We start from the raw sequence: 56,630 nt of genomic DNA on the forward strand, positions 1-56,630 counted from the left end.
CTGCTTCGCAAGCGCCCGAACGCACAGCCGCCAGCGGCTGGGCCGGTCTGGGGGTTTACGGCGTCCCCCGCAACCGGACCCACCCCGCCATCCCACCGATACCCCGCTTTTGACGTTGACGTTGACGTTGATTCGGCGGGTGCAGGGCGCAGCCCTGCATCAGACCCCAACCCTCACTTTTTCAGGAAGTTGTCCACCAGCAGATGCTTCACGTCGTCGATGCGACCACTCAGCACTGCCTTGGCCGCATACAACGCCGTGCCCGCCACCTGCTTGGCCTCGATCTGCGGCGGCATCACCAGCTCCGCGCGACTGGTGTGTACATCCAGCAGCGCCGGCCCACGCTGGGCCAGGAAATCCTGCACCGCTTCTTCCAGGTCCTCGCTGCGGGTCACCGTGCGGCCATGGAAGCCGATCACCTCGGCCAACCGCCCGAAATCCGGATTCTTCAGGTCGGTGTAGTTGTCCAGCAGCCCTTCCACCTTCTGCTCCAGCTCGACGAAATTCAGCGAGCCGTTGTTGAACACCACCACCTTGATCGGAAGATTCTCCTGCACCGCGGTCAGCAGGTCGCCCAGCAACATCGCCAACCCACCATCGCCGGACAACGAAATCACCTGCCGCCCCGGGAAGGCCTTCTGCAGACCCAGCGCCTGCGGCATCGCGTTCGCCATCGTGCCGTGCAGCAGGCTGGTCAGCGTGCGGCGCCGGCCGTTCACCCGGATGTGCCGCAGCACCCACACCATCGGCGAGCCACCATCCGCGGTGAACAGCGCATCGTCGGTAGCGTACTTCGACAGCAGCGCGGTCAGGTGCTGCGGATGGATCAGTTCGCCTTCGCCGGGTTGTTCCTCCTGCTCGCGCTTCTTCAGCGCCTTGTCGCGGTGCTCGATGCATTCGTCCAGGAAACTGCTGTCTTCGCGCGGGGGCAGCATCGGCAGCAGCGCGTCCAGCGTCGGTGCGATATCACCGACCACGCCCAGGTTCACCGGATGGCGGCGACCGAGGTGGCTGCCGTCGCGGTCGACCTGGATGATCGTGGCCTTGTCCGGATAGAACTGGCCCCAGGCGAAATCCGCGCCGAGCAGCAGCAGCGTGTCGCACTCCATCAACGTGTGGAACCCGGATTCGATGCCGAAGACTCCGGTCATGCCCATGTTGTACGGGTTGTCCGGTTCGACGAAGTCCTTCGCACGCGATGTGTGCGCCACCGGTGCCTGCAGGCGCCGCGCCAGTTCCAGCAGCTGCGCATGTGCCCCCTGGCAACCGGCGCCGGCATAGATGCCGATACGCTTGCCCTGCCCCAGCAGTTCGGCGATGTGCTGCAGCTCGGCCTCGGAGGGGCGCAGCACCGGCTGGGTGTAATGCACCGAGAACGGCACATCGTGCTTCACTTCCGCTTCGCTGATGTCGGCCGGCAGGATCACCACCGCCACACCGCGGCGGCTGATCGCCGCCTGGCAGGCCAGCGCCACCACGCGCCGTGCCTGGGCCGGGCTGTGCACCTGCTCGCAGAACACGGTGCAGCTGCCGTACACCGCCTTGAAATCCACTTCCTGCGGGAACTCCATGCCCAGTTCGCTGGTGACCACCTGGCTGGCGATAAGCACCATCGGCGCGCGGTTGCGGTTGCTCTCGAAGATGCCGTTGATGAAGTGCAGACCGCCAGGACCGCACGAACCCGCGCAGGCGGTCAGCTGGCCACTGATCAATGAATCGGCACCGGCCGCGAACGCCGCGACCTCTTCATGGCGGACATGCACCCACTCGATCTCACTGCGATGCAGTGCGTCGGTGACATGGTTCAGGGTGTCGCCGACGATGCCATAACAACGGCGGACGCCCGCCTGCTGCAGGGTATCGACGACGATCTCGGCAACGCGCTTGCTCATGGGACTACAGCCTTGCAAGGGGGAACCCCGAGGCTAGTCCCGATGAAGTGATGCTCCCGTGGGCAAGAGGCCGATCGCCTTGTCGTGCAAACTCCGGGCAGGGCTGCCGTCAATCGTTGACGTTGATCCAACCCGTCACCGCGCCGCGCTTCGGGTTGCGATAACGCAGCTTCACCCAACCATCCTGCTCATCCAGCATCTCCACGCGATCACCCTGCACCAGGTAGCGCTGCGTGCTGGACGCACCGGGATGATCGAACAGGAACAGGCGCGCAGGCAGCACGCTCGCCATCAGCCCCAGCAGCGGCGCACCGCTTGCTGGTGCGCCGAGCCCGTCGCCGATGGCGCTTTCCAGCACCTTGCCGGAGGGATCGTAGGTGCGCCACACCGCCAGTGGTCCTTGGTTCTCGGTCTCTTCCCAGTGCAGCGCACGGTCCAGCGTATCGCCCAGCATCAACACGCTCTCACCGCGGTACAGATAGAGCTGCGGTCCGTTGAAGCGATACACGTCGGTGTACCACATCGGCCCGCTGCGGCAGCTGGCGGTCAGCGTGCGCGTGGCGGCGTCGGCGGTAAGGCCCATCAGGTCACCGCACTGGTCGTGTCCATGGGTCACCGCCTTCAGTGCGCGGAACTCACCGCTGCCCACGTCGAAGCGGTAGACCGCAACGGCCTCATTGACCATGCCCACCGCCGCGCGCGCAACCAGCTCGGGACGCCCGTCGAAATCGAGGTCCTCTGCGCCCAGGCGCGAATGTCCCTCGGCGTCCGGCGCGCCAGGCAGGCGCTGCCGCTTCCCTGCCGGCTGCAGGAGCACGGCTAGCATGCCGTCCTCCTGTACCTCTACCGACGCCTGCACGCCCGCTGCCGGCGAAAACCGCAGCAGGCCCCGGTCCTCGTCCTGCGCCTGTGCCGCCGGCGCCAACAGACCGGCCAGCATCACCGTCATCAGCACTTCCCTGGGTGTCATCGTCATTCCCTGCAGCGCCACGGCGGCGCGTCCAGGTCAGAACGATACGTCAACCGCCTGCCGCGACCACAGTACCGACTGGTGTTTGGTCTGCTGCTTCCACGCCAGACGGATCGCTTCGATGTCGGCGCGGCGCTGCGGGCTGTCCTCGTGCAGCACCACCAGCACCTTGGTGCGCAGGCGGTTCGGGGAGGCATCGCCACGGAACAGCCACTGGCCGTAGGCATCGAACACGGTCAGGCCGTCCGGGAAGCGCGGCGTCACTTCCTTGTCCAGGAACGCGCGCCACTGCGCATCGCTGATGGTGTCGGCCTGCGGGCGGTCACCAGCGCCCTGCTCTTCGCCCACGCCGAAATAAAGCTCGCTGCGCACCCAGCCGTGGCCGCTGGACGGACGCGCGGCGTCGCCCTGCAGGTCGGCGGTGGTGGCATAGGCGCTGGGCGCCTTGGAGGACAGGCTGGCGCAGCCACTGGTGGCCAGCAGCACGGCGAAGACAAGGCCAAGGTGTTTCATCGGGAACAGCACTCCGGGAAGGGGAAAAAGCACGACGAAGGGGCACGGAGGGTACACCTGCGCCTCGGTTGCGGCTGCAACCAATGCCTTCATGCCGGCAGGGCATGAAGTGATGCAATGGGAGACGGGACTTGCATCGCACCGCCTCCTCACGCCAAGATAATATATCGCTTCATCCGGATGGATGTAAGTGAAACTATCTCTCCCCCCTTCCCCACGTCGTTGCTGCTGGAGTCCGCATGTCCCCCCGCCTGTCCGCGTCGCCGCTCGGCCTCGCCATCGCGCTCGCCCTGTCCCCCGCCCTGGCTTCGGCCCAGGACGCCGCCACCAACCTGGACACGGTGATCGTCACCGGCACCCGCGCCGCCGACCGCACCGTGCTTGAATCCACGTCGCCGGTGGACGTGCTGACCGCCGAGGACATCCGCAAGGCCGGCGTGGTCAATGGCGAGCTGGGCAGCGCCCTGCAGGCCCTGCTGCCCTCGTTCAACTTCCCCCGCCAGTCCAACTCCGGCGGCGCCGACCACGTGCGCGCCGCGCAGCTGCGCGGGCTGTCGCCGGACCAGGTGCTGGTGCTGGTCAACGGCAAGCGCCGCCACCACACCGCGCTGGTCAACACCGACAGCAAGATCGGCAAGGGCACCACCCCGGTCGACTTCAACGCAATCCCGGTCAGCGCCATCAAGCGCATCGAAGTACTGCGTGATGGCGCCGGTGCGCTGTATGGCTCCGATGCCGTGGCCGGCGTGATCAACGTGATCCTCGACAACGGCGGCGACGGCGGCGAGATCGAAGCCAGCTACGGCGCCAACCACACCGACCTCAAGCCGATCGGCCGCACCCTCACCGACGGCCAGACGGGCAACCTCAGTGCCAAGGTCGGCACCTCGCTGGGCGAAGACGGCGGCTTCCTGCGCGTCGGCCTGGAATACAAGAAGCGCAACGGCACCAACCGCGCCGGCTTCGACCAGATTCCGCCGTGGGACCAGACCGAGGCCAATCTTGCCCTGCAGGGCAAGCGCAACTACGTGCTCGGCGATGGCGCCAGCAAGGACATCAATCTGTGGCTGAACACCGAGATTCCGGTGGGCAAGACCGCGACGTTCTATGCGTTCGGTACCTTCAACCAGCGTGATACCGAAGGCGCGAACTACTTCCGCTATCCCGATGGCGATGCCAACTGGAAGGAGGTCTACCCCAATGGCTACCGGCCGATCTCCGAAGGCGAGAACCGCGATGTGCAGGCAGTGGCCGGTATCCGTGGGCAGTGGGGTGAATGGAGTTATGACGGCAGCCTGGATTACGGCCAGAACGACTTCACCTATCGTCTGCGCGATTCGCTGAATGCCTCGCTGGGCCCGACCAGCCCGACCCGCTTCAAGACCGCGGACTACGAGTACGCGCAGACCGTGGGCAACTTCGACCTGAGCCGCGTGTTCTCGCAGAGCGACAGCATCAGCCACACCCTGGGCCTGGGCGCCGAAGCCCGCCACGAGCGCTACCAGACCCGTCCAGGCGACCCGGCCAGCTACGCCGCCGGCCCGTACACCGATCGTCCGACCGGCTCGCAGGCAGGCGGTGGCCTGACTCCGCAGGACGCGGCGACCCTGTCACGCGATGTGGCCAGCGCCTACGCCAGCCTGTCCAGCCAGTTCGGCGAAAAATTCTCCACCGACCTGGCCGCGCGCTACGAGCACAGCGATGACTTCGGCGGCGAACTGACCGGCAAGCTCGGACTGCGCTACGAGTTCACCCCGGCATTCGCCCTGCGCGGCGCGATCTCCAACAATTTCCGCGCACCGTCGCTGGCGCAGATCGGCTACGAATCCACCTCCACCGGTTACAACGCCGGCGGCCAGCTGGTGCAGGGCCGCCTGCTCTCGGTCAACAACCCCATCGCCCGTGGCCTGGGTGCGCAGGACCTGAAGCCGGAGAAGTCGCTGAACACCTCGCTCGGCTTCACCAGCCGCATCGGCGAGCACTTCGACCTGTCGCTGGACTTCTTCCAGATCGACATCGACGACCGCATCGCACTGTCCGAGAGCATCACCGGCGATGCACTGACCGATTACGTGGCCACCAACTACGGCGTCGGCGGCCTGCAGAGCGCCAGCTTCTTCGTCAACGCCGCGGACACGCGCACCCGCGGCGCCGAGCTGGTGAGCAACTGGCGGCAGTCGCTGGGCGATGGCCAGCTGCTGTTGACCGGCACCTACGCCTACACCAAGACCACGCTGAAGAACGTGCTGGCCACACCGGCGCAGCTGCAGGCGCTGGACCCGGACTACGTGCTGTTCGGCATCGAAGAGACCAATACGCTGACCGACGCCACCCCGCGCACCCGTGGCAGTTTCTCAGCCGCTTGGAACAACGACCGCTGGTCGCTGAGCAGCCGGGTGAACCGCTACGGCAGCGCGACCCGCGTATTCAACTTCGGTGATGGCTACATTCCGCGCCAGACCTACCAGGCCGAGTGGCAGCTGGATGCGGAAGTGGAATACCGCATCACCCCGCAATGGAGCGTGGCCATCGGTGGGCAGAACCTGACTGACAACTACCCGGATCGCTCCAACGAGGACATCCACTACTTCGGCAACCTGCCCTACGACGTGCTGTCGCCGATCGGCAGCAACGGTGCCTACTACTACGGTCGCGTGCGCTACACGTTCTGATTGCTGCGAACAACGTGCCGACCAACGGTCGGCACCCACCGGGACGCGATGGATCGCTGTGGGTGGGTGCGCCGGCACCCACCGGGTGGGTGCGGACCGTTGGTCCGCACCAGCCGTAGCCTGACCTCGACCCCGCGTACACGCCGCCGCTGGCATGGTGGTCGCCATGGCTGAACGGCTCCCCCTGCGTCCGCCACCTCCATTGCTGGACGACGCCTGCGCGTTGTTCCTCGATGTGGATGGCACCCTGATCGAATTCGCTGCACGCCCCGACGCCGTGCAGCTTCTCCCCGATGTGCGTGAAGCCATCGGCCGCATCAGCGATCGCCTGGAAGGTGCCGTGGCACTGGTCAGTGGTCGCCCGCTTGAACAGCTGGACCAGTTGTTCGCGCCGCTCAAGCTTCCCGCTGCGGGCCTGCATGGCCACGAACTGCGTGCGCAGGACGGGCACGTGATACGCGATGAGCATGCTGACGACACCGCCGACTGGCTGCATGCGCTTCATCAACAAGCCATGCGTTTCGCCCATGGCCACCCCGGCGTACTGGTCGAGAACAAGGGCGTAGGCCTGGCCCTGCACTGGCGTGGCGCACCGCATGCAGCCAACGATGTGCGCGCCTTCGCCGACCGCCACGTTCGCGGCCGTGCAAGCTATCGCCTGCAGCCGGGCGACCATGTCGTCGAATTCGTCCCGGTGGCTACCAACAAAGGCAGAGCCGTACGTCGGCTGATGCAGTACCTGCCGTTCCGTGGTCGTCTGCCGGTGTTCCTCGGCGATGACCTGACCGATGAATTCGGCTTCGATGCGGCCAATGGCCTGCATGGCTGGAGCGTGTTGATCGGCGAACGTGAACCCAGTGCAGCGGTGTTCGCGCTGCCCGACATACGCAGCGTGCACGCCTGGCTGCGTGAGAATGCGTATTGACCCCGGCCCCCACGGCCGCAACCGAGATGTACCGCGTGATGACCCAACCCGATCTTGATCTGGGCGTGGTCGGCAACGGCAGCTTCGGCGCCCTTATCGACAAGCACGCCCGTGTTGTCTGGAGTTGCCTGCCGACCTTCGACGGCGACCCGACCTTCTGTGCCCTGCTCAGCCCCAACCAGCAGACCGGCGGCGACTTCGCCATCGAGCTGGAGGACTTCGCCGGCAGCGAACAGGAATACCTCACCAATACCGCGATCCTGCGCACCGTGCTGCGCGATGCGCATGGCGGCGCGCTGGAAATCCTCGATTTCGCCCCGCGCTGGCGCCAGAACGACCGTTTTTACCGGCCGGTCAGCCTCATCCGCCAGGTGCGCCCGTTGTCAGGCAGCCCGCGCATCGTGATCCGCGCACGACCACTGGCCGACTGGGGCGCGCGCGTGCCCGAGTCCACCTGGGGCAGCAACCACGTGCGCTGGATCCTGCCCGAGCATGTGCTGCGCCTGACCACCGACGTTCCTGTGCGCTTCGTGCGTGATGGCCTGCCGTTCGTGCTCAACCATCCCATCCACCTGATCCTGGGCGTGGATGAATCGCTCAACCGCTCCATCAGCGGCTACGTGCAGGAAGCCTTCCAGCGCACCCGCGACTACTGGCGCGAATGGGTGCGCTACCTGTCCATCCCGCTGGAATGGCAGGACGCGGTGATCCGCAGTGCGATCACCCTCAAACTCTGCCAGTACGAGGACAGCGGCGCGATCATCGCGGCGATGACCACCTCGATTCCCGAAGCGCCCGGCAGCGTGCGCAACTGGGACTACCGCTACTGCTGGCTGCGCGATGCCGCCTTCGTGGTGCGCGCGCTGAACCGTCTGGGCGCCACCCGCACGATGGAGCAGTTCCTCGGCTACATCTTCAACCTGGCCACCACCGACGGCACCCTGCAGCCGCTGTACGGCATCGGCTTCGAAGCCAAGCTGGACGAGGACGAAGTGCCCAGCCTGTCCGGCTACCGCGGCATGGGCCCGGTGCGGCGCGGCAACCTGGCCTGGGTACAGCGCCAGCACGATGTATACGGCAGCGTGGTGCTGGCCTCCACCCAGCTGTTCTTCGACCGTCGCCTGCAGGATCCGGGTGACAGCCACACCTTTGCCCGGCTCGAGCCGCTGGGTGAACAGGCGTTCGCACTGCACGACGTGCCTGATGCCGGCCTGTGGGAATTCCGCGGCCGCACCGAAGTGCATACCTACACCAGCGCGATGTGCTGGGCGGCGTGCGATCGCCTGTGCAAGATCGCCGTGCGCCTGAAGCGTGATGACCGTGCACAGTACTGGCGCGAGCGTGCCGATACCATCCACGCACGCATCATGGAAAAAGCCTGGAGCGAGGAGCTCGGCCACTTCACCGATACCTTCGATGGCCATCGCCTGGATGCCTCGCTGCTGCTGCTGGCCGACATCGGCTTCATCGACGCCAACGACGCACGCTTCGTCGCCACCGTCGAGGCCATCGGCCGCGACCTCAAGCACGGCAACGCGCTGTACCGTTACATCGCGCCGGATGATTTCGGCGAGCCGGAAACCAGCTTTACCATCTGCACGTTCTGGTACATCGATGCGCTCGCCGCCATCGGCCGCATGGATGAGGCGCGCGACATGTTCGAATCACTGTTGCAGCAACGCAACCATCTTGGCCTGCTGTCGGAAGACCTTGCCTTCGACGGTGGTGAAGCCTGGGGCAACTTCCCGCAGACCTACTCGCATGTTGGCCTGATCACTGCGGCCATGCGCCTGTCGCGTTCCTGGCAGGAGGCCTCATGAGCCGTCTTGTCATCGTATCCAACCGCGTGGCTGTGCCCGGCGAGAACCGTGCCGGCGGCCTCGCCGTGGGCCTGCTGGCGGCGCTGAAGGAACGCGGCGGATTGTGGTTCGGCTGGAGTGGCAAGAGCGTGCGCGAGGCCAGTGGCGCGCTGCACGAGCAGCGCGATGGTGACATCCAGTACGTCACCATGGACCTGGCCAAGCGCGATGTGGACGGTTACTACAACGGCTTCGCCAATCGCACGCTGTGGCCACTGCTGCACTTCCGCCTGGACCTGGTCGACTACGACCGCGGCACCCGCGAGACCTACCACAGGGTCAATGCACTGTTCGCCGACAAGCTGGCGCCGCTGCTGCGCGAAGACGACATCGTCTGGATCCACGACTATCACCTGATTCCGCTCGGCGCGATGCTGCGCGAGCGCGGCATCGGCTGCCGCATCGGCTTCTTCCTGCACATCCCGATGCCCTCGGCCGACCTGCTGCAGGCCATGCCCGATCATCTGCGGCTGTTCTCGGCGCTGTATGCCTATGATCTGGTCGGCTTCCAGACCCAGCGCGATGCCGATCGCTTCCAGACCTACCTGCGCCTGTTCGGCGGTGGCCGGGTACTCGAAAACGGCAAGCTCGAAGCGCCCGGCGGACGTCACTTCCGAGCCGCGGCATTCCCCATCGGCATCGACACCGAGCTGATCGCCCGCCAGGCCAGCACCGCAGCCAGCAAGGCGGCCGTGAAGAACCTGCGCAGCAGCCTGCGCGACCGCCATCTCGCCATCGGCGTGGATCGCCTGGACTATTCCAAGGGCCTGCCCGAACGGTTCCTCGGCTTCGAACGCTACCTGCAGCGCCATCCCGACCAGCGCGGCTCGCTCACGTACCTGCAGATCGCACCGGTCTCGCGCGGCGATGTCACCGAATACCGGCAACTGCGCAGCCAGCTGGAGCAGATCGCCGGCCACATCAATGGTGGCCATGCCGAGCCGGATTGGACACCGCTGCGCTACGTCAACCAGAACTTCACCCACGCCACGCTGACCGGCTTCTACCGTGCCGCCGCTGTCGGCCTGGTGACCCCGCTGCGCGATGGCATGAACCTGGTCGCCAAGGAATACGTTGCCTCGCAGGACCCGGAAGATCCCGGCGTGCTGGTGCTGTCCCTGCTGGCCGGCGCCGCCGATGAAATGAAGCAGGCGCTGCTGGTCAACCCGCACGATCTGGACGGCGTGGCCGATGCCATCGCCACTGCGGCGACGATGTCGCTGCACCGGCGCAAGGAACGTTGGCACGCGATGATGGAACACCTGCGCACCTACGACATCAACCACTGGCGCCGCAGCTACCTCGAAGCCTTGGAAGGTTGACCGCCCACGGGCATGGCCCGGCGCTACATTGATCCGGGCACGGGGTAGCGCCGGGCCACGCCCGGCGGCGCTTAATCGAGGAAGCGCGCGGCCTGTGCCGGCGTCGGCAGGAAGCAGGTGTCATGGCGCCCGAACCAGCGATAGCGGTTGCGTGCCAATACGCGGTAGGCCCCGTCGCGCCAGCGGCGTGGCAGCACGCGCAGTACGGCCGCCAGGCGCCAGCCACAACCCAGTGCCGCCAGCACGCGCAGGATCGCATCGGTATCGGTCCACGCGCCCTGTCCGTCCAACAGCAGGAACGAGGTCGGGTCGTGCGCGTCCAGGCCATGCGCGCGCAACATCGCGCTGCCCTGCGCGCCCTGCATCGCCGCGAAGCGAAAGCGTTCCTGCCGGTCGAACCGCAGCAGGAAACGCACCCAGCGACTGCACAACGCGCAGACGCCATCGAAGACGATCACGCCGCCAGGCTCTACACCCGCAGCGCGATCCCCGCGCATCAGTCCATCCACACCAGCGTCGCCATCCGGCCAGTGCGGCGGTCGCGACGGTGCGAGTACAGATCCGCATCGGCCATGGTCGAGACCGTGCCGCCGTGGATGTTGCCCAGCTCCATGCCCGCGGCCTGCAGGCGCTGTCGCGCCAGCGCGAACAGATCCACTTTCCAGTGACCGGGGCGGGTCGCCACGAAGGCCGCCGCAGCGGCCGCGTCGTGGCCGACGAAGGCGTGGTACACCTCTTCGCCGATCTCGTAGTCGGCCGGTCCCGCTGCGGGGCCCAGCCACGCGCGCAGCTGTGCCGGCGGCGTCTGCATGGCGGCCACGGTGGCCTCCAGCATGCCGTCGGCCAGGCCACGCCAACCGGCATGGGCGGCGCCCACCTCGCTGCCATCGACGGCGGCGAACACCACCGGCAGGCAGTCCGCGGTGAGGATCGCCAGCACCACGCCGGGTACCGACGTCACCGCGGCATCGGCCACCGGTTCGCTGGCGCCCTCCACCGGCGGCGCGCCGAAACGCAGCACGGTGCTGCTGTGCACCTGGCGCAGCCAATGCGGCGCCGATGGCAGTGCCAAGCCCTGCTGCAGCAGCTGCCGGTTGTGCTCGACGTTGGCTGGGGTGTCACCGTCGGCCGCATGCCGGTTGCCCAGGTTGAACTGGGCGAACGGCGCTGGCGAGATACCCGCGCCATGCCGGCGCGTGGTCAGTGCATGCACGCCCGGGGGCGCCGGCCAATCAGCCTGCAGCAGCGGCAGCGCGGTAGTCATTACCAGCGGTCCCGCTCACGCTCGGCGAAGGCCGCGCTGTCTTCGCGCAGCACCTTCATCAGGTGCAGCATGTCGGCCGGCGCCTGCGCCGTGTTGCGCACCGGCTCACCGCTGATCGGATGCACGAACTCCAGGGTCTCTGCATGCAGGGCCTGGCGCTTGAAGCCGCGCAGCGCGGCCACCAGCTCGTCGCTGGCACCCTTGGGCAGCTTCAGCGCACCGCCGTACAGCTGATCGCCCACGATCGGGTGGCGCAGGTGCGCCATGTGCACGCGGATCTGGTGGGTACGCCCGGTTTCCAGGCGGCATTCCAGCGCGGTATGCGCACGGAAGCGCTCGCGCAGGCGGTAATGGGTCACCGCTTCCTTGCCATCCTCGCGCACGCCCATCTTCAGGCGGTCGCGCGGGTGGCGGTCGATCGGCGCATCTGCGGTACCACCGGCCACCAGCGCGCCCATCACCACGGCCAGGTACTGGCGGTGCACGTCACGGGCAGCCAGCTGCTCGACCAGTGCGGTCTGCGCTTCCAGCGTGCGGGCCACGACCATCACGCCGCTGGTGTCCTTGTCCAGGCGATGCACGATGCCCGCGCGCGGCAGCACCGCCACCGACGGGTCGCGGTACAGCAGCGCATTGACCAGAGTACCGCTGTGGTTGCCGGCACCGGGGTGCACGACCAGGCCGACCGGCTTGTTGATCACCAGCAGGTGCTCGTCCTCGAACAGCACGTCCAGCGGGATGTCTTCCGGCTCGGCGCTGGTCTGGGTTTCCAGCACTACCTGCAGGGTGACCACCTCGCCGCCGCGCAGCGCGTCGCGCGGGCGTGCCTGCGCGCCGTCCAGCAGGACGTCGCCGGCCTTGATCCACTCGGTCAGGCGGGAGCGGGAGTATTCGGGGAACAGCTCGGCCACGACCGCGTCGAAACGGCGGCCGGCGGAGGTGTCGGGGACAACGGCCTGGCGGGCCGATTCGGAGGGTTGTTCAGACATGGCAGGGGGCATCTTTGAAATTTTGGGGTCCCGGCGAGCCGGTTTCAGTCGCTGGACAGGACACTAGGCTATCATCGACCCTTCGTATTCCAGCCGCGTCCCGCATTGACCCCATGATCCGACGCTCCGTCCTGCTCTCCGCGCCCGTCCGCCTGACCGCCCTCCTGCTGGTGCTGGTCATCGTCGCCACTGGCTGCAACCGCGGCACCAAGGGCGATCGCCCTGATGAAGGCACCCCGGTCGAACAGCTCTACGAAAAGAGCCACAAGCTGATGCAAGGCGGCAACTGGAGCGGCGCTGAAGCCAGCTTCCGTCGCCTGGTGGCACAGTATCCCTACGGCCCGTACACCGAGCAGGCGATGATCGAATCGGCCTATGCCCAGTACAAGGCCGGCAAGCACGATGACGCGGTGTCCAGCATCGACCGCTTCATCCGTACCTACCCGACGCACCGCAACATCGCGTACCTGTACTACCTGCGCGGCCTGGCCAACTCCAACCGCAATACGGTTTTCCTGCGTCGCGTATGGTCACTGGACGCAAGCCGCCGCGATCTGTCCACGCCGCATCAGGCGTATTCAGACTTCAACATCGTGGTCGACCGCTACCCCAACAGCCGCTACGCCGCCGATGCGCGCCAGCGGATGCTGGTGCTGCGTGACGTATTCGCCCAGCATGAGCTCGACAATGCCCTGTACTACGTGCGTCGCGGCGCCTGGGTCTCGGCTGCCGGCCGCGCCAACTACCTGCTGGAAAACTACCCGCAGAGCGCATTCCAGAACGATGCCGTGGCGGTGCTGGCCGAGTCCTACACCCACCTGGGCAACAAGACCCTGGCTGACGACGCACGCCGCGTCCTGCAGTTGAACCAGCCGGATCACCCGTGGCTGGAAGGCAAGTGGCCGAAGTACCCGTGGATGATCCGCAAGCTGAACCCGTTTGCCGGCGAGAAGTCCGCCGCCACCGGCCAGCGCAACGCGCGAATGGAAAAGAAGTAAGAAAAGAGGCCCCGCACGGGGCCTTTTTTTTGCCTGGCGTCACCGCTAGGAATGCTACGAACCGGCGATCACTGCGACTTCCATCGCAGTCGGCGCGCAGGACAGCTCCCAGAATGCGGCGCAAAGGCCATCCCGGCCTGCATGGAGCGCCACATGTCCTCATCGTCCCTGCGGTTCCGACCGCGCCCGACCCTGCTGGTCACCGCCCTGCTTGCGCTGGCCGCCAGTCCCCTTGTCGCGCTGGCGGCGGAGCCGGGTGACCTGCTCTCGGCCGCGCCCTACCGCGCCAGCTGGGTGCCCTCCAAGGCCGCGCAGGCCTACAAGCTGGCCTACCGCACCCCCGATCATCACGGACGCCTGGCCGAGGCGACCGGGCTGGTCTACCTGCCCGCCGGGCCTGCGCCGGCAGGTGGCTGGCCGGTCGTATCCTGGGCCCACGGCACCCAGGGCATCGCCGACCACTGCGCGCCTTCGGTATCCGGCCCCTATCAGCCCGAGCGCGATGGCCGCTTCCTCGACCAGTTCCTGGCACAGGGCTATGCCGTTCTCGCCGCCGACTACCAAGGCCTGGGCGGCCCGGGTGATCACGCCTACCTGCACGTGCGCACCTCCGCGCGCAACGCCATCGACCTCATCAAGGCCAGCCGCCATTTCCTCGGCAATGCCACGCTGTCACCGCGTTGGGTATCGGTGGGCCATTCGCAGGGCGGCGCTGCCGCACTCACTGCCGGCCATCTGGCACCGTCCTATGGACCCTCGCTGCAGTACCGCGGCAGCTTCACCACCGGCACACCCACGGCCGTCGAACTGACCGCGCTGGTGATGAAGCCTGACAGCCGCACGCCGAATCCGGGCGCGCTCAATGCCTATCACGCCTACCTGCTCGATGGCCTGCTGCAGGTGGAGCCGCGTATCGCACGCGTGCTCAGCGATGAAGGCCATGCACGGGTCGCGCTGGCGCGCCAGCAGTGCCTGGGCCCGCTGGCGGCCACCCTGGAAGGTGCGAACACGGGAGAAATGTTCAGCGCACCGTTGACCTCGGTGCCGGGCATCTGGGCGCTGCTGCATGACTATCTGGGCGTGCCACGGCGGGGCTTCAGCCAACCGTTGATGCTGGGCCACGGCAGCCAGGATCGCGACGTGTCCTATCTCACCACCCTGCTGTATGCCGTCGGTCTGGCCCTACGCGGCGAACCGGTGGCATTCCGCCGATACCCGGTCGACCATCGCGGCACGCTGGACGCAGCGGCGGCCGATGGCCTGGCATTCGTGCGTGCGCGGCTGGGGCACAGCCAATTTGACGAGGCCGCCGAAACCGCCGGCCTGGAGCAGCTGCTCAACGAAGCCCGGTAGATCCACGCCATGCGTGGATGGGCGGTACACCCGGTTGCCGGCCAGCGGCCGGCACTACCGATGGATCCATCGAACATCGGTAGCGCCGGGCCATGCCCGGCGACCGGTCCTCAGCTCTTGTAGCCGTTGCTGATCGGGTAGCGGCGCTCACGCCCGAACGCGCGGCGCGAGACCTTCGGGCCCGGCGCGGCCTGGTGGCGCTTCCACTCGCTGATCCGCACCAGCCGCAGCACACGATCCACCACCGCCGCGTCATAGCCTGCGGCGACGATCTCCGCGCGCGACTGCTCCTGGTCGATGTAGCGGTACAGGATGCCGTCCAGCACGTCGTAGGCCGGCAGCGAATCCTGGTCGGTCTGGTTTTCACGCAGTTCGGCCGAGGGCGGGCGGCTGATCACCGCCGGCGGGATCACCGGCGCACCGCCAACGGTGTTGCGCCACTTGGACAGGCCGAACACCTCGGTCTTGTACAGGTCCTTCAGCGGCGCGTACCCCCCGCACATGTCGCCATAGATGGTGGCGTAGCCGACCGCGTACTCGCTCTTGTTGCCGGTGGTCAGCAGCAGGCCACCGAACTTGTTGGCCAGTGCCATCAGGATCACGCCACGGCTGCGCGACTGCAGGTTCTCCTCGGTCACATCCGGCGTGGTGCCCTCGAACATCGGTGCCAGCGCCTGCATCAGGCCCTGGAACGCCGGCTCGATGGAAACGGCTTCCAGCTTCACGCCCAGCGCCTCGCACTGCTCGGCGGCCAGGTCGTTGGACATGCCGGCGGTATAGCGCGACGGCAGGCGCACCGCCGTCACGTTCTCCGCGCCCAGTGCATCGACCGCCATGGCCAGCACGATCGCCGAGTCGATGCCACCGGACAGACCCAGCCACACCTTCTTGAAACCGTTCTTGCTGCAGTAGTCCTGGATGCCGCGGGTAACCGCGCGCCAAGCCAGCGCATCCATGCTCTCGTCGCCGTCGTCCATCCATACCTGCGGCAGGAAGCGGCGGGTAGCACCGTCGTAGTCCACCACCAGCCACTGGTCGACGAAGGCCGCTGCGGCCGGGTGCACCGTGCCATCGCCATCGGCCACCACCGATGCACCATCGAACACCAGCGCGTCCTGGCCGCCCACCACGTTGAGGTAGGCGATCGCCGCGCCGCTTTCGCGGGTACGTGCAGCCAGCACGGCGTCACGCTGGGCATGCTTGCCACGCTCGTAAGGCGAGGCATTGGGCACCACCACCAGCTGCGCGCCGGCACGCACCATATCAGCCAGCGGCTCGGCGAACCACAGGTCCTCGCAGATCAGCAGGCCGACCGGGATGCCGTCGACCTCGAACACGCAGCTGCCACCGTCCGGGTCGACATCGAAGTAGCGGCGCTCGTCGAACACCGCGTAATTGGGCAGTTCGCGCTTGCGGTAGGTCTGCTCCACCAGGCCATCGCGCAGCACGCTGGCCGCGTTGTAGACCACCGCACCGGCGGCCTGTGGCCAGCCCACTACAGCGGTGATGCCACGGCACGCAGCAGCAATGCGGGTCATCGCCTGCTCGCACTCGTACAGGAAGCCCGGGCGCAGCAGCAGGTCCTCCGGCGGATAGCCGCTGACTGCCAGCTCGGGGAACATCACCAGCCCGGCGCCGTACTCATCGCGCGCCTGGCCGATCATCTCGATGATGCGCTCGGTGTTGCCGGCGACATCGCCAACCGGGAAGTCGAACTGCGCCATCGCGATGCGGATCGAAGCCATGAGGGTCCAGCCTGTGGTTGCAATGCGCACATTGTAGCGCCGCGACATGCGCTCGCCGGGCATGGCCCGGCGCTACCGCGTGGACCATTCTGGTAGCGCCGGGCCATGCCCGGCGGGTGCCCAGACGCAGAAAGGCCGCCCTGAGGCGGCCTTTCTGTTTCAAGCAGCCGGCCAGCGGCCGGCTCTACAGAATCGTCTGCCGAAGGCAGTCGATCTTATTTCACCAGCTTGGCGATGGCAGCGCCCAGGTCGCCCGGCGAACGCACGGTGACCACGCCAGCAGCTTCCATGGCAGCAAACTTGCCTTCGGCAGTGCCCTTGCCGCCCGATGCAATCGCACCGGCGTGGCCCATGCGCTTGCCGGCCGGAGCCGAAGCACCCGCGATGAAACCGACGACCGGCTTCTTCACGTGGTTCTTGATGTACTCGGCACCGGCTTCTTCAGCGTCGCCGCCGATTTCGCCGACCATGATGATGCCTTCGGTCTGCGGGTCTTCGTTGAACAGCTTCAGGCAGTCGACGAAGTTCAGGCCGTTGATCGGGTCACCACCGATGCCGATGCAGGTGGACTGGCCCAGGCCGACTTCGGTGGTCTGCTTGACCGCTTCATAGGTCAGGGTGCCCGAACGCGACACGATGCCGATCTTGCCCGGCTTGTGGATGTGGCCCGGCATGATGCCGATCTTGCACTCACCCGGGGTGATGACGCCCGGGCAGTTCGGCCCGATCAGCACGGTGTCCGGATGCGAACGGGTCAGCACGTTCTTGACGCGCAGCATGTCCAGCACCGGGATGCCTTCGGTGATGCAGACGATGACCTTGATGCCGGCAGCAGCGGCTTCCAGGATCGCGTCAGCCGCGTACGGCGGCGGCACGTAGATGACCGAAGCGTTGGCGCCGGTGCTCTGCACGGCGTCGGCAACGGTGTTGAAGACCGGCAGGTCGATATGGGTGGTGCCACCCTTGCCCGGGGTCACGCCGCCAACAACCTGGGTGCCGTACTCGATCATCTGAGTGGCATGGAAGGTGCCCTGCTGGCCGGTGAAGCCCTGCACGATCACCTTGGTGTTCTTATTGATCAAAACTGACATTGGATTTCCTTCGGTGTCGGATCAGGCGGCGTTCTTGACAGCTTCGACGACCTTCTTGGCACCGTCGTTGATGTTGTCGGCCGGGATGATGGCCATGCCGCTGTCACGCAGCAGCTGCTTGCCTTCTTCCACGTTGGTGCCTTCCAGACGCACCACGACCGGAACCTTGACGCCCACTTCCTTCACGGCGGCAATGATGCCTTCGGCAATCATGTCGCAGCGGACGATGCCGCCGAAGATGTTGACGAAGATGCCTTCGACCTTGTCCGAGGACAGGATCAGCTTGAACGCTTCGATGACGCGCTGCTTGTTGGCGCCGCCGCCCACGTCCAGGAAGTTCGCCGGCTCGCCGCCGTTGAGCTTGATGACGTCCATGGTGGCCATGGCCAGGCCTGCGCCGTTGACCATGCAGCCGATGTTGCCGTCCATGGTGACGTAGTTGATGTCCAGCTCCGAAGCGATCACTTCGGTCGGATCTTCCTGGGTCTTGTCGCGCATGGCGACCAGGGCCTTCTGGCGGAACGCGGCGTTGTCGTCGCTGTCGAACTTGCCGTCCAGCGCGTACAGGTTGCCGTCGTCCAGGATGGCCAGCGGGTTGATTTCAACCAGCGCCAGGTCCTTTTCGTTGAACAGGCGGTACAGGTTCACCATGATGTTGGCGAACTGGCCGGCCTGCTTGGCGGTCAGGCCCAGCTTGAAGCCGAAATCACGACCGTGGTAACCCTGCACGCCTTCGACGAAGTCGACGTTCAGGGAGTGGATCAGCTCCGGGGTTTCAGCGGCGACCTGCTCGATCTCCACGCCGCCTTCCGAAGAAGCGATGTAGGTGATGGTCTTGGTGCCACGGTCAACCAGAACCGACAGGTACAGTTCCTTGACGATCTCGCCAGCGGTGGTCACCAGCACCAGGTTGACCGGCAGTTCAACGCCAGCGGTCTGGTAGGTGGCCATCTTGGTGCCGAGCATCTTGGCCGCAGCGGCCTTCACGTCGTCGGTGGTCTTGCAGAACTTGACGCCGCCAGCCTTGCCGCGGCCGCCAGCGTGGATCTGCGCCTTGACCATCCAGGGGCCCTGGCCCAGGGAGTTGGCAGCGGCAACAGCTTCGTCCGGGGTCGCAGCGACCTTGCCGGCCGGGACCGGGATGCCGTACTCGGCAAGCAGTTGTTTTGACTGGTATTCGTGGAAATTCATGCGTCACCGTGGGAATAGGAACGACCGCACGCAATTCCTCAGGGCCCCGGCGGGGCGCCGGCATGGACCGCGGCGGGCCCACTATTGTGGCCGAGCCGGCGCCGGGGCGCAAAGAAGTATGGACAAAAGGCCGGAACCGGCCAGATTTCCATGGTCATTCAGGCAGTTGCGGCACGGGCTGGATCACGCCGCAAACGCCCGCCCGGGCCGACTGCGCAGCCCAGCCCGGTACAGGCGCCCTATACTGGCCCCGTAAATTCGACCCACGGTGCCGGCAACCGGGCAGCGAGCAGATCCGACGATCGGGGGACGTCGGGCAGGTTCGGCCCACCGCCGTCATGACCCAGTTCCAGGCAGCCAGAAGGGGAGTTCCGGCGTGTCACCCAGTGCTTCATTGATCGACCGCATCGAATCGATACCGCGGCGCGAGCTGTATTTCTTCGCCCTGTACCGGGTGCTGATCGCCTCGGTCATCGCCGCCCTGCTGTACAGCCCGTTGTCGGCCATGGTCGGCGAAGCCCACCACCCGCGCCTGGCCTATTCGGTCGGCGCCACCTATCTGCTGCTGTCGCTGCTGCTGCTGGTAATCGGCCGCAACGAGCGCTGGCTGCGACCCATCGTGGTCGGCGGCGTGCTATTGGACATCGTCGCCGCCAGCCTGCTGGCGCACGCCCTGCCCGGTGCCAGCGCCGGCATCTCGATGTCGCTGCTGTTCAACATCGCCGCCGCCGCCACCCTGCTGCCGCTCAGCTGGGGCCTGGTGCTGGCGCTGGCCGCCAGCGTCGCCACCGCCGCCGAATACCTGTGGAAAGTGTTGGAAGGCGGCGATCCCACCCGCACCCTGGCCGAACTGGCGATGTTCGCCACCAGCTACCTGGCCCTGGCCTTCATCAGCTACCAGGTCGGCAACCGTGCACGCCGCAACCAGCAGCTGGCCAACCAGCGTGGCGACGAAGTGGCCAACCTGTTCCAGATCAACGAACTGATCATCCGCCGCATGCGCACCGGCGTGGTGGTGGTGGACGCCGACAACCGCATCACCCTGGCCAACGAAGCCGCCTCGATCCTGTTGGGCGACGCCGATGGCAACAGTGATTCCGGCCGCCTCGACCTGGCCAGTGTCGCCCCCGAACTTGCCCGGCGCCTGCAACGCTGGCGCAACGGCTGGGCACAGGATGAAATGCCGCTGCAGCTCAACCCCGACCAGCCGGAAGTGCAGCCACGCTTCGCCCGCCTGCTGGCCGGCAGCGACCTGGTGCTGGTGTTCCTGGACGACTCCAGCGTGGTCTCGCGCCGCGCCGAATCGCTCACCCTGTCGGCGATGGGGCGCTTCTCGGCCAGCCTCGCGCACGAGATCCGCAACCCGCTGGCGGCCATCAACTACGCCGTGCAGCTGCTGGAGGAAGGCACCGGCTTCAACGAAAGCGACCGCCGCCTGCTGCAGATCATCCACCAGCAGTGCCAGCGCACCAACGGCATCGTTGAAAGCGTGCTGGGCCTGGCCCGGCGCGAACGCGCCAACCCGGAAAATGTCGACCTGGCCGCCTTCGTGCGCCGCTTCGTGCTGGAGTACAAGCAGGGCCAGACGCTGGAAACCGACAGCATCGAACCGATCATCAACGACACCTCGGTGCCGGCCCAGGTCGACCCGCGCCACCTGTACCAGGTGCTGACCGTGCTGGTGCACAACGCCCTCAAGTACGGCCGCATCGGCGAGCAGCCCGCGCGCGTGCGGCTGCGCGTGGCCCAGCACGAGCGAAGTGCGGTGATCGACGTGATGGACCGTGGCCCCGGCATCCCCGAGACCGTCGCCGCGCAGCTGTTCCGCCCCTTCTTCACCACCTCCGAGCACGGCACCGGCCTGGGCCTGTATATCGCCCGCGAGCTGTGCAGGGCCAACCAGGCGCGGCTGGATTACATCCCCGTCCCCGCCGGCGGCTCCTGCTTCCGCCTGGTACTGCCCGGCCCGCACACCCTGCTTCCGCACTGATTCCGTGCGTCAAACATTTGTCGCCTTCCACACCCTCGGCTATCTTTCCCACCCATGAACGAAACCCGCAGCGCCCTCGTCGTCGACGATGAACGCGATATCCGCGAACTGCTGGTGTTGACCCTCGGCCGCATGGGCCTGCGCATCAGCACCGCCGCCAACCTCGCCGAAGCCCGCGAACTGCTGGCCAGCAATCCCTATGACCTGTGCATCACCGACATGCGCCTGCCCGATGGCAATGGCATCGAACTGGTCAGCGAGATCGCCCAGCACTATCCGCGCACGCCGGTGGCGATGATCACCGCCTTCGGCAGCATGGACCTGGCCGTGGAAGCGCTGAAAGCCGGTGCCTTCGATTTCGTCAGCAAGCCGGTGGACATTACCGTGCTCCGCGGCCTGGTCAAGCATGCGCTGGAACTCAACAACAGCGAACGCCCCGTTGCCGGCCCCGCCGCCGAACAGGCCGCACGCCTGCTCGGCGAATCGCCGGCGATGGACGTGCTGCGCGCCACCATCGGCAAGGTTGCGCGCAGCCAGGCGCCGGTCTACATCCTGGGCGAATCCGGGGTGGGCAAGGAACTGGTTGCACGCACCATCCACGCACAGGGTGCACGCGCCGCTGGGCCGTTCGTGCCGGTCAACTGTGGCGCCATTCCCACCGAGTTGATGGAGAGCGAGTTCTTCGGCCATCGCAAGGGCAGCTTCACCGGCGCCCATGCCGACAAGCCGGGACTGTTCCAAGCCGCACACGGCGGCACCCTGTTCCTGGATGAAGTGGCCGAGCTGCCGCTGCAGATGCAGGTGAAGCTGCTGCGTGCGATCCAGGAAAAATCGGTGCGCGCGGTGGGCGCCCCCAGCGAAGAGCCGGTGGACGTGCGCATCCTCTCGGCCACCCACAAGGATCTGGCCGAGCTGGTCGAAGACGGGCGCTTCCGCCACGACCTCTACTACCGCATCAACGTCATCGAACTGCGCGTGCCGCCGCTGCGCGAGCGTCGCCAGGACCTGCCCGCACTGGCGGCGTCGATCCTGGCGCGGCTGGCCCGCAGCCACGGCCGCGCCACCCCGCTGCTGGCGCCGTCGGCGCTGGACGCGTTGGCCCAGTACGGCTTCCCCGGCAACGTGCGCGAGCTGGAGAACATCCTGGAACGCGCGCTGGCACTGGCCGAGGAAGACCGTATCGGCGCCGACGACCTGCGCCTGCCGCAGCATGCGCCGCGCTCACCGGGCAGCGCCGCCCACGCTGAAGCCGTGGTGGATCTGCATCCGGGCAGTGCCGCCCTACCCTCGTATATAGAGCAGCTCGAGCGCAGTGCCATCCAGCGCGCGCTGGAAGAAAACCGCTGGAACAAGACCCGCACCGCCGCGCAGCTGGGCATCACCTTCCGTGCGCTGCGCTACAAGCTGAAGAAGCTGGGGATGGAATAGGTAGTGCCGGCCGCTGGCCGGCAACCTCGTGCACCGCGCCATCCACGCATGGCGTGGATCTACTGGTTGCCCATCCACGCACGGCGTGGATCAACCGGCCGTTCTGCGTCGGAATGGTAGTGCCGGCCGCTGGCCGGCAACCCCGTGCATCGCCCATCCACGCATGGCGTGGATCTGCTGGTTGCCCCATCCACGCACGGCATGGATCAACCGGCCGTTCTGCGTCGAAATGGTAGTGCCGGCCGCTGGCCGGCAACCCCGTGCACCGCCCATCCACGCATGGCGTGGATCTACGGCATCAATCCTTGGTGACGCGATTGATCTCGGCCAGGCTGGTCACGCCCGCGGCCGCCTTCTTCAACGCCGACTGCCGCAGGTCATTCACACCGATCGCCTGCGCGGCCTCGGCAATCTGCAGCGCATTGCCACCCGCCAGCACGATGGTCGCGATCTCGTCGGTCATCGGCATCACCTGGTAGAGGCCGGTACGGCCCTTGTAACCCTCGGTGCATTCATCGCAGCCCACCGCCTCGTGCAACTGGATACCCGCGTCCAGCTGCGCCTGGGTGAAGCCCTCGGCCAGAAGGGCGTGTGCAGGCAGGTCGGCCGGCCGCTTGCAGTTCGAGCACAGGCGGCGCGCCAGGCGCTGGGCGATCACCAGCGTCACCGAGCTGGTGATGTTGTACGGCGCGATGCCCATGTTCATCAGGCGCGCGATGGTCTGCGGCGCATCGTTGGTATGCAGCGTGGACAGCACCATGTGACCGGTCTGCGCAGCCTTGATCGCAATTTCCGCCGTTTCCAGATCGCGGATTTCGCCGACCATGATGATGTCCGGATCCTGTCGCAGGAACGAGCGCAGCGCTGCAGCAAAGGTCATGCCGCGCTTGTTGTTCTGCTGCACCTGGTTGACGCCCGGCAGGCGGATTTCCACCGGATCTTCCGCGGTGGAGATGTTGCGGGTCTCGTCGTTGAGGATGCCCAGCGCGGTATACAGCGACACCGTCTTGCCCGAACCGGTCGGGCCGGTCACCAGCACCATGCCGTACGGCTTGTGGATTGCCTCCAGGAACAGCTTCTGCTGGTCCGGCTCGTAACCCAGCTTGTCGATGCCCAGCTTGGCCGCGCTGCCATCGAGGATACGCAGCACCACCTTCTCACCGAACAGCGTAGGCAGCGTGCTGACGCGGAAGTCGATCTGCCGGGTCTTGGACAGGTTGAGCTTGATGCGCCCGTCCTGCGGCACGCGCTTTTCGGCGATATCCAGCTGCGCCATCACCTTCAGGCGCGCGGCGATGCGCTGGTTGAGCTTGTTCGGCGCGCGCGCGACCATCTTCAGCAGGCCGTCGATGCGCAGACGCACGCGGTAGTCGTCTTCGTAGGGCTCGAAATGGATGTCCGACGCGCCCTTGCGGATCGCGTCAATCAGCACCTTGTTGATGAACTTGACCACCGGGGTGTCGTCGCCCTTGGCGTCGATACCGCTGTCGGTGCTGGCCATGTCGTCGTCGCCACCGCCAACATCGAGGTTGGCCATGCCGTCATCGTCGCCACCCAGCGCATCGCCGATCGTGTCATGGCTGGCATGCCACTGCTCCAACGTGCGGCGGATCTGGTCCTCGTCCACCAGGATCGGCTCAACCACCAGATTGGTGTGGAACTTGATCTCGTCCAGCGAGTGGGTGGGGTTGCTGGTGCCGACGAACAACTTGCCGCCGCGTTTGAACAGCGGCAGCACGTTGTGCTTGCGCAGCAGCTCTTCGCTGACCAGGTTCATCGCATTCTGGCTGCTGTCGAACGTGGACACGTCGAACAGCGGCATGCCGAATTCGACGGCGTTGGCGGCAGCGAGCTGCGAGGCGCTGACCAGCTTGTTCTGCGCGAACCACGTCGGCAGGGGCTGGCGAGCGGCGGCCGCCTTGGCCATGGCATCGCGGGCAGCGACTTCGTCCAGCGCGCCGTCCTGGACGAGGCGGCGGGCCAGGCCGGTGATGCCGACGAGATTGGCGGTGGTAACGGCGTTCATAGAAATCCTTGGCTCATGGGTCTGGCAGCGCGGTGCGCCCTCCAAGGGCACCACACGGGGCAGCAGAACCTGCCGCGAGCATCGGCCAGCGGCATCGCCAATCCATGAGCAACGCTGCCTTGCCCGGCGTCGCCGGCCCGGCAGGCACGATCCTGACTCCCCCGGGGATGATAGCCCCGTCAAGGGTCGCCCAACATCCCATTGCCGGCTGAAATGTGATCAGCAGCCCGTTGGGCGATAGCGTGCTTCAAAGGCGCTGCCGTCGCAGCTCCAGATGCCCTCGGCGGAGCGGCGCAGGATCAGGTCTTTGCCTTCCAGGGCGCTGTGGCCTTTCAGCGTGCAGCTGATATGGCCGACACCTGATTCGCTGAGTTCGGCTTCGACTACCGAGCAGTGGGCGTTCTGAGAGCCGCCGATGAGTTCCGGCGTGACTTCACTGACAGATCGTCCTTGATACACGACGATTTCCACCAACGTCTTGCCGGGGCTGATATCGGCCAACGCGGCGGTCAATTGGGTGCGGATGATGTACGGCTGGAACGCCACCATCGCGATCGCAGCCAGGATAGCGATGATGGCCACCACGATCATCAACTCGATGAGCGTGAAGCCTTTTTGCGTATTCATGACTCCCCCTGTTTTATCCAGCAATCCCCATTGCTGCGTGCCGACCGCTTCTTATGCATCAGTCAGCACAAGGCCCGCCGAAGCGGGCCTTGTGTGTAACAACTGGAGTCGCCCATATTTAGATGCGACGTACCCCAATCAAAAATCGATCAGCTGCAGCCCTTGGGCTTGAACTTGGCGTCAACACCAGTGGTGACACAGCTGAAGCCACCAGCAACTGCGGTTGCACCCGAGCCAGATGCTTCGGCGTAGTTCAGGGCGATCGTCGAAGAAGTGCCGATACGACCCGGGTCGCGGATGGTGCAGGTCATACCGGCCGTTGCAACGGCAATCGTCGAGCAAGCACCGGTTTCGGCAGCCTGGAAGCCAGCGTTGGCCACGGTCGGGGTGCCACCGTCGCTGATGACCATCTCGAACTGGGTCTTGTGCGAGGCCAGGTCAGCCAGAGCGGCAGTGACCTTCGACTTCGAGGTGTAGTCCTGGTAAGCCGGCAGTGCAATGGCGGCCAGGATCGCGATGATCGCAACAACGATCATCAGTTCGATAAGGGTGAAGCCCTTCTGGTTCTTCATAGTCGTACATCCCCAAGATAGTGGTGGTTGAGTCAGTGCACAGGATCGGTCCGACCTTCGGCCGGCTGAGCGGGTCCTGCACCTGCGGGTGGATCAACGCAGGTTGCGTGCCAACCCCGGCACGCCTCCCCCTGGATTTCCCCGCGCCCATGATGGCAGCAATTTCGTGGATGGGAACCCCCCGTATTCGAATCTGCGATGGACGCGGCAATGTGACGCAGTGCGTCACCTTTGGTCGGCGGCCGGCACGAAATTGCATTCCGGCCCGCTCGGCAACTGCCCAGACGGCAATGAACCCGCTACCATCGGCAACTGGATGCCCGTCTGGGGATGGCGGGCCGGGGAGCCAACATGTCTGTCAGTCGCAGTGCGATCAAGAAAGAACCGGTGGCGCGCGCCACCATGGAGCTGCAGCCGTTTGTCTGGGAGGGGACCGACAAGCGGGGCGTGAAGATGAAGGGCGAGCAGTTGGCCAAGAATGCCAACCTGCTGAGGGCCGAACTCCGTCGCCAAGGCATCAACCCCGGTACGGTGAAGACGAAGCCGAAGCCGTTGTTCGGTGCTGCCGGAAAACCGATCAAACCGCGGGACATCGCCTTCTTCAGCCGGCAGATGGCCACGATGATGAAGTCCGGCGTACCGATCGTGTCGGCACTGGAGATCATCGGCAGCGGGCACAAGAACCCGCGCATGAAGAAGATGGTGGACACCATCCGCACCGATATCGAGGGCGGCTCCTCGATGTACGAAGCGGTCAGCAAGCATCCGGTGCAGTTCGACGAGCTCTATCGCAACCTGGTGCGGGCCGGCGAAGGCGCCGGCGTGCTGGAAACCGTGCTGGACACGGTGGCCACCTACAAAGAGAACATCGAGGCGCTGAAGGGCAAGATCAAGAAGGCGCTGTTCTACCCGATCATGGTGGTGGTGGTGGCCATGCTGGTCAGCGGCATCATGTTGGTATTTGTGGTGCCGCAGTTCGAGGATGTGTTCAAGAGTTTCGGCGCCGACCTGCCGGCGTTTACCCAGATGGTGGTGAACCTGTCGCGGTTCATGGTGTCGTGGTGGTGGCTGATGCTGATTGTTGCGATCGGAACGGCGGTCGGCGCGGTCATGGCCTACAAGCGCTCGCCAAAGATGCAGCACGCCATGGACCGGTTCGTGTTGAAGGTGCCGGTGATCGGCCAGATCATGCACAACAGCGCCATTGCCCGTTTCGCCCGCACCACCGCCGTTACGTTCAAGGCGGGCGTGCCGCTGGTGGAGGCACTCAGCATCGTGGCGGGCGCCACCGGCAATACGGTGTATGAGGAGGCGGTGCTGCGGATGCGCGATGACGTGTCTGTCGGCTACCCGGTCAACGTTTCCATGAAACAGACCAACCTGTTCCCGCACATGGTCATCCAGATGACCGGCATCGGCGAAGAGGCCGGCGCCCTGGATGCCATGCTGTTCAAGGTGGCCGAGTACTACGAGCAGGAAGTCAACAATTCAGTGGATGCCCTGAGCAGCCTGCTGGAACCGATGATCATGGTGTTCATTGGTACCATTGTTGGCGGCATGGTGATTGCCATGTACCTTCCCATCTTCAAGCTCGGCGCCGTCGTCGGATAAAACATACATGGCATTTCTCGACCAGCATCCCGGCCTCGGCTATCCCGCCGCGGCCGGCCTGGGACTGCTTCTGGGCAGCTTCCTGAACGTCGTCATCCTGCGCCTGCCCAAGCGGCTGGAATGGCAGTGGAAGCGCGATGCGCGCGAGGTTCTGGAGGAGCCGGACTTCTACGAGCCGCCCCCGCCGGGCATCGTGGTGGAGCCTTCGCACTGCCCGCACTGCAAGCACAAGCTGGCCTGGTACGAGAACATCCCGCTGTTCAGCTGGATGATCCAGGGCGGCAAGTGCCGCCACTGCAAGGCACCCATCTCCATCCAGTACCCGCTGGTGGAAGCGCTGACCGCGGTGATGGTGCTGGCCTGTGTGTGGCAGTTCGGCTTCGGCTGGCAGGGCTTCGGTGCGATCGTGCTGACCTGCTTCCTGATCGCCCTGTCCGGCATCGACCTGCGCACCCAGCTGCTCCCGGACCAATTGACCCTACCGCTGATGTGGCTCGGGTTGATCGGTAGCATCGACAACCTGTACATGCCGGCCAAGCCTGCCCTGCTGGGGGCTCTGCTGGGCTACCTGTCGCTGTGGTCGGTGTGGTGGCTGTTCAAGCAGCTGACCGGCAAGGAGGGCATGGGCCACGGCGACTTCAAGCTGCTGGCCGCGCTGGGCGCGTGGTGCGGCATGAAGGGCATCCTGCCGATCATCCTGATGTCGTCGGTGCTGGGCGCCCTCATCGGCTCGATCTGGCTGTACAGCCGCGGCCGTGACCGGGCGACACCGATTCCGTTCGGCCCCTACCTGGCACTGGCCGGCTGGCTGTTCTTCATGTGGGGCGAGCCCCTGCTGAACCAGTATCTGGTGATGAGCGGGCTGCGCTGAGGGGAGTCCCCATGAGCCAGTATGTGGTGGGTCTGACCGGCGGCATTGCCTCGGGCAAGAGTGAGGTAACCCGGCGCTTCGAGGCGCTGGGTATTGTCGTGGCCGACGCCGACCTGGCCGCGCGCGCGGTGGTGGCGGTGGGCAGCCCTGCCCTCGCCCTGATTGCCGAGCGCTTCGGTGCAGACATGCTGCTCACCGACGGCGCCCTGGACCGGGCGCGCCTGCGTGCCCACATCTTTGCCGACCCGGCCGAGCGGACGGCGCTGGAAGCAATCACCCACCCGGCCATCCGCCGGCTGATGCAGCAGCAGTGCGAGCAGGCCGCCAGCCCCTATGCGCTGGCGGCGATCCCGCTGCTGACCGAAGTGGGCGGTCGCCAGGCCTATCCGTGGCTGGACCGGGTGCTGCTGGTGGATGCCCCGGAAGCCGTGCAGCACGCCCGGCTGATGCAGCGCGACGGCATCGACGCCGCGCTGGCGGACCAGATGATCGCCGCCCAGGCCACCCGCGCGCAGCGCCTCGCGCGGGCTGATGATGTGGTCGTCAATGATGGCCATCCGGATGACCTGCAGGCGCAGGTCGAGCGGTTGCATGCGCGGTACCTGGTGTTGGCGGCAGGGTAATCCTGCAGGTCTATCGGCACCGCGCGAACGCGCATCCAGGCATGGCGTGGATCTACTCCAGCTGCTGGCGGGCGTAGCGGGCCAGTTCGCGGGCGGCCAGCAACAGACCTTCCACTACATCCGGCGGCAGTTGCTGGCCTGCGCTGCCCTGCACGCGTGCCGCTTCGGCGGCGTGCAGCATCTGGATCAGCGCATTGAGACCGGCCAGGGTACGGCTGAGGCTGGCCAGGGTTACGGCCTGCGACGGACTGAGACCGGTGCCCTTCCGGGTCTGGCCATCGGCGTTGTCGCGGCCATCCATGCGTGCCATCAGCGCGGGCAGCAGGTCGCTGGGTTCGGCCAGTACGTCTTCGATGCGTTCGGCGATGTCGGCCGGCAACTGATCGGCGGATTCGCCAACCAGGCGGCGCAGGTTCGGATAGGTAGTGCGTGCAGACATGGCAATGCTCCTCGCAGACGGCAAGGCCACCCGCGGATGCGGGGTGGCGGACGGTGCGGGTTGGCGTACCGGAGACCCAACAACTCGAAAGCAAGGAAAAAGACTCCAGCGGACTCTTGCGAGTCCCCACGCACCGCCCGCCGAAGCAGAAGGCATGCGATGCATTTTCCACGATGGCCAAAGCGCATCTGGAGCTTTCAAGTTGTCGGGTTTATTCAGGACGCCAATCCCGGCCGGGGCGATGACCCCGACCGTGCCATCTCGCCAGCTGCATGCATTGCGGTCATGAGGCGAAAACGCCATGCGTCCCAACCGTCTGCGGAACCGTGCGGTGTGACACGCGCAGGGCGCGGAATGCATCACGCAGGTGTCGTGCTGGACCAGAAACGCCGCGCCTTCGCGGAAGCTGCATTGGCGTTGCATGCGACATTTCGCGCCGAGTGGGAGATTTTGGCGACAGATGGATTTGCGCCGACCAAGGTCGGCACCCACCAGAGCAGCATCGGCGACCGGAGGATTCGTGCCGACCAAGGCCGGCCCCCACCAAAGCAGCATCAGCGACGAATGGATTCGTGCCGACCAAGGTCTGCACCCACCAAAACAGCAGCCAGAATGGGTTACAGCGGCTTCGGCGAGAACGTCAGCGTGGCGATCACGCCGCGGGCGCCGCCCGGCCGCACGCTTACCTGCCAGCCGTACAGATCGCACAGGCGACTGACGATCGACAGGCCGATACCGCCACCCTGCGAGTGGCCGGCATGGGTACCGCGGTAGCCGCGCTGGAACAGCTTGGCGGCATCTTCCTCGCTCAGGCCTGGCCCGCTGTCGGTCACCGACACAGCGTTGGTGCCCACATGTACGCGCACCTCGCCATCCTGCGAGTACTTCACCGCATTGCCGATCAAGTTGCCCAGCGCCACCGACAACGCCGCTTCGGGGGCATCGATGACCAGATCGCGTTCGCCATCCAGGTGCAGCTCCAGCGGCTTGCCACCCAACTGGGCGCGGTGCGCGTCCAGCAGCTGTTCGGCCACCCGGGCTACGTTGCTGCTGCCCTGCCCGCGTTCGTTGCGCGACAGCAGCAGCAGCGCGCCGATCAGATCGCTGCACTGCTGCTCGGCACGCTGGATGCGCTGCAGGCGCTGCAGCACCTTTTCGTCCAGGCCGGGGCGGGTCAGCAGAAGCTCGGTGGCGCCACGGATCACCGCCAACGGCGTGCGCAGCTCGTGGCTGACATCGGCATTGAACTCACGGTCGCGCTGCACCACTTCGGTCAGCCGCGAGGAATAGTCATCCAACGCCTGTGCCAACTGGCCCACTTCGTCATCCGGGAAGCGCGGCGCCAACGGCTCGGGCTCACTGGTACCGCCACGGTACGCACGCAGGCGCGCGGCCAGATCCGAGACCGGCTTCATCACCTTGGAGGCCGACCACCAGCCCAGCACCAGCGACAGCAGGCTGAATACCAGCACCGACAGGAACAGCGCGCGGTTAAGCTGCTGCCCACCGCGGACGCTGTCGGTCATGTCGTAGGCCAGGAACGCCCAGGCATCGGGAGTCTTGCGCACGGCCAGCTTGTAGGAATAGCGCTCGCCGCGCTCGTCCACACCGCCCATGTTGTACAGGCCGTCCTTGAACTCGTACCAGTCCGGCTCCTCCTCGCGCAGGGCTTCGAACTTGTCCGGCTTGATCAGGCGCGCGCGCATCTGCTGCACCGGCAGGTCGGGGTTGCGGTCCGGGCTTTCGTAATAACGCCGCACGTACTCGCTGATGTTGCGGTTCATCACGTCTTCCACCAGCTGGTTTTCCACCCGCATGCGGGCCCAGTTGGTGGCGAACGCGAACAGTGTCGTCAGGCAGAAGCCCAACAACACGAACGAGACGATGATGCGGCTGCGCAGGCGCCGCCGATAAGGCGTGCGCCGGCGCTCCCCCTTGCTTGCCACAGAATCAGGCTTCCGGCGTAGCGATGCGGTATCCGATGCCATGGCGGGTCTGGATCATCGGCACTTCAAAGGGCTTGTCCACCACGGCGCGCAGGCCGTGGATGTGCACGCGCAGCGAATCGGAGTCCGGCAGCTCTTCGCCCCAGACACGGGTTTCCAGCTCCTGCCGGGTGACCACGGCCGGGGCCGCTTCCATCAGCGCCTGCAGGATCTTCAATGCGGTCGGGTTGAGCTGCAGCAGCTTGCCCTGGCGGCGCACTTCCAGCGTGTCCAGGTTGTATTCCAGGTCACCGGTTTCCAGCACGCGGGTCTGCACGCCCTTGCCGCGACGCGACAGGGCGTTCAGACGCACTTCCACTTCCTGCAGCGCGAACGGCTTGATCAGGTAGTCGTCAGCACCGGAATCGAAGCCGGCGAGCTTGTTGTCCAGCGAATCGCGCGCGGTCAGCATCAGCACCGGGGTCTGCTTGCGCGCTTCATTGCGAAGCTTGCGGCAGACCTCGATGCCGTCCATGCCGGGCAGGTTGAGGTCCAGGACAATCGCGTCGAACTCGTGCACGACAGCCAGATGCAACCCGGTCACTCCGTCGGCAGCGAAGTCCACGGTGTGGCCCCGGTCCTCCAGGTAGTCGCCCAGATTGGCCGCAATGTCGCTGTTGTCTTCGATTACCAGGATTCTCACTGTCACCTCTAATTGACGAATTTACCGACGCGCTGGGCCTGGCCCATGTCGCGCTGTGCCTTGTCCTTCTGCCGAGCACGCTCGGCGACGGTCATGCATTGCGTGGACGACATGTTGGAACCAATGGCCTTCTCACGTCGGCATATTAGACGACTATCTTCACGCGCCTGTGTCAAAACGGTGTTCACGACCTGCTGATCGTTGAAGACCTCAGTTCGTACCGATTCAGGCATCGCGTCCTTGGTCGGGTACTGCTCGGCGGCGGCACGGATGCGAACCAGGGTCTCGCGGACCTTGCCGCGCTCTTCCTGACGGAGCTCGGAATAGGTTTCGCCATCGTTGAGCTCGATCTCGATGCGCTCTACCTGCTGCAGCAGCGGCTTGCCCGGCAGGAATACCTCTTCGGCACTCTTGGCCCCTGCCGAGGCAGCGACCAGGGCCAACGCCGAAACCAGAACCGCTGATATCACTGGATGCTTCATGACAAACGAATCCCTGTCTGAGGTGAACGCCGACTGTATGCGGATGCCCGCTCTGCCAGCAAGTGCTGGCCGGCAGGGTGCAGGCGGCCTTAAAGCTTGGAGTCCGGGTTCAAGTTGCTGTAGGTGCGCTGGTCGTTGAGCAGGGCCTTGCCCTTCTCTTCGATGCGGCGCCGTTCGGCCACGGTCATGCAACGGCTCTTGGGCATGTTGCTGCCCGTGGTGCGCTGGTACGAGCAGATCTGGCGGCTGTCGTCGTGGGCGCGCGTCAGGATGCTGTTGACCCGCTCCTGATCGTTGAAGACGTCGTTCTGCACCTGCGGTGGCAGCTCCTGGACGGTCTGCCGCTCGCCCATCCGCTGGGTGATCCGCGCCAATGCCTGCTGGACCTGACTGCGGTCCTCGGCGGAGATTTCGTTGTAGTCGCCCTGCTGCAGGGCTTTTTCGACCTGGCGGACCTGCTCGGCCACCGGGGTCTGGCGGTCCATCTGCACAGCCGCCTTTTCCGGCTTGGCCAGTGCAACGCCAGGCAGGCACAGCAACAGCACGATCATCGTGGTGCGGTACATCGCCAACCTCCCGATCCTTCGGAACGAAGGCCCAACTCTACGAGTGTCCCCACGTGCCCACAAGGGCCCCTTGGCAGGGGGACACAGGGCATAAAAAAGACCCAGGCGGTGCACCCGCCTGGGCCTGAAGTTGTATCCCGATACCGATCCTGCTGAGAGGCAGAGCTGCGGTTCGTTGAAGGCTACGCCCGGGGCGATTAAAGCAGTGTTAAACCCGCCAACCCCGCCTGAATTTAATTTCAAGCCACTGAAATATCAGGATTTTTTGATCTTCTCGACGTGTTCGATGATGCGTGCGGCCACATCCACCCCGCAGGCGGCCTCGATCCCTTCCAAGCCCGGGGTGGAGTTCACCTCCAGCACCAGCGGGCCGCGCTCGGAGCGGATCAGGTCCACCCCGCAGACGCCCAGCCCCAGCGCCTTGGCCGAACGCACCGCCACCTGCTGCTCGGCCCGGCTGGCCTTGGACGCCACCGCCGTGCCGCCGGCATGCAGGTTCGAGCGGAAATCCCCCTCCGGCGCCTGGCGCTGCATCGACGCCACCACCTGGTCGCCGACCACGAAGCAACGCAGGTCGGCGCCCTTGGCCTCGCCGATGAACTCCTGCATCAGGAAGTTGGCATACAGGCCACGCAGGGCTTCGACGATGCCGCGCGAGGCGCTGGCCTTCTCGGTGAGGATCACGCCACGGCCCTGGGTGCCTTCATTGAGCTTCACCACATGCGGCGGCGGGCCGAGCATGGACAACAGGTCGACGGTGTCATCCGGGTTGTCACCGAAGACGGTGACCGGCATGTCGATGCCCTTGGCCGCCAGCAACTGGTGCGCCCGCAGCTTGTCGCGCGAGCGCAGGATCGCGTCGGACGGATTGGGCGTGCGTGCGCCCATCAGTTCGAACTGGCGCAGCACGGCGGTGCCATAGCGGGTGACCGAAGCACCGATGCGCGGGATGACCGCATCCACGCCGGTCATCGGCCGCCCCTTGTAGTGCATGGAAAAGCCGTCCGCGGCGATGCGCATGTAGCAGCGCAGCGGATCCAGGATGCGCACGGTATGGCCGCGCGCGCGCGCGGCCTCGACCAGCCGACGGGTGGAGTACAGCCGGGTGTTGCGGGACAGGATGGCGAGCTTCATCGCAGTGGGATCGGTCGGCAGGCGCGCAGCATAGCGTTTCAGCGTTGCGTCTGGATGATGCTGCCCGGCCCGCGCGCAGCCGCGCTGCCCAGCTCACTCCGTGCCTGGCAACACCGGCGGACAGGTGCGTGCCGCTTCGCCCAGCGCGGCGATGCAGGCCATCTGGATGGCCGACCCACTGAAGGCGTCCTGATAGATCTGCCCGATCAACCGCGCCGCCTCCGGGCCACCGGCACGCCCGAGTGCTCGAACCGCTTCGACCTGTTTGGCTGAGCCGATGCCGGCCGAAAGGAAGATCCTGTGCAGCCGTGTGACAACGTCATCCCTGCTTTCCACGCGCATGTTTCCACTTGAAAGGAGTCTGGACGCTACCGCGCACTGCCTGCACGGGAAATGCGGATTGTTGGAAACGAACGCCCCGCGCTCGGCCTGAATCAGGCCCGACAGAATCTAGCCGATGCGAACGAAGCGGGCCCATCTGAATCGCTCGCCCAAGCGACTTTTGAATGTGCGAGGTCAGGAGCGCGCTCCAGCCAGCTCGACGCCGTAGGGCGCCGTGGGGCAATGCCGCGACAGCACTTGGCCATTCCCCTACCCAGCATCTTGCACGCATGGAAAGGCCACCGTTCACCTTCGCCGACTGGAATTACCTGCAATAGACGGGGAGTTACCTGACTTCAAACGACGCGATCATTGTTGATAACCTCGGACGCAGGGGATCCATCAGCAAAGGAGATGCATGATGCCTGTTACGCAAAGTGGGAGATTGGCTTGTATCGTCGCAGGGCTGGCACTTTCTGTAGCACTCGCCGCCAATGCAAGCACGCAACAAACACAGCCTCAGCAGCAACAGCGACTTCCCTCTGTGGCGGAAAGCATGTCGATTTTCCGACAGCTGGAGCCTGAACTGCAGCGTTTTGTGGATCAGCAGACGCGGCTACCGGGCCAAGAAGAGCATGTACTTGTCCGGATCACTCCTGAGCCGTCTACAGGCATAGTCTGGATTGATCTGGATTCAGGCTATTTGCCTAAAGGGGCGACGGAGCTGAGTGAGAGTTTCGGCGAAAAGATCGGCGAGATCGAGGCGGAGCTTTACGAGTACCTCTCCGGAACTGTCGGATTCAAGTACGTTATTGCACGAATCGGGGGTAAAACGATCAATGAAATCCTTCCCCCGGAGCGTCTGCTGAAACACAAGGATCAGCGCAGCACTCGCGCTGCATCAGCCCCCGTGCCGGGTCTGGTTGTCATCAATCCAGGCCACGGCAAGTACTTCCACTATGGGAGTAATACCTGGGAGTACGAGAGACCTGAACCCTATGCAGGCACCACCGACGTGCATGAGGACGACATCACACCGCGCTTTGCTTCGATGCTCAACACATGGCTCACCTCCCGCAGCAGAGATTTCGTAACCGAAGTCCGGCATACACGGGCCATCGGAAATCCGTTCATCGAGGAGGAAAGCAATCTCTCCTGGAAAGACTTGGCCGCTCGCTACTACATCAAGTCACTGCTGCCCGACGAGGGTCCCACAATCTGGAACCGCTTCCCCGACGGCCAGCCCAACCGTCGCGATCTTCGTGAGCAGGACGACGACATCGCAGCCCGCGCCAGATACGCCAATCACATCAATGCAGAGACGTTCATCTCTCTGCACACCAACGCGGCCACTGCAACCGCACGTGGAGCGCTGGTGATGACAAAATTGGATGATCCATCATCTGTACAGCTCTCCAACAACATTCTCTGCTACATGAAAGAGCAGATAAATGCGCTGGAGAACTACGCGGACTTCGTCATCAGGCCGAACCTCGTCAATGGCAATAACAAGGCAGAAGTCCGCGATGCGGAGATGCCTACAGCACTGATTGAAGTAGCCTTCCACTCCAACGCCGAAGACGCCAAAGCACTTCAGGACTCAGAGTTCCGTGCGGCAGCTATGAAGGGCGTGGAGAAGGGCTATCGAACGTTCAGGAAGGGGGAGACCGATTGTCGACCACTAACAATCACGAATCTGCCTCCGGTCACCGGGCCACATCTCACCGATATTCCTTATACCTTCCAGTTCATGGGATCACCGACCTATCCGCTGTACCTTCGCAGCAAAGTTGTGACCTGCCCTCCGGATTACCACTGCAGCCAGAACTCCACGCAGTACATATCTCCCAGCAGTACGCCAGACACACTGAATTCAGTTGCCAACTGCACTACTGTGCGCCCGGCTGCAGGCGCTGTAATTGAAGTTGATCGTTATCTTGAAGACTCTGACGGCGTCAGAAGTCCCTTGGTGCGAAGCAAGATCACCTGTACTTGACGCGGGCCACTCATTTCCCCACGTTGATTTGCTGCACCTGACCGAAGACGCGCCTCGTTGCTGGAAGCACGAACCTGCCGAACGAGCAGCGAAGACTCACAACTCGCGGCCGATCGCGAATGAAGCGAGTCTTCCCTTGACGGGCGCGCATCGCGCTGAGGATTCGATAAGACCCGCGAGGCGGCGGACATTCACGAGGCGCAGGCCCAGCCGAGCATCCATCAGTCACCACGACCGGAATCCACGCGCGAAAGAAAAGAGAGTCCAAAACCACTTCGGCGCAGTGAATTGCGAAGCGCTTCGGTTATTGCAGAGCGCCTCGATCTGGCGCAAACCGCTGGAAGACATGGAGCGGGCGAAGGGAATCGAACCCTCGTCAGTAGCTTGGGAAGCTACAGCTCTACCATTGAGCTACGCCCGCGTTGCCCGACAAGTCTATGCGGGGCACGTGTTCAAACGCAACGGGCAGGCCCTTGCAGCCTGCCCGTGGCGGTGACGGCAGGCCCGCAGGCCTGCCGTCGTGTGCATCAGAAGCTGCCGCTGAAGCTGGCAAACAGCGTCGCGTCCTGCGCACGCTTCTGCAGGGTGGTGGCGCTCAGGCCGATGTTGCTCTGCAGGCCGAACAGCTCCATGCGCGCGCCCAGGATGGCGGTTGCATAGTTCTTGTCGAAGTCCATGCCCGGCACACGGTACATGCCGACGTCCGGCAGGCTCTGCACCCAGGCGCTGGCCTGCTTGGTGTCTTCAAACTCGTGGTCGTAGGTCACCTGCACGTACGGCTTGACGGTGCCGCCGTCGAAGCGGGCCTGCCAACCGATACGGCCGACGGTGGAATCGACATCCTGCTTGCCGTAACCCAGCGCGGTTGCCAGGGTGCCGGCATCGGCGCTTTCGGTGTAACCGTCGATCTTGACCTGCTGCCAGATCACCGAGGCGATCGGGCCGTGGCGGAAGCCACCTTCGGTGCCGAACTCGTAACCGGCGTTCAGGGCAGCGGTCAGGTTGCTGCCGTCCGGCGAGCCACCGTGTTCGCGGGTGGCCGGGCCGAGCTGGACCTTGCGGTTCACGTCATAGGACAGCCAGGTGTAGCTGACCTGGCCATTGACCCAGATGCGGTCGCCGTACCAGCCGGCGAACAGACCGGCCGTGGTGTCCTTCTGGGTGAAGTCGCCACGGCTGTTGCCGAAGTCGGCATTCAGGCGGCCAAAGCCGGCGAAGCCGCCGAAGACCATGCCGTCACGTGCCCAGTCGACACCGAACAGGCCGGCCGGGGCCAGGCCGTCGTACAGATCGGCGTGGTCGTAGCGCTGCATGTCACCGCGCACGCCGCCCCACCAGGACATCCCGTCGGCCGGACGGCCGGCCTGGTGCAGGCTGACCTGGTCGGCGCGCGAACGGCCGATGGTCTGCGCCGAGTGGCTCAGCACCTGCTGCAGGCGCGGGCCTTCCAGGATCGAGATGGCGTACTGGCCCAGCATCTGGTGCGCGGCCGTGGTCGGGTGCACGTCATCGGCGAACAGGTAGGTACTTGCCGCGTCCGGGCGCACATAGGCCAAGGGGCTGCAGGTCAGCGACGACTGCACGGTGCAGGCCCGGCCTGTGACGTTGCTGAAGCCGTACATGCCCGGGCTGGCGATGATTTCGCGCAGCAGCGTGTAGGTGTCCAGCGGAATGAAATCGATGCCGGCCTGCTTGAGACCGCCATAAAGCGCGCTGTTGTAGGCGTTGGACAGCGCCGTCCCCTGCACGCGCGCGGCAGCGCCGCGATCGATGAAGCCCGGAGTGGAGCCGATATCGGGCAGGTTCGGAACCAGCACGTACTCGGCACCGGCCTGCTTCAGGCTGGCCACGATACCGATCTGGTCAGTGACCGCCGAGCCGATGACTGCCGGCGCCTGGGCCGGGTTGGTGATCTGGAACAGGTCGTTTGCGCCACCCCAGACGGTGTACAGCGCGCGCGGATCCGCCTTGCCACCGTTGGCGGCCAGGTAGTTGGCGGTCTGCGTCTTCAACGACGGCACCAGCACGTTGCCCAGCTGCGGGTTGCGGAAGTCGGTGCCGACCCGGGCGCCGCCGACAGCGTAGTTGTCGCCGGTCTGGCCGTTGCCGTTCGGGCTGGCGTTGGTGCCGTAGTAATCGGCCACCCACTGTGCCCACTCCCAACCGGGGTTGGTGGTGGACTGGCCGGTGACCGGACGCACGTCGGCCGGCAGCAGCGGACGGAAGTAGCCGCTGTCGGTCAGGCTGTCACCGATGAACACGGTGCGGGTGAACGGGGATTCGCCTGCCATGGCCGGCAGCGCGGCCAGCGCGATCGCGGCCGCCATGAGGGAGCGGATCGGGCGTTTGCTGAGCAGCATGTAAAAACTCCTGTGGGGATATCGTTTGAGGATCCGACGCACGTACGCCGGCGCACGGTGAATGGTTTCACTGCGCCGCCAATTGCTCACGCTGCGCCGCCGCATGGATTGTCGCCCGAGCCAGGCCTGGCGGGCTTTGCCGGTGCGGGCGTAGCGCACAACTTGCAACGGTTCCGATGCGAACCGGCGATCAGCGACAATGGCCCCATGAACATCCAGCTCAATGGCGAACCCCGCACCCTGCCCGCTTCGGCGACCCTCCTGGACCTGCTTGCGGCCGAGCAGTTGCTGCAACGCCGGGTGGCGGTTGAGGTGAACGGCGAGATCGTCAGCCGCAGCCGTCATGCCGAGCATGTGCTGGCCGAGGGCGATGTGGTGGAGATCGTGCATGCCCTGGGTGGCGGCTGAGGCATCCCGCGCTCTGCGCTCGCCGGGCATGGCCCGGCGCTACCCTGCGCATCCGTTCCGGTAGCGCCGGGCCATGCCCGGCGGCGTCGAAGTGACGACCCCATCTTCGGGCGGATAAGCGATAATCGCGTCATGAACGCTCATGTCTCCCCCGATTCGCTGGTGATCGCCGGCAAGACCTACAGCTCGCGGCTGCTTACCGGCACCGGCAAGTTCAAGGATCTGGAAGAAACCCGCCTGGCCACCGAGGCCGCGGGCGCCCGGATCGTCACCGTGGCCATCCGCCGTACCAACATCGGCCAGAACCCGGGCGAACCGAACCTGCTCGACGTGCTGCCGCCGGACCGTTACACCATCCTGCCCAACACCGCCGGCTGCTACACCGCCGAGGATGCCGTGCGCACCTGCCGCCTGGCCCGCGAACTGCTGGACGGCCACAACCTGACCAAGCTGGAAGTACTGGGCGACCAGAAGTCGCTGTACCCGGACGTGGTGCAGACCCTCAAGGCCGCCGAGCAGCTGGTCAAGGACGGTTTCGAGGTGATGGTCTATACCTCCGACGACCCGATCCTGGCCAAGCGCCTGGAAGAGATCGGCTGCGCTGCGGTGATGCCGCTGGCCGCGCCGATCGGCTCGGGCCTGGGCATCCAGAACAAGTACAACCTGCTGCAGATCATCGAAGACGCCAAGGTGCCGATCATCGTCGACGCCGGCGTGGGCACCGCGTCGGATGCGGCGATCGCGATGGAGCTGGGCTGCGACGGCGTGCTGATGAACACCGCCATCGCCGGCGCGCGCAACCCGGTGTTGATGGCCAGCGCCATGCGCAAGGCCGTGGAAGCCGGCCGCGAGGCGTTCCTGGCCGGCCGCATTCCGCGCAAGCGCTATGCCAGTGCGTCCTCGCCGATCGATGGGTTGATCGGCTGATGACCAATCCATTCGACAGCGCCGGTTCGAAGGCACCGCCCAAGCCGTTCACGGTCAACGAAGGCCGCCGTGAAGTGCGCAGCTTCGTGCTGCGCCAAGGCCGTTTCACCCCGGCCCAGCAGCGCGCGTTCGACGAGCGCTGGCCGCGTTTCGGCCTGGATTTCAGCGGTGAACCGCGCGATCTGGATGCCACCTTCGGCCGCGATGCGCACAAGGTGCTGGAAATCGGCTTCGGCAACGGCGCCGCGCTGCGCTTCGCCGCGCAGCAGGACCCCAGCCGCGACTACATCGGCCTGGAAGTGCACGCGCCCGGCGTGGGCCGCCTGCTGAACGCGCTGGCCGACGACAACGCCGACCACGTGCGCCTGTACCACCACGACGCGGTGGAAGTGCTGGAAAAGGAAATCGCCGATGGCGCGCTGGACGAAGTGCGCATCTACTTCCCCGACCCGTGGCACAAGAAGCGCCACAACAAGCGTCGCCTGATCCAGCCGGGTTTTGCCGAGCTGCTGGTGCGCAAGCTGCGCCCCGGTGGCCGCCTGCACTGTGCCACCGACTGGGAGGATTACGCCGAGCAGATGTGGGACGTGCTCGATGCCACCCCCGGCCTGGTCAACCGTGCCGGTCCGCGTGGCAGTGTGCCGCGCCCGGACTGGCGCCCGCAGACCCACTTCGAGACCCGCGGCCAGAAGCTCGGCCATGGCGTCTGGGACCTGTTGTACGACCGCACCTGATGAACGCCTGAGGACGCCGCGCCCCACATGGATACCGCGCTGACGCTGACCACTGACATGAAGCTCGTGCTCGGGCTGGTCGGCTTCACAATGGCGATGTTCCTGTTCGAGCGCATCCGCGCCGACGTGGTCGCGCTGGTGGTGCTGGTGGTGCTGGGCGTGACCGGCCTGATCGCGCCGGAGGAGATCTTCGGCGGCTTCTCCGGCAACGCGGTGATGAGCATCATCGCCACCACCATCCTCGGCGCGGGCCTGGACCGCACCGGTGCCTTGAACCGGCTCGCGGCCTGGCTGCTGCGGCGCGGCCATGGCGTGGAGCAGCGGCTGCTGATGATGACCACGGCCATCGCCGGCCTGAACTCGTCCTTCATGCAGAACCCGTCGGTGATGGCGCTGTACCTGCCGGTCGCCTCGCGCCTGGCCGCGCGCACCGGGCTGACCATGCAACGCCTGCTGCTGCCGATCTCGGCGGCGATCGTGATGGGTGGCGCGCTGACCATGGTCGGCAACTCGCCGCTGATCCTGCTGAACGATCTGCTGGCCTCGGCCAACAACAACCTGCCCTCCGGCCTGGCCACCATTGAGCCGCTGCGCATGTTCGCGCCGCTGCCGATCGGCATCGCCCTGCTGATCGCCTCGCTGCTGTATTTCCGCTACTACGGCGACCGCAAGCTGGTGGAAGAGGAAAGCCTGGTCAACGACGGCACCACGCCGGCCCGCACCGAGAGCTACTTCGCCAAGACCTACGGCATCGAAGGCGACGTGTTCGAGCTGGTGGTCACCGCCGAGAGCCCGCTGGTCGGCATGACCCTGGGCGAGGCCGAGAACCTGCATGACGCGCCGCTGCTGCTGGCACTGAAGACCGGCAATGACACCCGTCTGGCCCCCCCTGCGGAAATGCGCATCTGGGTGGGCAGCGTGCTCGGCGCGATGGGCCCGCGCCAGCAGATCCACGATTTCGCGCAGAACCAGTTCCTGCGCATGTCCTCGCGCCTGAAACACCTGGGCGACTTGTTCAATCCCAGCCGCGCTGGCATTTCCGAGGCGGTGGTGCCGCCGACCTCCGGCGTCATCGGCAAGACGGCAGGCGAGCTGCGCCTGCGCAAGGAACGCGGCATCAGCCTGCTGGCGATCAATCGCGACAAACAGGTGATCCGCGAGGATGTGCGCGATGTGCAGCTGCGCGCCGGCGACATGCTGGTCTTCCACAGCATCTGGACCGACCTCGCGCAGGCCGCCAAGAGCCGCGACTTCGTAGTGGTCACCGATTACCCCACCGGCGAGCAGCGCCCGCACAAGTTCAAGATCGCCATGGCGATCTTCGCCCTGACCATCCTGATCGCTCTGACCAGCAAACTGCCGGTGGCGCTGACGCTGATGACCGGCGTGGCCGGGATGCTGTTGACCGGCGTGCTGCGCATGGACGAGGCCTATGCCTCGATCAACTGGAAGACGGTGTTCATGATGGCCGGGCTGATTCCGCTCGGCTGGGCGATGGATTCCAGCGGCGCAGCGGCATGGGTGGCCGGCCATACCATCGACAAGCTGCCCACCGGCATTCCGATCTGGGTGCTGGAACTGGCGCTGGCGCTGCTGACCACGGTGTTCTCGCTGGTGATCAGCCATGTGGGCGCGACCATCGTGATGGTGCCGATCGCGGTGAACCTGGCGCTGGCGGCCGGCGGCAATCCCACGGCGTTCGCGCTGATCGTGGCGCTGTCGGCGTCGAACAACCTGATGACGGCGTCGAACCCGGTGATTTCGATGATCACCGGCCCGGCCAACTACACCCCGCGCGAGATGTGGCGGGTCGGCGGCCCGCTGTCACTGATCTACACCTGCGTGGTGGTGGTGATGATCAACCTGATGTTCTGAAAGGTTGGGTTTGTTGGCAGGGCTGCGCCCTGCACCCGCAGAGGCAACGACAACGACAACGGCAACGGCCTGCATTCCTTGGGATGGCGGGGTGGGTTCGGTTGCGGGGGACGCTGCAAGTACATCCATGTAAGCTCGGTCGCCGCATCCATGCGGCTCACGCCCCCGCAACCGGACCCACCCCGCCTTCGACAGATTTCCGCGATCTGTCGGAACGGCGTTCTGTGTTGCTGTTGGCAGGTGTCGACCTTGGTCGACCAGTAGATCCACGCCACGCGTGGATGATTTTCGAGATATTCGATTTCCAATGGAGATTCATCCACGCATGGCGTGGATCTACTGCAGATCGCGGAAATCCGACACCGCCCCGCCATCCCACGGAATGCCTGCTGTTGCTGTTGCCGTTGCTTCGGCATCTGCAGGTGCAGGGCGCAGCCCTGCCGAACCCTCTACTCCGCTACTTCTTCTACCTGGCGCGGTTCGGGCTTGGTGTCGGGCAACTGCCAGAAGATCAACGTCGACGTGAGCGTGATCGCGCCCACGCACAGGAACGTGGCGTGCAGCGCAGCCGTGGCGCCGTGGCCTTCCAGCTGCGTGCCGAATGCGGCCAGCAGGCTGCCTGCGGCGGCTGCACCGAAGCCGGCGGCGAGCATCATCACCATCGACAGCAGGCTGTTGCCGGAACTGGCGAACTCACGGTCGAGGTCGCGCAGGGTGACGGTGTTCATCACGGTGAACTGCAACGAATTGACCGCACCGAAGAACGCCAACTGCAGCAGGCGCACGGCCAGGTGCTGGCCCGGTGTCATCAGGATGAAGCTGGCCATCGCCAGGCCGACCAGCACGGTGTTGGTCATCAGCACGCGGCGATAGCCGTAGCGTTCAACCAGTTTCACCGCCAGCTTCTTCGACACCATGCCTGCGGCGGCCACCGGCACCATCATCAGGCCGGCGTTCATCGGCCCGAGGCCAAGGCCGACCTGCAGCAGCAGCGGAATCAGCATCGGCATGGCACTGCTGCCGATGCGCGAGAACAGGTTGCCGAGAATGCCGATGCGGTAGCTGGGCACGCGGAACAGTGCCAGGGAGAACAGCGGTGCCGTTGAATTTGCCGCGTGCAGCCAGTAACCGACCAGCGCGGCCAGGCCGGCCACGGTCATCAGCATCACCAGCGCGTGAGGTGTACCGAGCCCGGAAATCCCATCCAGTGCCAGCGACAGCACCACCATCGCAAAGGCCAGCATGGCGTAGCCGCGAAGGTCGAACCGGGTGCGGTGGCTGGCGTAGTGGTCGGGCATGATCTTCATCGCCGCGATGAAGCCGATGACGCCGATCGGCAGGTTGATCAGGAACACCCAGTGCCACGAGGCGATCTCGACCAGCCAACCACCCAGCGTGGGGCCGATCAGCGGACCCACCAGTGCGGGAATGGCGATGAAGCTCATCGCACGCAGGAAGTCCTCGCGTGGCACCGAGCGCATCACCGCCAGGCGCCCGACCGGCAGCAGCATCGCGCCGCCGATGCCCTGCAGTACGCGCGCGGCCACCAGCTGGTGCAGCTGCTGCGCCATCGCGCAGGCCAGCGAGCCGAGGGTGAACAGGATGATCGCCACCAGGAAGGTGCGTCGGGTGCCGTAGCGGTCGGCGATCCAGCCGGAGGCGGGAATGAAGGTGGCCACTGCCAGCGCGTAGCTGAAGACCACCGACTGCATCTGCAGGGGGCTTTCGCCAAGGCTGGCCGCCATCGCCGGCAAGGCCGTGTTGACGATGGTCGAGTCCAGCATCTGCATGAAGATCGCCAGCGAAACCAGCCACAGCAGGGGACGCTGGCGGGTGTAGGTCGATGGCGCTGTGGACATGGGGCGTGGCCGGTGCAACGTGGGGGCGCCATGATCGCGCACTGCGGGTCACGGCGCGATCAACATCGCGCCGTGATTGCCTGCGCGATGCTCAGCGTTGGCTGTGTGCGTGCACTGCGTCGACCAGCACCTGTACATGGGCCGGGTCCATGTCCGGCGACATGCCGTGGCCGAGGTTGAACACATGGCCCTCGCGCGAACCACCGTTGCCGGCGGCATAGGTATCGAGCACGCGTGCGGCCGCAGCGGCGATCGCATCAGGCGAGGCATACAACGTGGTCGGATCCAGGTTGCCCTGCAGCGCTACGCGGCCACCGGTGCGGCGCAGCGCTTCGTCCAGGTCCAGCGTCCAGTCCAGGCCGAGCGCATCGGCGCCGGTCTGCGACAGCGCTTCCAGGTGCAGGCCGGTGCCCTTGCCGAACAGGATCAGCGGCGTGCGCTCGCTGCCTTCGCCGCGCTCCAGGCCTTCGGCGATGCGCTGCAGATAGCGCAGCGAGAACTCGCGGTACATTGCCGGCGACAGCACGCCGCCCCATGTGTCGAACACCTGCAGGGCCTGCGCACCGGCCGCGCGCTGCGCGCCGAGGTAGGCAATCACCGCATCGGTGGTTACCTCCAGCAGGCGGTGCAGGGCCTGCGGATGGTTCAGCGCCATCGCCTTGATGCGCGCGAAATCCTTGCTGCCGCCGCCCTCGACCATGTAGCAGGCCAACGTCCACGGGCTGCCCGAGAAACCGATCAGCGGCACCTGGCCGTCCAGTTCGCGGCGGATCAGGCGCACCGCGTCCATCACATAGCCCAGATCCTGCTCCATGTCCGGCACCGCCAGCCTGGCGATGGCCGCTTCATCGCGTACCGGGTGGCGGAACTTCGGGCCTTCGCCTTCGACGAAGTACAGCTCCAGGCCCATGGCATCGGGAATGGTGAGGATGTCCGAGAACAGGATGGCCGCGTCCAGCGGGAAGCGGCGCAGCGGCTGCAGGGTGACTTCGCAGGCGATCTCCGGGTTCTTGGCCATGGCCAGGAAGCTGCCGGCCTTGGCCCGGGTGGCGCGATATTCCGGCAGGTAGCGGCCGGCCTGGCGCATCAGCCAGACAGGGGTGCAGTCCACCGGTTCGCGGCGCAGGGCGCGCAGCAGGCGATCGTTGCGGAGAGGGCTGGTCACAGTGGGCATTCCTTGGGCGAAAAGAGCAGCGGCGCAGTCAGTCGCCGTGCGAAAGAATCTGGAAGCCCCGATGCAGTTCGGCATCGCGGGCTTTGTCGTAGGCGTGGCGGGCTTCGTCGGCCGTCAGGTACAGCTCGCGCCGCAGCTGCGAGCGGGCGCCGACGCGGCCGGATTCACGCAGCAGTTCCCAGCCGCCGAACAGGTCCGGGACCAGGGTCAGGCGCAGGAAGCGCGGTGCCTGGGCACCGTCGGCGGGTTGTTGCAGGTGGACGTGCATGGCACCGATTGTAGCGGGGGCGAGGTGAGCCCTGCCGCAACGCGGATCCGGTAGTGCCGGCCGCTGGCCGGCAACCTCATGAAACCTCCCAGGTAGCGCCGGGCCATGCCCGGCGAACGCGCAAGCGGTCAGCCTGCGCCCAGCACCTTCAGTACCGCCGCTTCATCCACGTCCGGTACGACTTCGGCGCGGCCCATGCCACGCCACAGCACCAGGCGCAGGCGACCGGCCACGTTCTTCTTGTCCAGGCGCATGCGGCCGAGCAGGGCCTGCGGGTCCAGCCCGGCGGGGATTGCCACCGGCAGGCCAAGCTGTTCCAGCAGCGCCTGCAGGCGTACCCGGTCGGCGTCGTCGGCCAGGCCCAGGTGGGTGGAGAGGCGGGCCGCCAGCACCATGCCCACCGCTACGGCCTCACCGTGGTTCAGCGCATCGCGCCCCGGTGCGGAGTAGCCCTGTTCGGTTTCGATCGCGTGGCCGAAGGTGTGTCCCAGGTTGAGCAGGGCGCGCTCGCCCTTCTCGAAGGGATCGCGCTCGACGATGGCGGCCTTGTGCCGGCAGCTGCGGGCGATGGCTTCGGCGATGACCGCATCTTCGCCGGCCACCAGTGCTTCGGCATGCTGCTGCAGCCACTCGAAGAACACAGCATCGCCCAGCGCGCCGTACTTGACCACTTCGGCCAGGCCTGCGCGCAGTTCACGCGGCGGCAGGGTGGCCAGCACGCGGGTATCGGCGATCACCGCACGCGGTGGGTGGAACGCACCGACCAGGTTCTTGCCGGCCGGGATATCCACGGCGGTCTTGCCGCCCACCGAGGAGTCGACCATCGCCAGCAGCGTGGTCGGCAGCTGCACGCAGTCGATGCCGCGCATCCAGCAGGCCGCGGCAAAGCCGGCGAGATCGCCGACCACACCGCCGCCGAGGGCGAACACGCAGGCATCGCGGGTCGCGCCGAGTGCGGCCAGCGCCTCGATGACCGAGCCGAACTCGGCCAGGGTCTTGGAGGCTTCACCGGCGGCCAGCACATGCTCAGCCATGATCAGGTCCGGGCGTGCGGCCAGCAGCGTCTGCCTGACGGCATCCAGATAGCGTGGCGCAACCTCGCTGTCGCTGACCAGCAAGACATGGCGGCCACGCACATGGCTGGCCAGTGCGGCGCCATCGGCCTGGGCGCCGGCACCGATGGTGATGGAATAGGGACGGTCGCCGCCAACGGCGACCTGCAGCAGGGCAGGGGAGGTCATGCAGTGGGGTCCTGTCGCTGCCAGTGCGTGGCCAGCTTGACGACAAGCTGGGCAGTGGCATCGGCGGCGGTAAACGGGTCGGTATCAAGAGTGACATCGGCGAGGTCGCGATACAGCGGGTCGCGATGCGCGGCCAGATCATGCAGCACCTGTTCGCGGTCCGGCCGCTGCAGCAGTGGCCGGGCCTTGTCGCGTGACAGACGCTCCAGCTGGGCTGCGACGCTGACCCGCAGGTAGACGACAAAGCCTCGCTTGGCGATCAGGGCGCGATTGTCCGGGTCAAGCACGGCACCGCCGCCGGTGGACACCAGCTGGCCACGGCCGGCCAGCACCTGCGCCAGCGCCTGGCGCTCATGCGCGCGGAAACCGGCTTCGCCGGAATGCTCGAAGATCGTGGGGATGCTGGCCCCGGTCGCATCGACGATGGCCTGGTCGACGTCGACGAAGTCCAGCGTGAAGCGCTCGGCGAGGCGGCGGCCGATGCAGGTTTTACCGGCACCCATCGGGCCGATCAGGATCAGGTTCGGAGCGGGATTCATGCCCTCTGATGCTAACACCTCCGTGCCTTGGCCTTTACGTTCTTCACGTCAGGGTGGAGGTTCCTGCGGGGTATCCCGCGCCTGATGGAGTGCCTGCCATGTCGGTTGCCAAGGTCATCGAAATCAATGCGTCCTCGCCCAAGAGCGTGGAGGACGCAGTGCGCAGCGGTTTGAAGAAGGTGTCCGGGACGGTCAAGGGCATCCAGGGCGCCTGGATCAACGAGACCAAGGTGGTCACCGACGGCAACGGTGAGATCACCGAATGGCGGGTGAACCTGCGGGTCACCTTCCTGGTGGAGTGAGGCTGCTCAGCGCAGCCCTTGCACCTGGCGCTGGGCATCCAGCGCCACTACCCGGTCGGCAATGGCCGGCAGCGCACGCAACGCCTGCCGGCTGACCCGCTCGTAGTACTGTACGAAGCGCTCCAGCTGGGGTCGGTTCATGCCGTGCCGCCCCGGCTGGGCCGCCTGCAGGTTCTGCTCCTGCTGCCAGCGCCAACGCGGCACCACCGAAAAATCAGGAGGTTGCAGGAACCACAAGCGGTCGCAACGCTGCCACAGCGCCGGATAGTCGCGGGCCAGCGCCTGGTTGCACCAGCGCCGCCAACGGCCATCGGCATCGGCCTCGCGCTCCAGGGCGTTGAGCGGGACATCCAGTTCGGCATCGTCCTGCGCCGGGGTGCCCAGGAACCAGCCCTCAAATACCAGCAGGTCCAGCGGCGTTTGCAGCTGCGGCCACTGCGCTTCGGGCAGGCGCTCGTCGGCCAGCTTGTCGAAGCGAGGCAGCGCCAGAGGCTTTCGTGCGGCCACTGCGTCCAGTACCGCATGTGCCAGCGGCAGGTCGTGGGTGCCCGGTGGGCCACGGGTGATCAACAACGGATGCACCTGCCGGGCCAGGCGCTGGCGTTGTGCGCGGGTCAGGTAGACATCGTCGATGGACAGCGTTGCGGCGTTCAGGCCACGCGTCTGGGCACGGGCAACCACCTGCGCGGCCAGCGTCGATTTGCCGCTCCCCTGCAGGCCGCTGATCGCCAATACTGGAACGGCTGTGCTGCTGCCCAGCGCGTCATCCAGCGCCTGCTCGACCATTGTTTCGGGGAATCCTTTCACCTGGGGCATGTACGCAGCGGCGACCATGCCGCCACAATAGCCCAAACCGTGTGAGAAGAATGCTGTCATGAGCGACCTGTACGCCGAAGCCCTGTCGACCTTTGCCGCCCTTTTCGAAGAAGCGAAACAGAGCCGCGAAGTCGAGCCCAATGCGATGACCGTGGCGACCGCCGATGTGCAGGGCCGGCCATCGGCGCGCACCGTGCTGTTGAAGGCGTTCGATGAGTGCGGCTTCGTGTTCTACACCCACCTGGACAGCCACAAGGGCAACGAGCTGCAGGCCAATCCGCAGGCGGCGCTGCTGTTCCTGTGGCGCAGCCTGCGCGAGGCCGGCATCCAGGTGCGCATCGAGGGACGCGTGGAGCAGGTGGCCGACGCCGAGGCCGACGCCTATTTCGCCAGCCGTCCGCGCATGAGCCAGATCGGCGCGTGGGCGTCGCTGCAGTCGAAGACGTTGAACTCGCGCGAGGAGTTCGACGCGCGCGTGGCCGAGGTCGAGGCGCGCTTCGAGGGCAAGGACGTGCCGCGTCCGGACGGTTGGAGTGGTCTGCGGGTGGTGCCTGACCGCATCGAGTTCTGGTACGGCGCGCAGTTCCGCCTGCACGAGCGCTGGTGCTATGAAGCCGGTGCCGAAGGGCGCTGGAGCAAGCGCTTGTTGTACCCGTAAGGCACCGTGATGCAACGCGTGCCGCTGTATCGCGTGGTGGTGTTCGTGCCGGTGCCTGCCCTGGAGGCGGTGAAGCAGGGCATCCTTTCGGTGGATGCGCTGGTGGCCGGCGATTACGAGCACGGCATGTGGTGGTCCGCGCCGGGGTTCGAACAGTTCCGGCCACGCGTGGGTGCGATCCCCACGCAGGGCGAGGCGGGGCAGACCGAGGTGGTCGACAGCGTGCGGCTGGAGTTCTGCCTGCCGCGCGATCCGCAGCGGCTACAGCGCATCCTCGAGCACGGCATCGTGCCGCATCACCCGTGGCAGGTGCCGGTGGTGCAGGTGGAAGAGATCGAGCTGCTGCTGGCCGGGTAGATCCACGCCATGCGTGGATGGAAAGGTCGGTACACCTGCATCGTAGGGTCGAGCCTGTACCACTGCCATTGTTCCAACGCGTACCACTGCGAGAGCCGTTTGTCGCGAACGGACCGGCCAGCTTCATGTGCGAGCAGGTCAGCAAACGGCACACTCCGACCGACGCCCTCGACTTCCGGAATTGCCATGCCCTCCTGGCGTTGCCTGTTTACCGTGCCACCGCCGCGCCAGGGCGTGGAAGCGCTCCTGTTGCTGCTCGCCCGTGTCGTCGCCGGGGTGATGTTCTGCGTATCGGGCTGGAACAAGGTATTCACCGACGCCGGGCGCGAGCGCATGGTGCATACGCTGGTCGATGCAGGTATCCCGTTTCCCGTGTTCAGTGCGCCGGTGCTCGGCGGCATTGAATGGATCGCAGGTGGACTGCTTGTACTGGGCCTGCTCAGCCGCCCATCGGCACTGCTGCTGGCGGCGATCTGCGCGGTGGCGGCGCTGACCGATGGCATCGCGCGTATCCCTGCGGGGCTGAGCGTGCCGGATTGGCTGAGCTGGTTCTTCTACCTGAGCGAAGTGCCGCTGGGCGTGCTGCTGCTATGGGTTGCGGCCGTGGGCAGTGGACGGTTCGCCATCGAAGCGCGCGCGGCGCTCCAGTAGATCCACGCCATGCGTGGATGGGGTGCTTGAGAAAATGCGGTGCGCACCAAGGTTCGCACCCACCAGGCATCGGTTCTGCACCAACCAGACGGCAGGACGTTACAGCCCCTCCGCGCGCAGCCATCGCCACAGCGTGGTGCGTGACACACCCAGTGCCTGCGCCATGCCTTCGCGGTCATTGCGGTGTTCCTGCAGCAGCGCTTGCAGCTGCGCACGCGGCGGGCGCTTGCCATTGCTTTCCACTGGCAGTGTGGCGGCGCCTTCGTTCACCAGCTCCGGCGCCAGCTGCAGCAGGCGCGCTGCATCGATCAGCCCCTCACCCGGCTGCCAGTGGATGCGCAGCCTATCCACCAGATTGCGCAGTTCACGTACGTTGCCCGGCCAGTCGGCAGCGCTGAGCAGGGCCAGCGCTTCTGCATCCAGCGGTGCATCGATGCCGCGCAGTTCGCGGAAGAAGTGCGTGGTCAGCAGCGGGATATCGCCTCGCCGTGCACGCAGAGTGGGCAGTGCGATGCGCAGCGCGGCCAGCCGGTAATACAGGTCGCGGCGGAAGCTGCCAGCCGCCGCGCGCTGCTCCAGCGATTGCAGGGTGGCGGCGACCACGCGCAGGTCGACCGGGGTCGGTTCGGTGGCACCCACGCGAAGCACTTCGCGTTCTTCCAGCACCCGCAGCAGGCGGGTCTGCAGCGGCAGCGGCAGTTCACCGATCTCGTCCAGGAACAACGTGCCGCCATCGGCTGCCTCGACCAGGCCGACGCGCCCCCCGCGGCGCGCACCGGTGAAGGCGCCGTCGCTGTAGCCGAACAGCTCCGCTTCCAGCAGTGATTCGCTGATCGCACCGCAGTTCAGCGCAACGAAGCGACCGCGACGACCGCTGGCGGCGTGCAGCTGGCGTGCAACCAGTTCCTTGCCGGTGCCGGTCTCGCCGGTAACCAGTACGGTGCTGTCGTGCGGGGCGTACAGCGCGATCTGTGCGCGCACGTCGGCCATCGCATTGCTGTCGCCGAGCAGGGCATGCGCATCGTTGCGTGCGGCGGTGCGGCGGCGCGGAGCCGGCCGGCTGCCGCCGGAGCGGGCCATGGCCTGGGTCAGCTCCAGCGCATGCTCAAACGCCTGCCGCACCGAATCAGCCGAGTACAGCAGCACGCCGGGCAGTCCGGCCTGTTCGGCATGGTCGATGGCCATGCCGGTGCCGACGATCACTTCGATGCCGTTGGCGCGCAGGTCGGCGATGCAGTCGCGGGCATCTTCGCGGGTGACGAAGCGGCGGTGCTCGATGTCCAGGCCGAAGCTCTGCTGGAAGCTGCTGAACACCGGCACGTCGCTGGCATGGGTGACCAGGCCGATGCGTGGGGCGATGCGGCGGGCGCGCGCCAGCGCTTCCATCAGGTCGAAGCCATTGGCGTGGATCGGTACCAGCGGCAGGTCCAGACGACCGCGCAGCCAGGCTGCGTTTGAGCCGCCGGCAATCACCACGTCGCAGTGCTCGCGGCGCAGGCGCTGGCCGATCACTTCCACGGCCTCCTCGAAGCCCAGGTTGATCTGCTCGATGCGCGCGCGGCGGTCGAATTCGGGAATGACATCGCCCAGCAGGCCGGTCAGGCGCGAGACGCTGACCGTCCAGATCACCGGGCGGCCGGGGTCGGCATCGGCGTGGCGCAGGGGCGAGCGGGGCAGGTACATGCACGGATACCGGGAGGCGATGTTTCATGATACATCTGTTTCAGTGTTTCATATGTTTCAGTGTTGCGGGCCGGTCATCCCCGTGAAATCAACCGCTTGCAGGTTGGCATGGTGTTTGCGCTTACCCCTGTGTCCTTCAACCTGGATCGCCGCATGACCGTTTCGACCCTCTCTTCCGCCGGTGCCCGCTTCCGCGAGGCGCTGGCTGCCGAATCGCCGCTGCAGGTGATCGGCGCGATCAACGCCAACCATGCGCTGCTGGCCAAGCGCGCGGGTTTCCGTGCCATCTACCTGTCCGGCGGTGGCGTAGCCGCCGGCTCGCTGGGCCTGCCGGACCTCGGCATCAACACCCTGGAAGACGTGCTGGTGGACGTGCGCCGCATCACCGACGTCTGCGACCTGCCGCTGATGGTCGACATCGACACCGGCTTTGGCCCGAGCGCGTTCAACATCGCGCGCACGGTGAAGTCGCTGATCAAGGCTGGCGCGGCCGCCTGCCATATCGAAGACCAGGTCGGCGCCAAGCGCTGCGGTCATCGCCCGGGCAAGGAGATCGTCTCGCAGGGCGAAATGGTCGACCGCGTGAAGGCCGCTGCCGATGCCAAGACCGATCCGGACTTCTTCCTGATCGCGCGCACCGACGCCATCCAGGTGGACGGCGTGGACAAGGCCATCGAGCGTGCCATCGCCTGCGTCGAAGCCGGTGCCGACGGCATCTTCGCCGAGGCCGCCTATGACCTGGATACCTACCGCCGCTTCGTTGATGCGGTGAAGGTGCCGGTGCTGGCCAACATCACTGAATTCGGCGCGACCCCGCTGTTCAGCCGCGACGAGCTGGCTTCGGCCGGCGTGGCCATCCAGCTGTTCCCGCTGTCCGCTTTCCGCGCCGCCAACAAGGCCGCCGAGAACGTCTACCAGACGATCCGCCGTGAGGGCCACCAGCGCAACCTGATCGACAGCATGCAGACCCGCGAGGAGCTGTATGACCGTATCGGCTATCACGCCTTCGAGCAGCAGCTCGATGCGCTGTTCGCCGCCAAGAAATAAGCAGTACCCTGCACCATCAAGTTTCGGAGGGAAACATGAACGATACGACCGCAACCCCGACCTTCAAGCCGAAGAAGTCCGTCGCCCTGTCCGGCACCGCTGCCGGCAACACCGCGCTGTGCAGCGTCGGCCGCAGTGGCAACGACCTGCACTACCGTGGCTACGACATCCTGGACCTGGCCAACACCAGCGAGTTCGAGGAAATCGCCTACCTGCTGGTGCATGGCAAGCTGCCGACCCGCGCCGAGCTGGTCTCCTACAAGGCCAAGCTGAAGTCGCTGCGTGGCATTCCGGCCGCGGTGAAGGCCGCGCTGGAAGAACTGCCGCCGTCGGCGCACCCGATGGATGTGATGCGCACCGGCGTGTCCGTGCTCGGCTGCGTGGCGCCGGAGAAGGATGACCACAACCATCCGGGCGCGCGCGACATCGCCGACAAGCTGATGGCCTGCCTCGGTTCGATGCTGCTGTACTGGTACCACTGGAGCCACAACGGCCGCGCGATCGACGTGGAAACCGATGATGACTCCATCGGTGGCCACTTCCTGCACCTGCTGCACGGCGAGAAGCCGCAGGATTCGTGGGTGAAGGCGATGCACACCTCGCTGATCCTGTACGCCGAGCACGAGTTCAACGCCTCGACCTTCGCCTGCCGCGTCATTGCCGGCACCGGCAGCGACATGTACAGCGCGATCTGCGGTGGCATCGGCGCGCTGCGCGGCCCCAAGCACGGCGGCGCCAACGAAGTGGCGTTCGAAGTGCAGAAGCGCTATGACAATCCGGACGAAGCCGAGGAAGACATCAAGGCCCGCGTGGAGCGCAAGGAAGTGGTGATCGGTTTCGGCCACCCGGTCTACACCGTGTCCGATCCGCGCAACAAGGTGATCAAGGACGTCGCCCGCGAACTGTCCGAAGAGCAGTCGAGCATGAAGATGTACGACATCGCCGAGCGCCTGGAAACGGTGATGTGGGACATCAAGAAGATGTTCCCGAACCTGGACTGGTTCAGCGCCGTCAGCTACCACATGATGGGCGTGCCGACCGCGATGTTCACCCCCCTGTTCGTGATCGCCCGCACCGCCGGCTGGAGCGCGCACATCGTCGAACAGCGTATCGACGGCAAGATCATCCGCCCGAGCGCCAACTACATCGGCCCGGAAGATCGCGACTTCGTGGCCATCGACAAGCGTTCCTGATCATCGCCACTGTTCCGTCGCTGCATGCATCCGGCCGGCCCCGCGCCGGCCGGATGCCGTCACCGCCGTATTGCCGGCACCCGGCCCGCCACGAGCATTCCGCCAGCCCATGAATACCGATTACCGCAAGACCCTCCCCGGCGCCTCGCTGGACTATTTCGATGCGCGCGCCGCCGTCGACGCGATCCAGCCCGGTGCCTACGCCACGCTGCCGTACACCTCGCGCGTGTTGGCCGAAAACCTGGTGCGTCGCTGCGATCCGGCCACGCTGACCGACTCGCTGAAGCAGCTGATCGAGCGCCGTCGCGACCTGGATTTCCCGTGGTTCCCGGCGCGCGTGGTATGCCATGACATCCTCGGCCAGACCGCGCTGGTGGATCTGGCCGGCCTGCGCGATGCGATCGCCGACAAGGGCGGTGATCCGGCCAAGGTCAACCCGGTGGTGCCGGTGCAGCTGATCGTCGATCACTCGCTGGCAGTGGAGTGCGGTGGTTTCGATCCGCAGGCGTTCGAGAAGAACCGCGCCATCGAGGACCGTCGCAACGAGGACCGCTTCCACTTCATCGACTGGACCAAGCTGGCCTTCGAGAACGTGGACGTGATTCCGCCGGGCAACGGCATCATGCATCAGATCAATCTGGAGAAGATGTCGCCGGTGATCTACGTGCAGGACGGCGTCGCTTTCCCCGATACCTGCGTGGGCACCGACAGCCACACCCCGCATGTGGATGCGCTGGGTGTGATCGCCATCGGCGTGGGTGGCCTGGAAGCAGAGAACGTGATGCTGGGCCGTGCGTCGTGGATGCGCCTGCCGGACATCATCGGGGTCGAGCTGACCGGTCGGCCGCAGCCGGATATCACCGCCACCGACGTGGTGCTGGCCCTGACCGAATTCCTGCGCAAGGAGCGCGTGGTCGGCGCCTGGCTTGAATTCTTCGGCGAAGGTGCCGCTGCACTCACCATCGGTGATCGCGCCACCATCTCCAACATGTGCCCCGAATACGGCGCAACCGCCGCGATGTTCTACATCGACGGCCAGACCATCGACTACCTGCGCCTGACTGGTCGCGAGGAAAAGCAGGTCGCACTGGTTGAAAACTACGCGCGCAGCACCGGCCTGTGGGCCGATGACCTGGCCACTGCGGAATACGAGCGCGTGCTGCACTTCGATCTGTCGACGGTGGTGCGCAACATGGCCGGCCCGAGCAATCCGCATCGCCGCCTGCCGGTATCGGAACTGGTCGAGCGCGGCATTGCCGATGCCGCCAAGCTGGAAGCCGGCAAGGCCGAGCAGGCACAGGGCCTGATGCCCGATGGCGCGGTGATCATCGCTGCCATCACCAGCTGCACCAATACCTCCAACCCGCGCAACGTGATCGCCGCCGGCCTGCTGGCACGCAAGGCCAACGAGCGCGGCCTGCTGCGCAAGCCTTGGGTGAAGTCGTCGCTGGCACCCGGTTCCAAGGCAGTGCAGCTGTACCTGGAAGAAGCGGGCCTGCTGCCGGACCTGGAGAAGCTGGGCTTCGGCATCGTTGCCTTCGCCTGCACCACCTGCAATGGCATGAGCGGCGCGCTGGATCCGAAGATCCAGCAGGAAATCATCGACCGTGATCTGTACGCCACGGCGGTACTGTCGGGCAACCGCAACTTCGACGGCCGCATCCATCCATATGCGAAGCAGGCGTTCCTGGCCTCGCCGCCACTGGTGATCGCCTACGCCATTGCCGGCACCATCCGCTTTGACATCGAGAAGGATGTGCTGGGCGTTGACACCGACGGCAACGAGGTGCGCCTGAAGGACATCTGGCCGAGTGATGCCGAGATCGATGCGGTGGTGAAGGCGGCGGTGAAGCCGGAGCAGTTCCGCAGCGTCTACAACCCGATGTTCAACGTACGCGTCGAACACGGCGCAGCGGTGAGCCCGCTGTACGACTGGCGCCCGCAGAGCACCTACATCCGTCGTCCGCCGTACTGGGAAGGTGCACTGGCCGGTGAGCGCTCGCTGGCCGGCATGCGTGCGCTGGCGGTGTTGCCCGACAACATCACCACCGACCACCTGTCACCGTCCAACGCGATCCTGGCCTCGAGTGCGGCTGGCGAATACCTGGCGAAGATGGGGCTGCCGGAAGAGGACTTCAATTCCTACGCCACCCATCGCGGTGACCACCTGACCGCGCAGCGTGCCACCTTCGCCAACCCGAAGCTGTTCAACGAGATGGTGCGCAATGAAGATGGCAGCGTGAAACAGGGTTCGCTGGCGCGCGTCGAGCCGGAAGGCAAGGTGATGCGCATGTGGGAAGCCATCGAGACCTACATGGAGCGCAAGCAGCCGCTGATCATCATCGCCGGTGCCGACTACGGGCAGGGTTCTTCGCGTGACTGGGCCGCCAAGGGCGTGCGCCTGGCCGGCGTGGAGGCCATCGTTGCCGAAGGCTTCGAG

At 65.8% G+C, this 56,630-nt stretch carries 50 protein-coding genes and 1 tRNA gene (1 of these 51 running past the window's edge); 23 read left to right on the plus strand and 28 right to left on the minus strand.

Features of this window, described 5'->3' with window-relative positions:
- Positions 1 to 173 precede the first annotated feature (173 nt).
- The 3 genes from AC3WTC_RS06655 to AC3WTC_RS06665 form a co-directional block, all read right to left on the minus strand.
- On the minus strand, positions 174 to 1,892 hold the full coding sequence (locus AC3WTC_RS06655; protein WP_025874311.1) for a thiamine pyrophosphate-dependent enzyme: 1,719 nt from the start codon (positions 1,890 to 1,892) through the stop codon (positions 174 to 176).
- A 109-nt stretch (positions 1,893 to 2,001) separates the two neighbouring features.
- Complete coding sequence (locus tag AC3WTC_RS06660; protein WP_492711125.1) at positions 2,002 to 2,862, minus strand: SH3 domain-containing protein; 861 nt, start codon at positions 2,860 to 2,862, stop codon at positions 2,002 to 2,004.
- A 36-nt stretch (positions 2,863 to 2,898) separates the two neighbouring features.
- Positions 2,899 to 3,375 carry a DUF3574 domain-containing protein gene (locus AC3WTC_RS06665; protein ID WP_025874309.1) on the minus strand — a complete coding sequence of 159 codons (477 nt, stop codon included), beginning with the start codon at positions 3,373 to 3,375 and terminating at the stop codon, positions 2,899 to 2,901.
- A 239-nt stretch (positions 3,376 to 3,614) separates the two neighbouring features.
- Here AC3WTC_RS06665 and AC3WTC_RS06670 point away from each other — a divergent pair, with 239 nt between their 5' ends.
- From AC3WTC_RS06670 to otsA, 4 genes are all read left to right on the plus strand, one after another.
- Complete coding sequence (locus AC3WTC_RS06670) at positions 3,615 to 6,047, plus strand: TonB-dependent receptor plug domain-containing protein (protein ID WP_492711127.1); 2,433 nt, start codon at positions 3,615 to 3,617, stop codon at positions 6,045 to 6,047.
- A 166-nt stretch (positions 6,048 to 6,213) separates the two neighbouring features.
- Positions 6,214 to 6,972, plus strand: a complete 759-nt coding sequence (gene otsB, locus AC3WTC_RS06675; RefSeq protein WP_492711128.1) for a trehalose-phosphatase — start codon at positions 6,214 to 6,216, stop codon at positions 6,970 to 6,972.
- A 38-nt stretch (positions 6,973 to 7,010) separates the two neighbouring features.
- Positions 7,011 to 8,792 (plus strand): glycoside hydrolase family 15 protein, encoded by a 1,782-nt coding sequence (locus AC3WTC_RS06680; protein WP_080150638.1) that lies wholly within the window; start codon positions 7,011 to 7,013, stop codon positions 8,790 to 8,792.
- Complete coding sequence (gene otsA, locus AC3WTC_RS06685; RefSeq protein ID WP_492711130.1) at positions 8,789 to 10,153, plus strand: alpha,alpha-trehalose-phosphate synthase (UDP-forming); 1,365 nt, start codon at positions 8,789 to 8,791, stop codon at positions 10,151 to 10,153. Before AC3WTC_RS06680 ends, otsA begins: the two co-directional genes overlap by 4 nt.
- 71 nt (positions 10,154 to 10,224) lie before the next feature.
- Here otsA and AC3WTC_RS06690 read toward each other — a convergent pair whose 3' ends face one another.
- From AC3WTC_RS06690 to rluD, 3 genes are read right to left on the minus strand one after another with little or no spacing between them, the layout of a single operon-like run.
- The gene (locus tag AC3WTC_RS06690; RefSeq protein WP_492711132.1) at positions 10,225 to 10,650 is read right to left on the minus strand and encodes a thiol-disulfide oxidoreductase DCC family protein; all 426 of its coding nucleotides are present in this window, start codon (positions 10,648 to 10,650) and stop codon (positions 10,225 to 10,227) included.
- Complete coding sequence (gene pgeF / locus AC3WTC_RS06695; protein WP_032975162.1) at positions 10,650 to 11,417, minus strand: peptidoglycan editing factor PgeF; 768 nt, start codon at positions 11,415 to 11,417, stop codon at positions 10,650 to 10,652. The genes AC3WTC_RS06690 and pgeF overlap by 1 nt, the downstream gene beginning before the upstream one ends.
- Positions 11,417 to 12,406, minus strand: a complete 990-nt coding sequence (rluD, locus tag AC3WTC_RS06700) for a 23S rRNA pseudouridine(1911/1915/1917) synthase RluD (protein WP_492711134.1) — start codon at positions 12,404 to 12,406, stop codon at positions 11,417 to 11,419. The genes pgeF and rluD overlap by 1 nt, the downstream gene beginning before the upstream one ends.
- A gap of 113 nt (positions 12,407 to 12,519) precedes the next feature.
- Here rluD and AC3WTC_RS06705 point away from each other — a divergent pair, with 113 nt between their 5' ends.
- A complete protein-coding gene (locus AC3WTC_RS06705) occupies positions 12,520 to 13,404 on the plus strand; it encodes an outer membrane protein assembly factor BamD (RefSeq protein ID WP_025874301.1) in 885 nt (294 codons plus the stop codon).
- Between the two features lie 153 nt (positions 13,405 to 13,557).
- Positions 13,558 to 14,757 (plus strand): lipase family protein, encoded by a 1,200-nt coding sequence (locus AC3WTC_RS06710; RefSeq protein ID WP_492711137.1) that lies wholly within the window; start codon positions 13,558 to 13,560, stop codon positions 14,755 to 14,757.
- Between the two features lie 110 nt (positions 14,758 to 14,867).
- On the opposite strand, the gene AC3WTC_RS06715 is transcribed toward AC3WTC_RS06710, so the two are convergent.
- From AC3WTC_RS06715 to sucC, 3 genes are all read right to left on the minus strand, one after another.
- Positions 14,868 to 16,502, minus strand: a complete 1,635-nt coding sequence (locus AC3WTC_RS06715) for an NAD+ synthase (RefSeq protein WP_492711139.1) — start codon at positions 16,500 to 16,502, stop codon at positions 14,868 to 14,870.
- A gap of 215 nt (positions 16,503 to 16,717) precedes the next feature.
- On the minus strand, positions 16,718 to 17,593 hold the full coding sequence (sucD, locus tag AC3WTC_RS06720; RefSeq protein ID WP_017356169.1) for a succinate--CoA ligase subunit alpha: 876 nt from the start codon (positions 17,591 to 17,593) through the stop codon (positions 16,718 to 16,720).
- A gap of 21 nt (positions 17,594 to 17,614) precedes the next feature.
- Entirely contained in the window at positions 17,615 to 18,784 is a 1,170-nt protein-coding gene (sucC, locus tag AC3WTC_RS06725) for an ADP-forming succinate--CoA ligase subunit beta (protein WP_025874298.1), read from the minus strand.
- A 376-nt stretch (positions 18,785 to 19,160) separates the two neighbouring features.
- Here sucC and AC3WTC_RS06730 point away from each other — a divergent pair, with 376 nt between their 5' ends.
- Positions 19,161 to 20,774: a sensor histidine kinase gene (locus AC3WTC_RS06730; RefSeq protein ID WP_059064905.1), complete on the plus strand. Its 1,614-nt coding sequence runs from the start codon at positions 19,161 to 19,163 to the stop codon at positions 20,772 to 20,774.
- Positions 20,775 to 20,828: 54 nt separating this feature from the next.
- On the plus strand, positions 20,829 to 22,202 hold the full coding sequence (locus AC3WTC_RS06735) for a sigma-54-dependent transcriptional regulator (RefSeq protein ID WP_025874296.1): 1,374 nt from the start codon (positions 20,829 to 20,831) through the stop codon (positions 22,200 to 22,202).
- Positions 22,203 to 22,500: 298 nt separating this feature from the next.
- Here the strand turns inward: AC3WTC_RS06735 and pilB are convergent, their stop codons facing one another.
- The 3 genes from pilB to AC3WTC_RS06750 all read right to left on the minus strand — a co-directional run bounded on the left by pilB (position 22,501) and on the right by AC3WTC_RS06750 (position 25,427).
- Positions 22,501 to 24,228 (minus strand): type IV-A pilus assembly ATPase PilB, encoded by a 1,728-nt coding sequence (gene pilB, locus AC3WTC_RS06740; protein ID WP_492711143.1) that lies wholly within the window; start codon positions 24,226 to 24,228, stop codon positions 22,501 to 22,503.
- Positions 24,229 to 24,447: 219 nt separating this feature from the next.
- A complete protein-coding gene (locus AC3WTC_RS06745) occupies positions 24,448 to 24,855 on the minus strand; it encodes a pilin (protein ID WP_080150564.1) in 408 nt (135 codons plus the stop codon).
- A gap of 149 nt (positions 24,856 to 25,004) precedes the next feature.
- Positions 25,005 to 25,427 carry a pilin gene (locus AC3WTC_RS06750; RefSeq protein ID WP_080150566.1) on the minus strand — a complete coding sequence of 141 codons (423 nt, stop codon included), beginning with the start codon at positions 25,425 to 25,427 and terminating at the stop codon, positions 25,005 to 25,007.
- Positions 25,428 to 25,778: 351 nt separating this feature from the next.
- Here AC3WTC_RS06750 and AC3WTC_RS06755 point away from each other — a divergent pair, with 351 nt between their 5' ends.
- The 3 genes from AC3WTC_RS06755 to coaE are packed head-to-tail and all read left to right on the plus strand — an operon-like array spanning position 25,779 to position 28,532.
- Positions 25,779 to 27,038 carry a type II secretion system F family protein gene (locus AC3WTC_RS06755; protein ID WP_080150567.1) on the plus strand — a complete coding sequence of 420 codons (1,260 nt, stop codon included), beginning with the start codon at positions 25,779 to 25,781 and terminating at the stop codon, positions 27,036 to 27,038.
- Between the two features lie 7 nt (positions 27,039 to 27,045).
- Positions 27,046 to 27,909, plus strand: a complete 864-nt coding sequence (locus AC3WTC_RS06760) for a prepilin peptidase (RefSeq protein WP_025874291.1) — start codon at positions 27,046 to 27,048, stop codon at positions 27,907 to 27,909.
- 11 nt (positions 27,910 to 27,920) lie between these two features.
- Positions 27,921 to 28,532, plus strand: coding sequence for a dephospho-CoA kinase (coaE, locus tag AC3WTC_RS06765; RefSeq protein ID WP_492711145.1), 612 nt, complete (start codon positions 27,921 to 27,923; stop codon positions 28,530 to 28,532).
- 52 nt (positions 28,533 to 28,584) lie between these two features.
- Here the strand turns inward: coaE and AC3WTC_RS06770 are convergent, their stop codons facing one another.
- From AC3WTC_RS06770 to AC3WTC_RS06800, 7 genes are all read right to left on the minus strand, one after another.
- Entirely contained in the window at positions 28,585 to 28,971 is a 387-nt protein-coding gene (locus tag AC3WTC_RS06770) for a hypothetical protein (protein WP_025874288.1), read from the minus strand.
- Positions 28,972 to 29,588: 617 nt separating this feature from the next.
- Complete coding sequence (locus tag AC3WTC_RS06775) at positions 29,589 to 30,959, minus strand: sensor histidine kinase (protein WP_080150572.1); 1,371 nt, start codon at positions 30,957 to 30,959, stop codon at positions 29,589 to 29,591.
- On the minus strand, positions 30,922 to 31,599 hold the full coding sequence (locus AC3WTC_RS06780; protein WP_025874286.1) for a response regulator transcription factor: 678 nt from the start codon (positions 31,597 to 31,599) through the stop codon (positions 30,922 to 30,924). The genes AC3WTC_RS06775 and AC3WTC_RS06780 overlap by 38 nt, the downstream gene beginning before the upstream one ends.
- Positions 31,600 to 31,607: 8 nt before the next feature.
- Complete coding sequence (locus AC3WTC_RS06785) at positions 31,608 to 32,081, minus strand: hypothetical protein (RefSeq protein ID WP_033831854.1); 474 nt, start codon at positions 32,079 to 32,081, stop codon at positions 31,608 to 31,610.
- A gap of 89 nt (positions 32,082 to 32,170) precedes the next feature.
- The gene (locus tag AC3WTC_RS06790) at positions 32,171 to 32,647 is read right to left on the minus strand and encodes a hypothetical protein (protein WP_394122638.1); all 477 of its coding nucleotides are present in this window, start codon (positions 32,645 to 32,647) and stop codon (positions 32,171 to 32,173) included.
- Positions 32,648 to 32,902: 255 nt separating this feature from the next.
- Positions 32,903 to 33,781: a 30S ribosomal protein S6--L-glutamate ligase gene (gene rimK, locus AC3WTC_RS06795; protein ID WP_025874283.1), complete on the minus strand. Its 879-nt coding sequence runs from the start codon at positions 33,779 to 33,781 to the stop codon at positions 32,903 to 32,905.
- A 93-nt stretch (positions 33,782 to 33,874) separates the two neighbouring features.
- On the minus strand, positions 33,875 to 34,123 hold the full coding sequence (locus tag AC3WTC_RS06800) for a hypothetical protein (protein WP_032951630.1): 249 nt from the start codon (positions 34,121 to 34,123) through the stop codon (positions 33,875 to 33,877).
- A gap of 400 nt (positions 34,124 to 34,523) precedes the next feature.
- On the opposite strand from AC3WTC_RS06800, the gene AC3WTC_RS06805 reads away from it, so the two are divergent.
- Complete coding sequence (locus AC3WTC_RS06805; protein WP_492711150.1) at positions 34,524 to 36,098, plus strand: N-acetylmuramoyl-L-alanine amidase family protein; 1,575 nt, start codon at positions 34,524 to 34,526, stop codon at positions 36,096 to 36,098.
- Positions 36,099 to 36,445: 347 nt separating this feature from the next.
- Here the strand turns inward: AC3WTC_RS06805 and AC3WTC_RS06810 are convergent.
- Positions 36,446 to 36,519, minus strand: a tRNA-Gly gene (locus tag AC3WTC_RS06810).
- Between the two features lie 106 nt (positions 36,520 to 36,625).
- Entirely contained in the window at positions 36,626 to 38,458 is a 1,833-nt protein-coding gene (locus AC3WTC_RS06815) for an autotransporter domain-containing esterase (protein WP_033831855.1), read from the minus strand.
- 207 nt (positions 38,459 to 38,665) lie between these two features.
- Here AC3WTC_RS06815 and thiS point away from each other — a divergent pair, with 207 nt between their 5' ends.
- The 4 genes from thiS (at position 38,666) to AC3WTC_RS06835 (ending at position 42,402) form a co-directional block, all read left to right on the plus strand.
- A complete protein-coding gene (gene thiS, locus AC3WTC_RS06820) occupies positions 38,666 to 38,866 on the plus strand; it encodes a sulfur carrier protein ThiS (protein WP_025874279.1) in 201 nt (66 codons plus the stop codon).
- Positions 38,867 to 38,998: 132 nt separating this feature from the next.
- The gene (locus tag AC3WTC_RS06825) at positions 38,999 to 39,793 is read left to right on the plus strand and encodes a thiazole synthase (protein WP_032975186.1); all 795 of its coding nucleotides are present in this window, start codon (positions 38,999 to 39,001) and stop codon (positions 39,791 to 39,793) included.
- Positions 39,793 to 40,527: a tRNA (guanosine(46)-N7)-methyltransferase TrmB gene (trmB, locus tag AC3WTC_RS06830; RefSeq protein ID WP_025874277.1), complete on the plus strand. Its 735-nt coding sequence runs from the start codon at positions 39,793 to 39,795 to the stop codon at positions 40,525 to 40,527. The genes AC3WTC_RS06825 and trmB overlap by 1 nt, the downstream gene beginning before the upstream one ends.
- A gap of 27 nt (positions 40,528 to 40,554) precedes the next feature.
- Complete coding sequence (locus AC3WTC_RS06835) at positions 40,555 to 42,402, plus strand: SLC13 family permease (protein ID WP_025874276.1); 1,848 nt, start codon at positions 40,555 to 40,557, stop codon at positions 42,400 to 42,402.
- Between the two features lie 449 nt (positions 42,403 to 42,851).
- On the opposite strand, the gene mdtD is transcribed toward AC3WTC_RS06835, so the two are convergent.
- The 5 genes from mdtD to AC3WTC_RS06860 form a co-directional block, all read right to left on the minus strand.
- A complete protein-coding gene (mdtD, locus tag AC3WTC_RS06840; RefSeq protein ID WP_025876990.1) occupies positions 42,852 to 44,261 on the minus strand; it encodes a multidrug transporter subunit MdtD in 1,410 nt (469 codons plus the stop codon).
- Between the two features lie 91 nt (positions 44,262 to 44,352).
- A complete protein-coding gene (gene hemE, locus AC3WTC_RS06845) occupies positions 44,353 to 45,435 on the minus strand; it encodes a uroporphyrinogen decarboxylase (RefSeq protein WP_032951968.1) in 1,083 nt (360 codons plus the stop codon).
- A gap of 28 nt (positions 45,436 to 45,463) precedes the next feature.
- Positions 45,464 to 45,703 carry a WGR domain-containing protein gene (locus tag AC3WTC_RS06850; protein WP_025876992.1) on the minus strand — a complete coding sequence of 80 codons (240 nt, stop codon included), beginning with the start codon at positions 45,701 to 45,703 and terminating at the stop codon, positions 45,464 to 45,466.
- Positions 45,704 to 45,831: 128 nt separating this feature from the next.
- On the minus strand, positions 45,832 to 46,944 hold the full coding sequence (gene aroB / locus AC3WTC_RS06855; protein WP_492711155.1) for a 3-dehydroquinate synthase: 1,113 nt from the start codon (positions 46,942 to 46,944) through the stop codon (positions 45,832 to 45,834).
- Positions 46,941 to 47,483 carry a shikimate kinase gene (locus AC3WTC_RS06860; protein WP_032976596.1) on the minus strand — a complete coding sequence of 181 codons (543 nt, stop codon included), beginning with the start codon at positions 47,481 to 47,483 and terminating at the stop codon, positions 46,941 to 46,943. The genes aroB and AC3WTC_RS06860 overlap by 4 nt, the downstream gene beginning before the upstream one ends.
- A gap of 98 nt (positions 47,484 to 47,581) precedes the next feature.
- Here AC3WTC_RS06860 and AC3WTC_RS06865 point away from each other — a divergent pair, with 98 nt between their 5' ends.
- Positions 47,582 to 47,785, plus strand: a complete 204-nt coding sequence (locus AC3WTC_RS06865; protein ID WP_025876997.1) for a dodecin family protein — start codon at positions 47,582 to 47,584, stop codon at positions 47,783 to 47,785.
- Between the two features lie 6 nt (positions 47,786 to 47,791).
- On the opposite strand, the gene AC3WTC_RS06870 is transcribed toward AC3WTC_RS06865, so the two are convergent.
- A complete protein-coding gene (locus tag AC3WTC_RS06870; protein WP_492711158.1) occupies positions 47,792 to 48,619 on the minus strand; it encodes a kinase in 828 nt (275 codons plus the stop codon).
- Between the two features lie 40 nt (positions 48,620 to 48,659).
- Between AC3WTC_RS06870 and pdxH the strand changes: the two genes are divergently transcribed.
- The 3 genes from pdxH (at position 48,660) to AC3WTC_RS06885 (ending at position 50,267) form a co-directional block, all read left to right on the plus strand.
- Positions 48,660 to 49,259, plus strand: a complete 600-nt coding sequence (pdxH, locus tag AC3WTC_RS06875; RefSeq protein WP_492711160.1) for a pyridoxamine 5'-phosphate oxidase — start codon at positions 48,660 to 48,662, stop codon at positions 49,257 to 49,259.
- Between the two features lie 9 nt (positions 49,260 to 49,268).
- Positions 49,269 to 49,616: a YqfO family protein gene (locus AC3WTC_RS06880; protein ID WP_105164506.1), complete on the plus strand. Its 348-nt coding sequence runs from the start codon at positions 49,269 to 49,271 to the stop codon at positions 49,614 to 49,616.
- A 186-nt stretch (positions 49,617 to 49,802) separates the two neighbouring features.
- Positions 49,803 to 50,267 (plus strand): DoxX family protein, encoded by a 465-nt coding sequence (locus AC3WTC_RS06885; RefSeq protein ID WP_492711162.1) that lies wholly within the window; start codon positions 49,803 to 49,805, stop codon positions 50,265 to 50,267.
- A 99-nt stretch (positions 50,268 to 50,366) separates the two neighbouring features.
- Here AC3WTC_RS06885 and prpR read toward each other — a convergent pair whose 3' ends face one another.
- Complete coding sequence (gene prpR, locus AC3WTC_RS06890; protein WP_492711164.1) at positions 50,367 to 51,950, minus strand: propionate catabolism operon regulatory protein PrpR; 1,584 nt, start codon at positions 51,948 to 51,950, stop codon at positions 50,367 to 50,369.
- A 153-nt stretch (positions 51,951 to 52,103) separates the two neighbouring features.
- Here prpR and prpB point away from each other — a divergent pair, with 153 nt between their 5' ends.
- From prpB to acnD, 3 genes are all read left to right on the plus strand, one after another.
- Positions 52,104 to 52,997 (plus strand): methylisocitrate lyase, encoded by an 894-nt coding sequence (gene prpB, locus AC3WTC_RS06895; RefSeq protein WP_080148858.1) that lies wholly within the window; start codon positions 52,104 to 52,106, stop codon positions 52,995 to 52,997.
- 35 nt (positions 52,998 to 53,032) lie between these two features.
- A complete protein-coding gene (prpC, locus tag AC3WTC_RS06900) occupies positions 53,033 to 54,190 on the plus strand; it encodes a bifunctional 2-methylcitrate synthase/citrate synthase (protein WP_025877010.1) in 1,158 nt (385 codons plus the stop codon).
- A 109-nt stretch (positions 54,191 to 54,299) separates the two neighbouring features.
- Positions 54,300 to 56,630, plus strand: the 5' portion of a protein-coding gene (acnD, locus tag AC3WTC_RS06905) for a Fe/S-dependent 2-methylisocitrate dehydratase AcnD (RefSeq protein ID WP_333622722.1). Its footprint extends 288 nt past the window's final position; only the first 2,331 of its 2,619 coding nucleotides appear in the window; it begins with the start codon at positions 54,300 to 54,302; its stop codon lies beyond the right edge, outside the window.

It is taken from the genome of Stenotrophomonas sp. FW305-C-20-S1, from assembly GCF_058783335.1.

Coding starts and splice junctions, on each gene's coding strand:
- AC3WTC_RS06770 (WP_025874288.1), bottom strand. CDS start 28,971: ATGTCTGCACGCACTACCTATCCGAACCTGCGCCGCCTGGTTGGCGAA.
- AC3WTC_RS06705 (WP_025874301.1), top strand. CDS start 12,520: ATGATCCGACGCTCCGTCCTGCTCTCCGCGCCCGTCCGCCTGACCGCC.
- aroB (WP_492711155.1), bottom strand. CDS start 46,944: ATGACCTCCCCTGCCCTGCTGCAGGTCGCCGTTGGCGGCGACCGTCCC.
- AC3WTC_RS06825 (WP_032975186.1), top strand. CDS start 38,999: ATGAACGCTCATGTCTCCCCCGATTCGCTGGTGATCGCCGGCAAGACC.
- prpR (WP_492711164.1), bottom strand. CDS start 51,950: ATGTACCTGCCCCGCTCGCCCCTGCGCCACGCCGATGCCGACCCCGGC.
- AC3WTC_RS06680 (WP_080150638.1), top strand. CDS start 7,011: ATGACCCAACCCGATCTTGATCTGGGCGTGGTCGGCAACGGCAGCTTC.
- AC3WTC_RS06655 (WP_025874311.1), bottom strand. CDS start 1,892: ATGAGCAAGCGCGTTGCCGAGATCGTCGTCGATACCCTGCAGCAGGCG.
- AC3WTC_RS06860 (WP_032976596.1), bottom strand. CDS start 47,483: ATGAATCCCGCTCCGAACCTGATCCTGATCGGCCCGATGGGTGCCGGT.
- AC3WTC_RS06800 (WP_032951630.1), bottom strand. CDS start 34,123: ATGCGCGTGGAAAGCAGGGATGACGTTGTCACACGGCTGCACAGGATC.
- sucD (WP_017356169.1), bottom strand. CDS start 17,593: ATGTCAGTTTTGATCAATAAGAACACCAAGGTGATCGTGCAGGGCTTC.
- AC3WTC_RS06660 (WP_492711125.1), bottom strand. CDS start 2,862: ATGACACCCAGGGAAGTGCTGATGACGGTGATGCTGGCCGGTCTGTTG.
- mdtD (WP_025876990.1), bottom strand. CDS start 44,261: ATGTCCACAGCGCCATCGACCTACACCCGCCAGCGTCCCCTGCTGTGG.
- AC3WTC_RS06755 (WP_080150567.1), top strand. CDS start 25,779: ATGTCTGTCAGTCGCAGTGCGATCAAGAAAGAACCGGTGGCGCGCGCC.
- AC3WTC_RS06690 (WP_492711132.1), bottom strand. CDS start 10,650: ATGCGCGGGGATCGCGCTGCGGGTGTAGAGCCTGGCGGCGTGATCGTC.
- AC3WTC_RS06865 (WP_025876997.1), top strand. CDS start 47,582: ATGTCGGTTGCCAAGGTCATCGAAATCAATGCGTCCTCGCCCAAGAGC.
- sucC (WP_025874298.1), bottom strand. CDS start 18,784: ATGAATTTCCACGAATACCAGTCAAAACAACTGCTTGCCGAGTACGGC.
- coaE (WP_492711145.1), top strand. CDS start 27,921: ATGAGCCAGTATGTGGTGGGTCTGACCGGCGGCATTGCCTCGGGCAAG.
- AC3WTC_RS06750 (WP_080150566.1), bottom strand. CDS start 25,427: ATGAAGAACCAGAAGGGCTTCACCCTTATCGAACTGATGATCGTTGTT.
- AC3WTC_RS06775 (WP_080150572.1), bottom strand. CDS start 30,959: ATGGCATCGGATACCGCATCGCTACGCCGGAAGCCTGATTCTGTGGCA.
- otsA (WP_492711130.1), top strand. CDS start 8,789: ATGAGCCGTCTTGTCATCGTATCCAACCGCGTGGCTGTGCCCGGCGAG.
- AC3WTC_RS06870 (WP_492711158.1), bottom strand. CDS start 48,619: ATGGTCGCCGCTGCGTACATGCCCCAGGTGAAAGGATTCCCCGAAACA.
- AC3WTC_RS06885 (WP_492711162.1), top strand. CDS start 49,803: ATGCCCTCCTGGCGTTGCCTGTTTACCGTGCCACCGCCGCGCCAGGGC.
- AC3WTC_RS06665 (WP_025874309.1), bottom strand. CDS start 3,375: ATGAAACACCTTGGCCTTGTCTTCGCCGTGCTGCTGGCCACCAGTGGC.
- rimK (WP_025874283.1), bottom strand. CDS start 33,781: ATGAAGCTCGCCATCCTGTCCCGCAACACCCGGCTGTACTCCACCCGT.
- AC3WTC_RS06805 (WP_492711150.1), top strand. CDS start 34,524: ATGCCTGTTACGCAAAGTGGGAGATTGGCTTGTATCGTCGCAGGGCTG.
- AC3WTC_RS06785 (WP_033831854.1), bottom strand. CDS start 32,081: ATGAAGCATCCAGTGATATCAGCGGTTCTGGTTTCGGCGTTGGCCCTG.
- prpB (WP_080148858.1), top strand. CDS start 52,104: ATGACCGTTTCGACCCTCTCTTCCGCCGGTGCCCGCTTCCGCGAGGCG.
- pilB (WP_492711143.1), bottom strand. CDS start 24,228: ATGAACGCCGTTACCACCGCCAATCTCGTCGGCATCACCGGCCTGGCC.
- AC3WTC_RS06745 (WP_080150564.1), bottom strand. CDS start 24,855: ATGAATACGCAAAAAGGCTTCACGCTCATCGAGTTGATGATCGTGGTG.
- AC3WTC_RS06760 (WP_025874291.1), top strand. CDS start 27,046: ATGGCATTTCTCGACCAGCATCCCGGCCTCGGCTATCCCGCCGCGGCC.
- pgeF (WP_032975162.1), bottom strand. CDS start 11,417: ATGACTACCGCGCTGCCGCTGCTGCAGGCTGATTGGCCGGCGCCCCCG.
- AC3WTC_RS06790 (WP_394122638.1), bottom strand. CDS start 32,647: ATGTACCGCACCACGATGATCGTGCTGTTGCTGTGCCTGCCTGGCGTT.
- pdxH (WP_492711160.1), top strand. CDS start 48,660: ATGAGCGACCTGTACGCCGAAGCCCTGTCGACCTTTGCCGCCCTTTTC.
- AC3WTC_RS06835 (WP_025874276.1), top strand. CDS start 40,555: ATGGATACCGCGCTGACGCTGACCACTGACATGAAGCTCGTGCTCGGG.
- hemE (WP_032951968.1), bottom strand. CDS start 45,435: ATGCCCACTGTGACCAGCCCTCTCCGCAACGATCGCCTGCTGCGCGCC.
- AC3WTC_RS06710 (WP_492711137.1), top strand. CDS start 13,558: ATGTCCTCATCGTCCCTGCGGTTCCGACCGCGCCCGACCCTGCTGGTC.
- AC3WTC_RS06850 (WP_025876992.1), bottom strand. CDS start 45,703: ATGCACGTCCACCTGCAACAACCCGCCGACGGTGCCCAGGCACCGCGC.
- AC3WTC_RS06815 (WP_033831855.1), bottom strand. CDS start 38,458: ATGCTGCTCAGCAAACGCCCGATCCGCTCCCTCATGGCGGCCGCGATC.
- prpC (WP_025877010.1), top strand. CDS start 53,033: ATGAACGATACGACCGCAACCCCGACCTTCAAGCCGAAGAAGTCCGTC.
- thiS (WP_025874279.1), top strand. CDS start 38,666: ATGAACATCCAGCTCAATGGCGAACCCCGCACCCTGCCCGCTTCGGCG.
- AC3WTC_RS06880 (WP_105164506.1), top strand. CDS start 49,269: ATGCAACGCGTGCCGCTGTATCGCGTGGTGGTGTTCGTGCCGGTGCCT.
- AC3WTC_RS06670 (WP_492711127.1), top strand. CDS start 3,615: ATGTCCCCCCGCCTGTCCGCGTCGCCGCTCGGCCTCGCCATCGCGCTC.
- otsB (WP_492711128.1), top strand. CDS start 6,214: ATGGCTGAACGGCTCCCCCTGCGTCCGCCACCTCCATTGCTGGACGAC.
- AC3WTC_RS06735 (WP_025874296.1), top strand. CDS start 20,829: ATGAACGAAACCCGCAGCGCCCTCGTCGTCGACGATGAACGCGATATC.
- trmB (WP_025874277.1), top strand. CDS start 39,793: ATGACCAATCCATTCGACAGCGCCGGTTCGAAGGCACCGCCCAAGCCG.
- rluD (WP_492711134.1), bottom strand. CDS start 12,406: ATGTCTGAACAACCCTCCGAATCGGCCCGCCAGGCCGTTGTCCCCGAC.
- AC3WTC_RS06715 (WP_492711139.1), bottom strand. CDS start 16,502: ATGGCTTCGATCCGCATCGCGATGGCGCAGTTCGACTTCCCGGTTGGC.